This window comes from Streptomyces sp. NPDC005281, assembly GCF_040607495.1.
Taxonomy (GTDB): domain Bacteria; phylum Actinomycetota; class Actinomycetes; order Streptomycetales; family Streptomycetaceae; genus Streptomyces.
Window position 1 is genome coordinate 57,672 of the sequence record NZ_JBEXGX010000021.1, and the last position, 57,671, is coordinate 115,342.

General features: G+C 72.0%; 35 protein-coding genes (2 of these 35 cut by a window edge). 22 read left to right on the top strand and 13 right to left on the bottom strand.

The window, feature by feature from the left end; all coding sequences use genetic code 11:
- Positions 1-56 carry the final stretch of an FMN-binding negative transcriptional regulator gene (locus ABZV42_RS27375; protein WP_355985491.1) on the top strand. Its footprint begins 589 nt before the window's first position, so the window shows 56 of its 645 coding nt (coding positions 590-645); its start codon lies off the left edge, out of view; its stop codon occupies positions 54-56.
- A 30-nt stretch (positions 57-86) separates the two neighbouring features.
- Here ABZV42_RS27375 and ABZV42_RS27380 read toward each other — a convergent pair whose 3' ends face one another.
- From ABZV42_RS27380 to ABZV42_RS27425, 10 genes are all read right to left on the bottom strand, one after another.
- Positions 87-851: an LmbU family transcriptional regulator gene (locus ABZV42_RS27380; RefSeq protein WP_356053992.1), complete on the bottom strand. Its 765-nt coding sequence runs from the start codon at positions 849-851 to the stop codon at positions 87-89.
- Positions 852-1,152: 301 nt separating this feature from the next.
- A complete protein-coding gene (locus ABZV42_RS27385) occupies positions 1,153-1,929 on the bottom strand; it encodes an ABC transporter permease (RefSeq protein ID WP_356053994.1) in 777 nt (258 codons plus the stop codon).
- A complete protein-coding gene (locus ABZV42_RS27390) occupies positions 1,926-2,945 on the bottom strand; it encodes an ATP-binding cassette domain-containing protein (RefSeq protein WP_356053996.1) in 1,020 nt (339 codons plus the stop codon). Before ABZV42_RS27390 ends, ABZV42_RS27385 begins: the two co-directional genes overlap by 4 nt.
- Positions 2,946-2,974: 29 nt before the next feature.
- Positions 2,975-3,661, bottom strand: coding sequence for a DUF4097 family beta strand repeat-containing protein (locus ABZV42_RS27395; protein WP_355985499.1), 687 nt, complete (start codon positions 3,659-3,661; stop codon positions 2,975-2,977).
- A 286-nt stretch (positions 3,662-3,947) separates the two neighbouring features.
- Positions 3,948-5,351 (bottom strand): acetylornithine transaminase, encoded by a 1,404-nt coding sequence (locus ABZV42_RS27400; RefSeq protein WP_356053998.1) that lies wholly within the window; start codon positions 5,349-5,351, stop codon positions 3,948-3,950.
- Positions 5,348-6,499 carry a bifunctional glutamate N-acetyltransferase/amino-acid acetyltransferase ArgJ gene (gene argJ, locus ABZV42_RS27405; protein WP_356054000.1) on the bottom strand — a complete coding sequence of 384 codons (1,152 nt, stop codon included), beginning with the start codon at positions 6,497-6,499 and terminating at the stop codon, positions 5,348-5,350. The genes ABZV42_RS27400 and argJ overlap by 4 nt, the downstream gene beginning before the upstream one ends.
- Before the next feature lie 56 nt (positions 6,500-6,555).
- Complete coding sequence (gene argC / locus ABZV42_RS27410; protein ID WP_355985505.1) at positions 6,556-7,584, bottom strand: N-acetyl-gamma-glutamyl-phosphate reductase; 1,029 nt, start codon at positions 7,582-7,584, stop codon at positions 6,556-6,558.
- Between the two features lie 39 nt (positions 7,585-7,623).
- Entirely contained in the window at positions 7,624-8,769 is a 1,146-nt protein-coding gene (locus tag ABZV42_RS27415) for a serine hydrolase domain-containing protein (RefSeq protein ID WP_355985507.1), read from the bottom strand.
- A gap of 314 nt (positions 8,770-9,083) precedes the next feature.
- The gene (locus tag ABZV42_RS27420; RefSeq protein ID WP_355985509.1) at positions 9,084-9,896 is read right to left on the bottom strand and encodes a thioesterase domain-containing protein; all 813 of its coding nucleotides are present in this window, start codon (positions 9,894-9,896) and stop codon (positions 9,084-9,086) included.
- Positions 9,897-10,148: 252 nt separating this feature from the next.
- Positions 10,149-10,442 carry a hypothetical protein gene (locus tag ABZV42_RS27425; protein ID WP_356054002.1) on the bottom strand — a complete coding sequence of 98 codons (294 nt, stop codon included), beginning with the start codon at positions 10,440-10,442 and terminating at the stop codon, positions 10,149-10,151.
- Positions 10,443-11,076: 634 nt separating this feature from the next.
- Here ABZV42_RS27425 and ABZV42_RS27430 point away from each other — a divergent pair.
- The 9 genes from ABZV42_RS27430 to ABZV42_RS27470 all read left to right on the top strand — a co-directional run bounded on the left by ABZV42_RS27430 (position 11,077) and on the right by ABZV42_RS27470 (position 36,854).
- Positions 11,077-11,292 (top strand): MbtH family protein, encoded by a 216-nt coding sequence (locus ABZV42_RS27430; protein ID WP_328443621.1) that lies wholly within the window; start codon positions 11,077-11,079, stop codon positions 11,290-11,292.
- Between the two features lie 141 nt (positions 11,293-11,433).
- Entirely contained in the window at positions 11,434-12,246 is an 813-nt protein-coding gene (locus tag ABZV42_RS27435; protein WP_356054004.1) for an LmbU family transcriptional regulator, read from the top strand.
- A gap of 206 nt (positions 12,247-12,452) precedes the next feature.
- Positions 12,453-14,024: an amino acid adenylation domain-containing protein gene (locus tag ABZV42_RS27440; RefSeq protein ID WP_356054006.1), complete on the top strand. Its 1,572-nt coding sequence runs from the start codon at positions 12,453-12,455 to the stop codon at positions 14,022-14,024.
- Entirely contained in the window at positions 14,021-14,248 is a 228-nt protein-coding gene (locus tag ABZV42_RS27445; RefSeq protein ID WP_355985518.1) for an acyl carrier protein, read from the top strand. Before ABZV42_RS27440 ends, ABZV42_RS27445 begins: the two co-directional genes overlap by 4 nt.
- A 76-nt stretch (positions 14,249-14,324) precedes the next feature.
- Positions 14,325-15,512, top strand: a complete 1,188-nt coding sequence (locus ABZV42_RS27450; RefSeq protein WP_355985520.1) for an NAD(P)/FAD-dependent oxidoreductase — start codon at positions 14,325-14,327, stop codon at positions 15,510-15,512.
- 37 nt (positions 15,513-15,549) lie between these two features.
- Entirely contained in the window at positions 15,550-23,316 is a 7,767-nt protein-coding gene (locus ABZV42_RS27455) for an amino acid adenylation domain-containing protein (protein ID WP_356054008.1), read from the top strand.
- Between the two features lie 10 nt (positions 23,317-23,326).
- A complete protein-coding gene (locus ABZV42_RS27460) occupies positions 23,327-31,093 on the top strand; it encodes an amino acid adenylation domain-containing protein (protein WP_356054011.1) in 7,767 nt (2,588 codons plus the stop codon).
- Positions 31,094-31,098: 5 nt separating this feature from the next.
- Positions 31,099-36,084 carry an amino acid adenylation domain-containing protein gene (locus tag ABZV42_RS27465; protein WP_356054013.1) on the top strand — a complete coding sequence of 1,662 codons (4,986 nt, stop codon included), beginning with the start codon at positions 31,099-31,101 and terminating at the stop codon, positions 36,082-36,084.
- Positions 36,085-36,119: 35 nt separating this feature from the next.
- Positions 36,120-36,854 (top strand): alpha/beta fold hydrolase, encoded by a 735-nt coding sequence (locus ABZV42_RS27470; RefSeq protein WP_356054015.1) that lies wholly within the window; start codon positions 36,120-36,122, stop codon positions 36,852-36,854.
- A gap of 218 nt (positions 36,855-37,072) precedes the next feature.
- On the opposite strand, the gene ABZV42_RS27475 is transcribed toward ABZV42_RS27470, so the two are convergent.
- Positions 37,073-38,287, bottom strand: a complete 1,215-nt coding sequence (locus tag ABZV42_RS27475; RefSeq protein WP_356054018.1) for a transposase — start codon at positions 38,285-38,287, stop codon at positions 37,073-37,075.
- A gap of 101 nt (positions 38,288-38,388) precedes the next feature.
- Here ABZV42_RS27475 and tnpA point away from each other — a divergent pair, with 101 nt between their 5' ends.
- From tnpA to ABZV42_RS27500, 5 genes are all read left to right on the top strand, one after another.
- On the top strand, positions 38,389-38,766 hold the full coding sequence (gene tnpA / locus ABZV42_RS27480) for an IS200/IS605 family transposase (protein WP_356054072.1): 378 nt from the start codon (positions 38,389-38,391) through the stop codon (positions 38,764-38,766).
- A gap of 107 nt (positions 38,767-38,873) precedes the next feature.
- Positions 38,874-39,410 carry a Uma2 family endonuclease gene (locus tag ABZV42_RS27485; RefSeq protein WP_356054020.1) on the top strand — a complete coding sequence of 179 codons (537 nt, stop codon included), beginning with the start codon at positions 38,874-38,876 and terminating at the stop codon, positions 39,408-39,410.
- A 142-nt stretch (positions 39,411-39,552) separates the two neighbouring features.
- Positions 39,553-39,753: a DUF1214 domain-containing protein gene (locus ABZV42_RS27490; RefSeq protein WP_356054022.1), complete on the top strand. Its 201-nt coding sequence runs from the start codon at positions 39,553-39,555 to the stop codon at positions 39,751-39,753.
- A gap of 94 nt (positions 39,754-39,847) precedes the next feature.
- Positions 39,848-40,822 carry an ATP-binding cassette domain-containing protein gene (locus ABZV42_RS27495; RefSeq protein ID WP_356054024.1) on the top strand — a complete coding sequence of 325 codons (975 nt, stop codon included), beginning with the start codon at positions 39,848-39,850 and terminating at the stop codon, positions 40,820-40,822.
- The gene (locus ABZV42_RS27500; protein WP_355985536.1) at positions 40,819-41,580 is read left to right on the top strand and encodes an ABC transporter permease; all 762 of its coding nucleotides are present in this window, start codon (positions 40,819-40,821) and stop codon (positions 41,578-41,580) included. The genes ABZV42_RS27495 and ABZV42_RS27500 overlap by 4 nt, the downstream gene beginning before the upstream one ends.
- 204 nt (positions 41,581-41,784) lie before the next feature.
- Here ABZV42_RS27500 and ABZV42_RS27505 read toward each other — a convergent pair whose 3' ends face one another.
- Positions 41,785-43,173, bottom strand: a complete 1,389-nt coding sequence (locus ABZV42_RS27505; RefSeq protein WP_356054026.1) for a PLP-dependent aminotransferase family protein — start codon at positions 43,171-43,173, stop codon at positions 41,785-41,787.
- Between the two features lie 571 nt (positions 43,174-43,744).
- Between ABZV42_RS27505 and ABZV42_RS27510 the strand changes: the two genes are divergently transcribed.
- The gene (locus ABZV42_RS27510; protein ID WP_356054028.1) at positions 43,745-44,671 is read left to right on the top strand and encodes a phytanoyl-CoA dioxygenase family protein; all 927 of its coding nucleotides are present in this window, start codon (positions 43,745-43,747) and stop codon (positions 44,669-44,671) included.
- Between the two features lie 185 nt (positions 44,672-44,856).
- On the opposite strand, the gene ABZV42_RS27515 is transcribed toward ABZV42_RS27510, so the two are convergent.
- Positions 44,857-45,768 (bottom strand): putative nonproteinogenic amino acid hydroxylase, encoded by a 912-nt coding sequence (locus tag ABZV42_RS27515; RefSeq protein ID WP_355989685.1) that lies wholly within the window; start codon positions 45,766-45,768, stop codon positions 44,857-44,859.
- Between the two features lie 334 nt (positions 45,769-46,102).
- Here ABZV42_RS27515 and ABZV42_RS27520 point away from each other — a divergent pair, with 334 nt between their 5' ends.
- From ABZV42_RS27520 to ABZV42_RS27545, 6 genes are all read left to right on the top strand, one after another.
- Complete coding sequence (locus tag ABZV42_RS27520) at positions 46,103-46,417, top strand: phosphopantetheine-binding protein (RefSeq protein ID WP_355989683.1); 315 nt, start codon at positions 46,103-46,105, stop codon at positions 46,415-46,417.
- On the top strand, positions 46,414-47,664 hold the full coding sequence (locus ABZV42_RS27525; protein WP_355989681.1) for a cytochrome P450: 1,251 nt from the start codon (positions 46,414-46,416) through the stop codon (positions 47,662-47,664). Before ABZV42_RS27520 ends, ABZV42_RS27525 begins: the two co-directional genes overlap by 4 nt.
- Entirely contained in the window at positions 47,661-48,398 is a 738-nt protein-coding gene (locus ABZV42_RS27530) for a thioesterase domain-containing protein (protein WP_356054030.1), read from the top strand. The genes ABZV42_RS27525 and ABZV42_RS27530 overlap by 4 nt, the downstream gene beginning before the upstream one ends.
- A gap of 146 nt (positions 48,399-48,544) precedes the next feature.
- Entirely contained in the window at positions 48,545-51,634 is a 3,090-nt protein-coding gene (locus ABZV42_RS27535) for a type I polyketide synthase (RefSeq protein WP_356054032.1), read from the top strand.
- Between the two features lie 63 nt (positions 51,635-51,697).
- On the top strand, positions 51,698-57,316 hold the full coding sequence (locus ABZV42_RS27540) for an SDR family NAD(P)-dependent oxidoreductase (RefSeq protein WP_356054034.1): 5,619 nt from the start codon (positions 51,698-51,700) through the stop codon (positions 57,314-57,316).
- Positions 57,317-57,325: 9 nt separating this feature from the next.
- Positions 57,326-57,671: the 5' end (the start) of a type I polyketide synthase gene (locus ABZV42_RS27545; protein ID WP_356054036.1), read on the top strand. It continues 6,257 nt past the right edge of the window; only the first 346 of its 6,603 coding nucleotides appear in the window; it begins with the start codon at positions 57,326-57,328; its stop codon lies off the right edge, out of view.

Consider the following 57,671-nt stretch of genomic DNA (forward strand, 5'->3'; position numbering starts at 1 on the left):
AGAGCGGGTGCACCTACAAGCGCGAGGTCGCCGGGCTGATGAACCGGCTGGCCTGAAGCCGCCGGTGGCCCTTGGCGCCGGAGGCTTCAGGCGCTGATGGCCACCGGCCGGCTCCGCTGCTCGGCGAGCCCCTTCATGTCCTGCACGCCCGTGAGAGCGGCGGCCTCGGACCGCTGCGCCGCCCCGAGCGCCTCCAGCGCGGTCGCGGCCGCACTGTCCAGCGTGGCCATCACCCACTGCTCGAAGTCGACGCCCAGCTGCTGCGCGGCCTGGTGCCACCACTCCAGGCGGCTGCCGGGAACCTCCAGACGGCGCCGGCCCGGCTCGGCGGGAGCGGCCGGCTGCTGCTCGCCCTGGCGCGCGGAGCGCAGGGCTCCGCGCAGCTGCTTGGTGGTCCACTGCCGCTGTTCGGCGCGGTCGAGCCACAACTCCTGGTCCGCGACCGGCATGGAGGCCAGCTCGGCGTGGTGCTGGAAGCTCAGGGCGGGGCGGCGCCGGCCGAGGTCGAAACGCCGCGAGACCCACGCGTAGTTGCGCAGGGTCTGGTACGACAGGCCGGCGGCGCGTATCCCGCGCTGGTAGCGGTCGGTGTAGTGGTCCTTGCCGTACACCATCCAGTCGCCCAGCCACCAGGAGGACGAGTCGAGGACGTCGGCGAGCTGCCGGCCGGCCCGCTCCCACTCGTCGTAGGCCATCTTGGCGGGCATCTGAAGGCCCACCTTGGTCGTCAGCACCGGGACCCGGCGCGGCGCGGACGCCGTGGCGCGTGCCGGCCGCGGCGTCACCTGCGGGACGGTGGTCGCCGTGCCGCCGTGCGGTCCCGCGGTCTGACCGGCCGGATGCGCCATCATGCCTCCTGAGAACGGTGCATATAACCGTCGATAAGCGTCGCAGGGCAGCCTGGGGTGGCACCTGAGCGGCACTCGAACGGTTGCACGTCGAACTTCTTCGTGGAATGGCGCCGGCCTTTTCCGCCGGGAAATACGGAAACCATCGGACCGGCCGCGTGAGCGCCGGAAAAGAAGAAAAGGGGAGGGCCGGGGTGCGGGTGTTTTTCTGGCGGAAAAAAGGGCGGCGTACTCCGGCCCGGTGCCGGTGCACGCCGCCCTGGGCGGAACGAGGGTGCGGGAAGGCTGCCCGCCGCGCATGACGTCAGTTCGCGTCGCTGTCGAACTTCGAGGCCGACCAGTAGTAGCCGAGCACCGCCAGGCCCAGGCACCACAGCAGGGCGATCCACCAGTTGTTGCCGATCCCGGTGCCCAGGAGGAGGCCGCGCAGGGTCTCGATGGCGGGGGTGAAGGGCTGGTACTCGGCGATCGGCTGGAACCAGCCGGGCATGGAGTGCAGCGGGACGAAGGCGCTGGACAGCAGCGGCAGCAGGATCAGCGGCATGGCGTTGTTGCTGGCGGCCTCCGCGGTCGGGCTGACCAGGCCCATGCCGACCGCGATCCAGGTCAGCGCCAGGGCGAACAGGACGATCAGCCCGAACGCCGCGAGCCAGTCCAGGACGCCGGCACCGCTGGAGCGGAAGCCGATCGCCACGCCGACGGCGGCGACCAGGACCACGCTCATCACCGACTGCAGGACGCTGCCGATGACATGGCCGATGAGGATGGAGCCCCGGTGGATGGCCATCGTGCGGAAGCGGGCGATGATGCCCTCGCTCATGTCGGTGGAGACCGACACCGCGGTGCCGATCACCGTGGAGCCGATCGTCATCAGCAGGATGCCGGGCACGATGTAGGCGATGTACGCCGAGCGGCCCGCGCCGCCGCTCATCGCGCCGCCGAAGATGTAGACGAACAGCAGCAGCAGCATCACCGGGGTGAGCAGCAGGTTCAGGGTGAGCGAGGGGTAGCGCCTGGCGTGCAGCAGGTTGCGGCGCAGCATGGTGGAGGAGTCGCGCACGGCGAGGGACAGGGAGCTCATCGCAGGGTCTCCTTGGGCTGGTCGGCCTGGTCGGCCTGGTCGGCCTGGTCGGTCTGGTCGGCCTGGTCGGTCTGGCTGGTCTGGGTGGGCAGCTTGCCGGTGTCGGTGAGGGCGAAGAACACGTCGTCGAGGTCGGGGGTGTGCACGGTCAGTTCGTCGGCCTCGATGCTCGCCGCGGCCAGCCAGTCGAGGATGGAGTGGAGTTCCTGCTGGGTGCCGTCGCTGGTGATCTGGAGCGCCAGTGCCTCGTCGTCCCGGGTGGCCCCGCGCAGTGCGGAGGCGGCGGAGCGGTAGGCGTCGGGGTCGGTGAAGCGGAGCCGGACGTGTCCGCCGGGGACCAGCCGCTTCAGTTCCGCGGCGGTGCCTTCGGCGGCGATCAGGCCGTTGTGCAGTACGGCGATGCGGTCGGCGAGCTGGTCGGCCTCCTCGAGGTACTGGGTGGTGAGGAAGACGGTGACGCCGCCGGAGACGAGCTCGCGGATGATGCCCCACATGGTGTGGCGGGAGCGGGGGTCCAGGCCGGTGGTCGGTTCGTCGAGGAAGATGATCCGGGGGCTGCCGACCAGGGTCATGGCGAGGTCCAGGCGCCGCTTCATGCCGCCGGAGTAGGTGGAGGCCGGCTTCTTCGCGGCCTCGGTCAGGTCGAAGCGTTCCAGGAGTGCGGCGGCGGCCCGGCGCCCCTCGGTCTTGGGCAGGTGGTGCAGGTCCGCCATGAGGAGCATGTTCTCCTCGCCGGTGATCAGGTTGTCGACGGCGGAGAACTGCCCGGTGACGCCGATCGCGGCGCGTACGGCTTGGGGGTCGGAGGCGAGGTCGTGGCCGCCGACGCGCAGTTCGCCGGCGTCGGCGCGGGTGAGGGTGGAGAGGATGTTGACGGCCGTCGTCTTGCCGGCGCCGTTCGGGCCGAGCAGGGAGAAGACCGTGCCCTGCTCGACGGCCAGGTCGATGCCGTCGAGCACGACCTTGTCGCCGTAGGACTTGCGCAGCCCGTTCGCCGCGATGGCCAAAGTGCTCATGAGGGGTGCTCCTTCGAGGCTGCGGGCGGTCACAGGCTGCGGGCGGTGATGTCGCCGTAGGCGGTGGTGGCGTGCACGTCCAGGTCGCAAGTGCCGTCGTTGCGCAGAGAGTTGTCGACGCGGCCGTAGTCGGTACGGGCGTCCAGGGAGGCGGAGACGCCGCGGGCGGCACCCACCGTGATGTCGCCGTGCCGGATGTCGAGGGTGACCGTGCCGCGCACGGCCTCGCCGATCCGGATGGCGCCCTTTTGGACGCTGATCTCGGCGGGGCCCTCGAGGCGGCCGACCGAGACCTCGCCCTCGTGGACGGTGAGGCGGGCGCTCGCGGCCTCGTCGACCTTGACCGAGCGGTGGCCGCCCGTGAAGGTGACGTCGCCGAGGCGTCCGACGCCGCGGAACTCGGCGGCGGCCGCCTTCGCCTCGACCCGGGAGCCGGCGGGCAGCATGACCGCGACCTCGACGGACCCGGAGTGCCCGAGGAGCGTGTGGGCCGCCTGCGCGGCCTCGATCCGCAGGACGCCGTCGCCGAAGACGGCCTTGATCTCCCCGGCCGCCTTCACGTCGCGGCTCTTGGAGGGGTCGGCGGGCCGGATCTCGACCACGGTGTCGGCCCGCTCCGCGGCGATGAACTGGAGGCGTCCGGCGGGGATGTCGACCTCGGCACGGATGGGGGAGGGGGTCTCGAAGGTCTGCGTCGCGTACTCGGTCTTCTGCACCGGGGGCTCCTTGGACTCGTGTTTTCCGATGTGGAAAACGCTACGTTGCATTCAAGGATCCGGCAACAACCTTGTTGCGCACTAGATGTATCGCCGCAGCTCAGCAGTGTTTAATTGTTGCAACGGATCTGAATGTAATGCAACGTCAGCGACTGGATGCGTTGCAATAGGATGAGAGTGAACGCTCCGCGGTGACCTCGGCGTCGGCCCGCCGCCGCCGCCGTCGGCAGCGGCACAGACGCCGGCATGGACCTCGGTGCGGACCTCGGCCTCGGCGCGGACCTGGCTAGGCGTGGACCTGGGCGTGGACCTCGGACAGCGCCGCCCCGAACCCCTCGAGGAAGGTGTCCACCTCGCGGTCCGACACGATCAGTGGCGGGGCGAGCCGGATGACGTCCGCCACCGCCGCGTTCACCAGCAGCCTCCGGTCCTGGGCGGCCTGCTGCACGCGTGCCGCGAGGTTCCCCTCCAGTGCGACGCCCACCAGCAGTCCGGCGCCGCGGACTTCGCGCACCAGCGGATGGGCCAGGTCCTCCAGGCCGCGCCGCAGCCGCTGCCCGGCCCGCAGGACCCGGTCGAGGATGCCGTCCCGCTCGATGGTGTCCAGTACGGCGAGGGCGGCCGCGCACACCACGGGGTTGCCGCTGAAGGTGGACCCGTGCGCGCCGGGCGTCAGCAGGTCCGCGGCGGCGCCGAACGCGAGCGTCGCGCCGATGGGCAGACCGCCGCCCAGGCCCTTGGCGAGGGTGACGACGTCCGCCTCGACGCCCTCGGCCTGGGCCGCGAACCAGTGGCCCGTGCGCCCGATGCCGGTCTGTACCTCGTCCAGGACGAGGAGGGTCCCGGTCGCCGCCGTGATCTCGCGGGCCGCCCGCAGATAGCCGGGCGGCGGCACGATGACGCCGTTCTCCCCCTGCACGGGCTCCAGGACCAGCAGCGCGGTGTCCGGGGTGACGGCGGCGCGCAGGGCCGCGGCATCCCCGTACGGCACATGGGTGACCTCGCCCGGCAGCGGCAGGAACGGCTTCTGCTTGGCGCTCTGGCCGGTCAGCGCCAGGGCCCCCATGGTGCGGCCGTGGAAGCCCCCGGTCGTCGACACCATGTGCGTACGGCCGGTGAGCCTGCCGATCTTGAAGGCCGCCTCGTTGGCCTCGGCGCCGGAGTTGGAGAAGTACACCCGGCCCGCGCGCCCGGCCAGGTGCAGCAGGCGTTCGGCCAGGCGCACGGTCGGCTCGGCGATGAACAGGTTCGAGACGTGCCCCAGCGAGGCGACCTGCGCGCAGACGGCCCGTACGACCGCGGGGTGCGCGTGGCCGAGCGCGTTGACCGCGATGCCGCCGAAGAAGTCGAGGTACTCGTTGCCCTCGGCGTCCCGGACCCGGCAGCCCCGGCCCTCGACCAGAGGCAGCCGGGGAGTGCCGAAGTTGTCCATCATGACGCCCCGCCAGCGCCTGACCAGCGCCGCGTTGGCCGCCCCACCGAGCTCGGCACCCGCACGACTGCCGTTCCCCACGGTCGTGCCGCCGTCGTCCGGCGTGAGCGCCGCGCCCGCACGGCCGCTGCTCCCCACGTCCGTGCCGCCGTCGCCGTCCGGTACGTGCGCCGCGCCCGCACGACTGCCGTTCCCCGCACCCGTGTCGTCGTCGCCGTCCGGTACGAGTGCCGAGGTCGCGTGTTCGGAAGGGTTCATGAGGCGTACTCGCTGTTCTCGTGGACGTAGTCGGCGGTGAGGTCGTTGGTCCAGATGACCGCGGAGTTTTGGCCGGCGGAGAGGTCCACGGTGATGTCGACGTCGCGGCCGCTCATGTCCACCAGCGCGCGGTCCTCGCCGATGCCGCCGCCCCGGCACACCCGTACCCCGTTGATGGCGACGTCGAGCCGGTCGGGCTCGAAGACGGCGGAGGTGGTGCCGATGGCGGACAGGACCCGGCCCCAGTTGGGATCCTCGCCGTGGATCGCGCACTTGAGGAGGTTGTTGCGGGCGATGGAGCGGCCCACCTCGACGGCGTCGTCCTCGCTCGCGGCGCCCGTCACCTCGATGCGGATCTCCTTGCTCGCGCCCTCCGCGTCCCCGGTCAGCTGCCGGGCCAGATCGGCGCAGACCCTCTCGACGGCCTGCGCGAACTCACCGTATTCCGGGGTGACTTCGCCGACGCCGGAGGCCAGCAGCAGCACGGTGTCGTTGGTGGACATGCAGCCGTCGGAGTCGACCCGGTCGAAGGTGACGCGGGTGGCGTCCCGCAGCGCCCGCTCCAGTACGCCGCTGTCGAGGCAGACGTCCGTGGTGAGCACGGCCAGCATGGTGGCGAGCCCGGGAGCGAGCATGCCCGCACCCTTGGCCATGCCGCCCACCGTCCACCCGTCCCCGGTGACGGCGGCCGTCTTGTGCACCGTGTCGGTGGTCATGATGGCGCGGGCCGCGTCCTTGCCGCCGCGGGCGGAGCGCAGGGCGACGGCGCTCTCGACGCCGGGCAGCAGGCGGTCCATGGGCAGCGGCACGCCGATGAGCCCGGTGGAACAGACCGCCACCTCACCGGAGTCCAGGCCGAGCAACTCGCCGGCCCGCTCGGCGGTCGCCTGCGTGTCCTTCAGGCCCTGCGCCCCGGTACAGGCGTTGGCGCCACCGGAGTTGAGGACCACCGCGCGGACACGGCCGTCCGCCAGGACCTGCCGGGACCACTGGACGGGGGCCGCCTGCACCCGGTTGGAGGTGAAGACACCGGCCGCGGCACAGTGCGGCCCGTCGTTGACGACCAGCGCCAGATCCGGGCTGCCGTTGTTCTTGATCCCCGCGGCGATGCCCGCCGCCGTGAAGCCTCGTGCTGCGGTGACGCTCACGTGCATCTCCTCATTCGCCCCGCCGCGTCAGCGGCTGATGTCCGTGCCGCCCCGGATCACGGCGCGACTCCGGTCGTGGAAAGCCCCAGTTCCTCGGTGAGACCCAGGGCGATGTTCATGCACTGCACGGCGCCGCCCGCGGTGCCCTTGGTGAGGTTGTCGACGGCGCTGATCGCGATGATCCGGCCGACCGCCGGATCGAGGGCCACCTGGACCTGGACGGCGTTCGACCCGTACACCGCCCCGGTGCTCGGCCACTGCCCCTCGGGCAGCAGCCGGACGAACGGCTCGCCGGCCAGCGCCTTCTCGTACGCGGCCCGCACCTTTCGAACACCGGTGCCGGGCAGGACCGCGGCCGAGCAGGTGGCGAGGATGCCGCGCGGCATGGGAGCCAGCGTCGGGGTGAAGCAGACCGCGACCCGCCGGCCCGCCACCGCGCTGAGGTTCTGCACCATCTCCGGGGTGTGCCGGTGGCCGCCGCCCACACCGTAGGGCCGCATGGAGCCCATGACCTCGCTGCCGAGCAGGTCCGCCCGGGCCGCCCTCCCGGCACCGGACGTGCCGGACGCCGCGACGACCACCGCCTCCGGCCCGGCGATACCGGCCGCGTAGGCGGGAAAGAGCGCCAGGGACACCGCGGTCGGATAGCAGCCCGGCACCGCGATACGCCGGGCGCCCGCCAACGTCGCGCGGGCACCCGGCAGTTCGGGCAGTCCGTAGGGCCAGGTGCCCGCGTGCGGCGAGCCGTAGAACGTCTCCCAGTCGCCCGCGTCCGCGAGACGGAAATCCGCCCCGCAGTCGATGACGAGCGTGTCGTCGCCCAACTCCCTTGCCACGGCGGCGGACTGGCCGTGCGGCAGGGCCAGGAAGACGACATCGTGCCCCCGAAGGGCTTCGGCGGTGGTGGGCCCCACCTCCCGCCCGGCCAGCGCGGCCAGGTGCGGCTGGAGGGTGCCCAGCCGCCGGCCCGCGCTGGAGTGCCCGGTCAGGGCACCGATCCGCACCTCGGGGTGGGAAAGGAGCAGACGCAGGAGTTCACCCCCCGCATAGCCGCTCGCTCCGGCCACGGCTGCACGCACTGTCATCGGCTCTCCTGGGGGACACGGTCGGATTGCGTTGCGGCGTCAGCCGGACGTCGGGTCGCAGAACTCGGCGTTCAGGATGGGGATGATCCCCGACGCGTCCCAGTCGCCGTTGTAGTTGAACGTCAGTTCATGGCGGCCGTCCTCGGTGAAGGCGGCCAGCGTCAGCGACCCCACCACACCCCCGTCGTGGTACCAGATGTCGCCGCAGCCCATCGTGAGCTTCTCGATGCCGAGCCCGTACGACGTGATCGGCAGGTCGGGATTGACGACGGTCGTCTTCAGCTCCTTCAACTGCTTCGCCGGCAGCAGCTTTCCGCCCAGCAGGGCCCGGTAGAACAGGTTCAGGTCGTGGGCGCTGGAGATGATGTCGCCGTCCCCCCAGTTCTGGGAGCCGTTCAGCTCGGTGACGTCGTCGATCCGGTCCGGCCGGGTGTCGTAGAAGAGCTTGGAGTAGCCGCGGCTGCTCGGCCGGGGCAGGTCGCTGCTCGTGCCGGGGCTGGACGTCGCCCTCAGCCCCAGGGGCTCGATGACGCGCCGGCGCACCTCGTCCTCGTACGGCCTGCCGCCGACCTTCTGGACGATCAGCGCCGCCAGGACGTCGTTGGTGTGGGAGAACGCGTGCCGGGCGCCGGGCTCGAACAGTGGGGCGTGGGAGAAGGCCACGTCCAGGCGCTGCTGGGCCGTCAGGGTGTCGTAGCGGTGCGCCAGGAAGCTGTCGCCCATGGTGTACGTCCGGTAGTACGGCGCGTCGGCGAGGTAGTCGAACAGGCCGCTGGTGTGGTTCAGCAGCTGCCGGACGGTGATCTTGCCGCCGTCGTTGCCGTTGCCGGTGACCACGCCGGGCAGATAGCGCTCGACCGGGTCGTCCAGGCCGATCTTCTTCTCCGCCTCCATCTGGAGCAGGACCGTCGCCACGAACGTGTCGGTGACGCTGCCGGTGCGGAACCGGTCGTTCTTGCCGCGCGGCGCGCCCGTCTCCCGGTTGCCGACGCCCACCGCGGTCTTCCACACCCCGGCGGCGTCGCGCGCCTCGGCGCTCACACCGGGGACACCGGCCGCGACGGCCGCCTCGATCGCCGCCTGCGTGCCCTGGTGGCCGGCCGCCCCCGCGGCCGTGCCCCCCGATGCCCGGGCGCCACCCGTGAAGACGGTGGCCGTGAGGGCCACCGCCGCCACAGCGACCACGCCGGCTCTTGGCCTGTTCCGCATCGTCATCGTCGTTTCCCCGTCTCTTCGTCTCGTCCGCACGGTGGCTGGATCCGTACGGGTGCGTTCGTGGCGGCACCGTAGGTCACCTGGCTCGCGGGCAACTCGTGCGGCGGCACCACGGCCGAGAAGGCGCAGGTACGGCACTCTCCGGCCGTCCGCCGCCCCGCCCCGCGAGAGGCCGGAATCGATCGTTCTACCGGTGCGGGCAGGGGCGTTCGGGGTGCGCCGGGTGTGGCCGAGCCGTACGCCCGGTGCCGGGCGGTGCGGGGTGCGGGGTCCGCGCGGCGGGGTCAGCGCGGGGGAGTGGCGGACGCCCGCGCCCGGGCCGCGTCCGGCACCGGGGCCGCGCCTGGCACCGTCGCCGCGCCCGGCGCCGGGGCCGTGTCCAGTGCCGCGGCCCCGTCCCGTGCCAGTTGCCGCAGCAGGGGAGCAGGATCGTCCGCGAAGTAGAAGTGACCGCCGTCGAAGACCCGCAGGCCCAGGAAGCGCTCGGCGTGCTCCGCCCAGCCGGCCATCCGCCCCGGCGCCGCGGACCGGTCCGAGCTGCCCGCGTAGGCGGACAGCGCCACGGGCAGAGCGGCGGTGCCGGGAGCGGGGCGCCAGTCCTCCACCAGGCGCAGGTCGGCCCGGATGACGGGGGCGAACAGGGCCCACAGGCCCGGGTCGTCGAAGACCTCGCCCGGGGTGCCGCCGAGCAGCTTCAGCCGCGAGCGCAGCTCGGTGTCGGTCAGCTCGTGGTACCCGCTGCGCGGCGCGGCCGCCTGAGGCGCGGGGCGAGCGGAGACACCGACCCATACCGGCAGCGGCAGACCCCGCGCCATGGCCCGCCGGGTGATCTCGTACGCCACGAGGGCACCCATGCTGTGCCCGAACAGGGCGTAGGGAACGTCCAGTTCGGACTCGATGCCGCGCAGCAGGAAGTCGGCGAGACGGCGGGCGTCGTCGATCTGCGGCAGGTCGAGGAGGAGTCCGTGGCCCGGCGCGTCGAGCAGCCGTACGTCCCAGGTGTCCGGCAGCCCGGCCGCCCAATGGCGGTAGAGCACATGGGAGCCGCCCGCGTGGTGCAGGACGAACAGGCGCAGGGCAGGTCGTGTGCTGTCCATCGCTCCCCCTCGGATCGGGCCGCACGGCTTCGCACCCTAGAACGCCGCCCGGCCCCGGAGCGGGCGGCACAGGAGGACTCCGCCCTTGATCAGGCAGCCCTTGAGCGAGCCTCAGGCATACCCGGACCGGTCCGAGGGCGTGCCGTCGCCGTTGTCGCCGGCGACGGCACGTCCGGAGCCGGACGGACACCGCCTCGCCGAGGGGGCAGGACGGTGACCAGGAAGCTGTACGGAACGCCTTCGGCGTCGGTCTCAGACGTTCCGTATCCGGTTGTCCGGGGTGTCCCGGAAATAGTCGGCCGGAGTGAGCGCCGGGACACCGTCGGCGTGGAAGTTCGCCGGAGTGAGCGCCGTGACGCCGTCGCTGTGGAAGTTCGCCGCAGTGACGGCCGGTACGCCGTCGGCGTGGAAGTTCGCCGGGGTGACGGCCGGGACGCTGTCGGTGTGGAAGTTGGCCGGGGTGACGGCCGGTACACCGTCGTTGTGGAAGTTCGCCGGGGTGACTGCCGCAATGCGGTCCTGGTCGACCGCGGCGACTGCCGGCACGGCAGCGATGGTGGCAACGACACCGGCTGCAACGGTTGCTGTGACCAGCCGAGAGATCCTCATCCTGAACTCCTGTCCGAGTGCGAAGCGGATGTCATCCATGCTGGAGGCGAGGTCCGCGAGCTGGGCTCGGCACGACGGCGGAATGAGCGGAACTTGCGTTCATGGCACGCGTGTTGGCGGATTCCGTACTGAGCCGCACGGATCAGCGGCCGGTGGCCGACCTGTACCGGGACAGCCGCCAGGCCCCGGAGCAGGCGGCACAGGAGGGACTCTGCCCCTGATCAGGCGGCCCTTGAGCGAGCCTCAGGCACACCCGGACACCGGTCCGCGGGCGCGGCATCGTGGCACATGAAACCGGCCCGGTACAGGGGATCACCGCGGGGCGCAGGAGCGGGCGGACGGCAGGGGGCCGGCGGGGCCGGCGCCCTTGTAGCGCCGGCGGCGCGCTCCCTACGGTTTCGAGACATCGCCGGGGTCGCCACCGGCGCCGGCTGTCCCGTCGACCGGACAGCGCGGGTGTCCCGTCGACCGGACGGGCACCGGCCGGCGGACCCGCGCCCGGTGCCTCGCGCACCCGGCCCGGCGATCTCCCATCCCGAGTCAGCCCCTGACCGACAAGGACGGTGCCCAGTTGAGCACGAACCCCTTCGATGACGCGGACGGCCGCTTCTACGTGGTCGTCAACGACGAGGAGCAGCACTCCCTGTGGCCGGTGTTCGCCGAGGTGCCCGCGGGCTGGCGTGTGGTCTTCGGTGAAGCGGCCAAGGCCGAGTGCCTGGAGTACGTCGAGCAGAACTGGACCGACCTGCGGCCCAAGAGCCTCCAGGAGGCCATGGCGGCGGACTGAGCGCCGCCACTCCCGCGGATCCGGCCGGGACGACGCCGTCGTCCGCCGGGACCGGTCCGCACCCAGGAAGACACTTCGAGTGGGGAGTTGAAGGTTGTGACGGGGGCTGTGAGAACCGCGGGCGGGCACAGGCCGGGACCCGTGGACGCCGGCCGTGCGCCGGCGCAGGGCGACATGGTCCTGTCCTTCGTGGGATCGCAGGCCACGGTGCAGAAGTCCGGGATGGTCCTGCCTCCCAACCTGCCGGAGCGTTCCTGGGAGCGGATCGGCGCCAACCTGCGCGAGCTCGTGAACTCCTCCGCGTGGTGGCTCGCCGACTGGCTGCTCTACGGTGAGGCCACCTACGGGTGGCGGCGCTACAAGGAGGCGATCGAGCGCACCGGGCTCGACTACCAGACCCTGCGCAACTACGCCTGGGTGGCCCGCCGCTTCGAGCACCACCGCAGGCACGACGGCCTCAGCTTCGCCCACCACGCCGAGGTCACCCGTCTCTCGCCGCCGGAGCAGGACTACTGGCTGCGCAGGGCCGAACAGCAGAAGTGGTCGCGCAACGAACTGCGCAGGGCGGTCCGCGCCGGCCTGGCCGCGCAGAGCGACGAGGCCCGCCTAGGCCCCGCCGCCGACGCCGGGAAGCAGGAGGTGCCCCGGCCCGTCGAGCCGGCCGCCGCCGAGCAGCGGCGAAAGGCGACCACGCTCACCATCGAGCTGTCCGCCGACCGGCTGGAGCACTACTCCCGCCAGGCCGCCGCGCACGGCCTACCCGTCGGCCAGTGGATCACCCAGACGCTCGACACCGCAGACCAGCACACCGCAGACCCGCACACCACCGACCGCGACACCGCAGACCGGCGTACCGCCGACCGGCACACCGCAGACGGGCGTACCGGCGATCGGCACACCGCAGACCCGCGTACCGCAGCAGACAGCCACACCACCGACCGGCGTACCGCCTGAAGAAACACCCCGGCCAGCAGACCGCCTGAACAAGCAGCGCCCGCAGAACACACCGCCCGAGGACGCACCGCACCCCCGAAGGCGCCCCGCCCGAGGACGCACCGCACCCCCCGAAGGCGCCCCGCCCGAAGGTGCGGGCAAGCCCCGTACCGCGTGGTGGGCCGGCGGCTCGTTCGACCGGACACCCCTCATATCGGAGTCAGTTGATGATCCTTCAGGGAAAACGGGTCGCCCTGCCCTCGGCGCCCGTCGTCCACCAGCAGTTCGAGGCGCATGCGCGGGCCACCCCCGACGCCGTCGCCGTCGTCCGGGACGGCCGGCAGGTGACGTACGCCGAACTGGACGCGAGAGCGAACCGGTTCGCGCACTTCCTCGCCGCGCGCGGACACGGCCGGGGCGCGAAGGTGGGCCTCTGCCTCGACTACTCCATCGACCTGCTCGTCGCCGTCCTCGGCACGCTGAAGGCGGGCGCGGCCTACGTGCCGTTCGACCCCGCCTACCCGGCCGCCCGGCTCGAGCTGCTGCTGGGCCAGGTCCCCGATCTCGCCCTGATCGTGGCCTCCCCGGCCACCGCCGCCATGGTCGCCCCGGCGGCCGTCGACGTCGTCGACCTCGACGAGCTCGGCGAGCACCTGGCCGGACTGCCGGCGACCTCTCCCGGCATCCAGGTCACCGGCGACGACCTCTGCTACGCCGTCTTCACCTCCGGCTCCACCGGTACGCCGAAGCTGACCGCGGTGCGCCACGAGGGCTGGTTCAACCTGATGAACTGGCTGAAGCTCGAGTACGGCCTGAACAGCGGCTCCCACAACCTGGTGGTCAGCGCGTTCGGCTTCGACCTCTCCCAACGCGCCCTGATGACACCGCTGTTCTGCGGCGCCACCCAGTACCTGCTGGCCAGCCGCAACTTCGACGCCATGCTGGCCTACCGCGTCCTGCGCGAGCACGACATCCGCGTGGTGCACTGCGCCTCCAGCACCCTGTACGTGCTGATCGACTGGGAGAGGGCGCGCGGCGGCGACGCCCTGACCCGCCTGGACTACATCTTGTTCGGCGGGGAGGCGCTCAGGCCCGAGCGGCTCACCGACTGGATGCGGCGCGAGGGCAACACCTGCACCCTGCTGCACCAGTACGGCGTCGCCGAGTGCACCGACGTGGCGACCTCGTTCGACCTCGCCGGATACCGGGCCGGCGAGCACGACATCGCCCCGGTGGGCCGGCCGGCGTACAACACCGACATCCACCTCCTCGACGGGCAGCTGCGCGCTGTCGCGGCGGGACAGGACGGCGAGATCTGCATCGCCGGAGCCGGTGTCGGCGCCGGCTACCTGGGCGCCTCCGGCCCCGAGAACGCCAAGTTCACGACCATCGAGGTCGACGGCACACCGGTGCGGCTGTACCGCACCGGCGACCGGGGCCGGGTGACCGGGGCCGGTGACCTCGTCGTCGCCGGGCGGATGGACGCCCAGGTGAAGGTGCGCGGCATGCGCATCGACCCCACCGACATCGAGCGCGCGCTCGGCAGGCTGGCCGAGGTACGGGAGGCCGCCGTCGCGGTCACCCGCACCGACGCCGGCGACGCCGAGCTGACCGCGTTCGTGGTACCGGAGGCGGGCGCTCTCGCCGAGGACGCCGTGCGCGCCCGCCTCCTCAAGACGCTGCCGCGGAACATGGTCCCCGCCAGGTTCGTCGGCGTCGCGGCCATTCCGCTGAGCCCGCACGGGAAGGTCGACCGCGCGGCACTGGTCGACGCCCTTCAGAACCGAGGAATCCGATGACTGCCGACAGCGTGCGCGCCATCTGGTGCCGGGAACTCAAGCGCGAGGACATAGCGGCCGACGACGACTTCTTCGCCCTCGGCGGCCAGTCCGTGATCATGGTCCGGATCCAGGGCGCCTTCCTGGAGGAACTGGGCGCCGAGGTCCCCATGGACCAGATGTTCCTCCACCCGACGGTCGCGTCGGTCTCCGCGTACATCGAATCCCTGCCGCCGCAGCGATAACGCGCCCGCCCACCGAGAACCCCCGGCCGAAAAAGCCGAGTTGCGTGCAAAAACTACCTGGTCAGAGAGGCGCGCCATGTACGACGTGATTGTCATCGGTGCCCGTTGCGCGGGTTCGCCGACGGCCATGCTCTTCGCCCGGCAGGGCTATTCGGTCCTGCTGCTGGAGAAGGCACGGTTCCCGCAGGACACGCTGTCCTCGCACTACATCCACATGCAGGGCATGGGCCTGCTGAACCGGTGGGGACTGCTCGGCAAACTCCGCGACGCGGGCTGCCGGCCGATCACCCGCCAGAGCTACCAGGGCCCCGGGGTGCGCATCGAGGGCTTCTCCCTGCCCGTCGACGGCCTGGACCACACCTACGCGCCCCGCCGCTACGTCCTGGACCCGCTGCTCGCCGAGGGCGCCGTCGAGGCCGGCGTGGACTTCCGGGAGGGCTGCGCGGTCAAGGACCTGGTGTGGGAGGACGACCGGGTCGCCGGGGTGCGCTACACGACGCCCGAAGGCACCGAGACCACGGAGCGGGCCCGCCTGGTCGTCGGCGCGGACGGCATGCGCTCACTGGTGGCCCGCAAGACGGGCGCGCCCAACGTCATCGAGCACCCGCGGGTGAGCTGCACCTACTACAGCTACTGGGAGAACGTCCCCTCGCACTTCGAACTGTACGAGCGGCCCGGCCGCTGGATCGGCGTCATCCCCACCAACGACGACCTGACCCTGCTGATGACCTACTTCCCGCAGAACCTCTACAACGAGGTCCGCAAGGAAGTGGAGCCCTTCTACCTCGACTCCTTCCGCACCACCGCACCCGAGCTGTACGAGCGGATGCGGGCGGGCCGGCGGGTCGAGCAGATCTACGGCACGGGCCACCAGGAGAACTACTTCCGCAAGGCCTACGGCCCCGGCTGGGTGCTGGTCGGCGACGCGGTCAACCACAAGGACTCCATCACCGCCCGCGGCATCACCGAGGCGTTCGCCCAGGCCCAGTCCCTCACCGACCACGTCGGCACGCAGCTGCACGACGACGCCGCGCTGCGCACCGCGCTCAAGCGCTACGAGAACGACCTGAGCGGCGAGGCCCTCAGCCACTACCAGGGCGCCCTGAACGTGGCCGAGCTCAAGCCCGAGGGCCGGGTGGAGATGCTGCGGCAACTGGTCGGCCACCAGGAGCACATCGACCGCTACTTCTCGACCCTGTCGGGGGCGTGCTCCATCGACGACTTCTACAACGACGAACTTCTGGACCTGCTCGACCTGAGCTGAGTGACGGCCTCCTCCCTCCTGCGTATTTGGAGTAGTAATGATCCCGTTGTCGTTCGCGCAGCGCCGGCTGTGGTTCGTGGACCGATTCGAAGGCCCTTCGCCGACCTACAACGGCGCTTTCGCCCTGCGGCTGACCGGCGAGCTGGACGTCGGCGCGCTTCAGGCGGCGCTCGCGGACGTCGTCGAGCGGCACGAGGTCCTGCGCACCGTGATCGTCGAGGGCGACGACGGCGTCCCGCACCAGCAGGTCCTGGCGCCGGGGGAGAAGCCGTTCGCCCTGACGGTCCTCGACGTCACCGAGCGGGAACGGGCGGCGGCCGTCGAGGAGGCGGCCACCGCCACCTTCGACCTGGCCGCCGACGCGCCGATCCGCGCCCGGCTGCTGCGGTGCGCCCCGCACGAGCACACCCTCGTCGTCGTCGCCCACCACATCGCCGTGGACGGGGAGTCCTTCGGCCCGCTGTTCCGCGACCTCACCACCGCCTACGCGGTCCGCGCCGAGGGCGGGGCCCCCACGTGGGAGCCGCTGCCGGTGCAGTACGCCGACTACACGCTGTGGCAGCGGGACGTACTCGGCGACGAGACCGACCCCGACAGCGTCTCCGCCCGCCAACTGGCCTACTGGGGCAAGCAGTTGGCCGACCTCCCGCAGCCGCTGGCACTGCCGGTGGACCGTCCGCGCCCGCGGGTGATGAGCCCCGACGGCGACCGGATCCCCTTCACCATCGACCCCGACCTGCTCGGCGCGGTGGAGAAGCTCGCCACCTCGGCGGACACCACCGTCTCGATGGTCATGCACGCGGCGCTGGCGGTGCTCCTGCACCACCTCGGATGCGGCGACGACCTGTCCATCGGCGCCCCGATCACCGACCGCACCGACGAGGAACTGCGCGACCTCGTCGGCTTCTTCGTCAACACCTGGGTGCTGCGCGTCGACCTCTGCGCCAACCCGACCTTCCGCGGACTCCTCGACCAGGTACGCGACCGCTCGCTGGCCGCCTACGACAACCAGGACATGCCCTTCGAGCGGCTGGTGGAACTGCTCAACCCCGACCGCTCCACCGCCTACAACCCCTTCTTCCAGGTCATGCTCTCCTGGCAGCCGCCCGTGCCGCCGCTCCAGCTGCCCGGCCTCGACGTCCAGGTCGAACGGCTGGAGACCGGCACCGCCAAGTTCGACCTGTTCTTCGACCTCCTCCCCGACAGCGCGGGCGGCGCCCGGTGCCGGCTGGAGTACGCCACCAGCCTCTTCGAGAAGGACACCGCCGAGGCCATCGCGCAGCGGTTCGTCCGCGTGCTGGGCCGGCTCGTGGCCGACCCCGGGCGCGCGATCGCCACCGTCGACGTCCTCGACACCGCCGAGCGGGACCTGCTCCTCGCCCCGGCCGGCGAAGCGGCCGCGGCGCAGCCCGGAGCGACGATCCCGCAGCTGTTCGAGAGCCAGGCCGCCCGCACACCCGATGCCCCCGCGCTCACCTGCGACGGGCGGACCATCACCTACCGGGAGCTGGACGAACGGGCGAACGCCGTCGCCTGGGAACTCATCCGCCACGGGGCCGGCCCGGAAGACATGGTGCTCCTCGCACTGCCGCGCACCGAGGACCTGGTCATCGGCCTGCTCGGCATCCTCAAGTCCGGTGCCGGCTATGTGCCGTTGGACCCGCAGTACGCGAAGGGCCGGGCACACAGCGTGCTGGCGCAGGCGGCCCCGCGCTTCGCGGTCACCGACACCGCGACCTGGCAGGAGATACCCGCCGACGCCATCGACACCGTCGTCCGTCTCGACCGGCGCGCCGACTGGCCGCCGGCCGCCGGCGCCCCGGACGACACGACCCGCCTCACCCCGCTCGGCCCGGACAACCTGGCGTACGTGATGTACACCTCCGGCTCCACGGGCGAGCCCAAGGGCGCCGCCATCACCCACCGAGGCGTCACCGACGGCGTACGGGAACTGGCGGACGTCCTCGGCACACCGCCCGGGTGGCGGATGCTGGCCGGCACCTCCGTCAACTTCGACGTCTCCGTCTTCGAGCTGCTGACCACCCTGACCACCGGCGGCACGGCCGAGATCGTCGCCAACGCGCTGGCGCTCGCGGAGCGCGAGGGCTGGGACGGGCACATCGTCAGCGGCGTCCCCTCGGTGCTCGGCGAACTCGTCCCCCACCTCGGCAACGCGCCCGACGTGCGCGCCGTCGTCCTGGCCGGCGACGTGCTCCCGGGCCGGCTGGTACGCCGGCTGCGCGAGGCCCTGCCCGGCGCCCGGATCGTCAACTCCTACGGCCAGAGCGAGAGTTTCTACGCCACCGCCTTCACCCTCGACCCCGCCCAGGAGTGGGACGAGGGCGACGTCGTGCCCATCGGCACCCCGCTGGGCAACATGCGCGCCTACGTCCTTGGCCCGGGCCTTGCCCCGGTGCCCCAGGGCGTCGTCGGCGAGCTGTACGTCGCCGGCACCTGCCTGGGCCGCGGCTACCACGGCCGGGCGGCCCTGACCGCCGAACGCTACGTGGCCAACCCCTACGGCCCCGCAGGCGAGCGCATGTACCGCACCGGCGACCTCGCCCGCCGCAACGCACAGGGCCTGCTCGAATGCGTGGGCCGCGGCGACGGCCAGGTCAAGGTGCGCGGCTTCCGCATCGAGACCGCCGAGGTCGAGGCGGCGATCACACAGCACCCCGGGATCAGCGAGGCGCTGGTCATCAGCCGGGAGGTGCCCGCGGGCGGCAAGCGGCTCGTCGCCTACGTGGTGCACACCGGTGAGGGCGCCGTCGGCGACGACGGCGCCGGCGGCATCGGCGACGTGGACGTGCTCGCCGGAGCCTCCTCCGCCGAACTGCGCAAGTTCGTCGCCGCACGGCTGCCCGACTACATGGTGCCGGCCGCGTTCGTGGCCCTGGGCCGCCTCCCGCTCGGCGCGACCGGCAAGCTGGACCGCTCCGCCCTGCCCGAACCCGAATTCCTCGGCGAGGCCTACCGCGAGCCGCGCACCGAGGCCGAGGCGCTCATCACCGCCGCGTACGCGGACGTCCTGGGCGTGGAACGCGTCGGCGCCGACGACGACTTCTTCGCGGCCGGCGGCGACAGCCTGCGCTCCATCCAGGTCGTGGCCAGGGCCCGCGCCCTGGGCCTGGAGCTGTCCACCCGGGAGATCTTCGAGTGCCGCACCGCGGCCCGCCTCGCCGAGGTCGCCTCCGACCGAAAGGACCGCACCCCCGTCCTCGCGGAGGACGCGGGCGGAGGCGTCGGCCCGATGCCGCTCCAGCCGGTGGCCCGGCACGTCTTCGAGAACGGCGGCGGCACCGGCCGGTTCGCCATGTCGATGGTCCTCGAACTGCCCGCGGGCATCGACGCGGAGGGCCTCGCCGCGACCCTGGACGCCGTCCTGGACCGGCACGACCTGCTGCGCGCCCACCTGGTGCCCGGCGACGAACCCACCCTCCTCGCCCGCCCTACGGGCACCGTCCGCGCGGCGGACCTCATCCGCCGGGTCGACTGCCAGGGCCACTGGCAGGAGCCGTCCGCGCTCGCGGCGGCCAAGAGGGAACTGCGCGACGCTCTGGGCCGGCTCGACCCCGAGGCCGGGACCATGGCGGACTTCGTCTGGTTCGCCGCCGCCTCCGGCCGGGGCAGGCTGCTGGTGGTGCTGCACCACCTGGTGGTCGACGGCGTCTCCTGGCGCATCCTGATGTCCGACCTCGCCGAGGCCTGGGCGCAGGTGAGCAACGGCACGACGCCCGAACTGCCGGCGGTCGGCACCTCCGCCCGCCGCTGGGCGGCCGCCCTGGCCGACGAGGCGCTGTCCGAGCGGCGGGAAGCCGAACTGCCCTACTGGCGCGACCTCCTCGAATCACCCAACCCGCCGCTGGGCGCACGGGCCTTCGACCCGGCCCTGGACGTGTGGTCCACCGTGGAGACCGTGCGGGTGCAGCTGCCCGCCGATGTCACCGACGCCGTGCTGACCACCCTGCCCGCCGCGTTCAAGGGCACCGGCACCGACGTACTGCTCGCCGCCCTCGCCCTGGCGGTGGACCGCTGGCGTGCCGCGGACGGCTCCACCCTGGTCCGCCTCGAAGGACACGGCCGCGAGGAGGACGCCGTCCCCGGCGCCGACCTCTCCCGCACCGTCGGCTGGTTCACCACCATGTACCCCGCCCGCGTCGACGTCGCGGCGGTGGACCTGGACGGCGTACTGGCCGGCGGCCCCGCCACCGCCCAGGCGGTCAAGCTCGTCAAGGAGCAGCTGCGCGAGATCCCCGGCAAGGGCCTGGGCTACGGCCTGCTGCGCCACCTCAACCCCGAGACCGCCGAACAGCTCGCCGGCCTGCCGGTGCCGCAGATCGGGTTCAACTACCTCGGCCGGATCTCCGACACGGACGTGCCCGAACACCTGCGCACCCACGGCTGGGGGCCGGCGTCCTGGTCCGCCGAACTGATCGCCGAGCCCGACCCGGACCTGCCCGCGCTGTCCGCCCTCGAAGTCAGCTCGGTTGCCACCGACACCGCCGACGGCACCCGCCTGCAAGCCGCCTTCATGTTCCCCACCGGGGTCCTCACCCGCGAACGGGCCACCGAACTGGCCGAGTTGTGGGTGCGGGTGCTGCACGGCATGGCCGCCTACGCCGCGACCAAGGACATCGGCGGGCTCACCCCCTCCGACGCCCCGCTGGTCACCGTCGGCCAGCGCGACATCGAGACCTGGGAGGAGCGCTACGGCCCGCTGGCCCAGGTGTGGCCGCAGGCCCCGGGACAGTCCGGCATCCAGTTCCAGGCGGCACTCGCCGAGGACACCTTCGACGTCTACCACATGCAGTTCGTGCTGCACCTGTCCGGACACGTCGACCCCGACCGCATGCGGGCCGCCGGACAGGCACTGCTCGAGCGCCACCCCAACCTGCGCTCCGCGTTCGTGACCAGCGCCGACGGCGAACCGGTGCAGGTCGTCGCCGAACACGTCGCCCTGCCCTGGCGGCACCTGGACCTGAGCGGCCGCAGCGAGAGCGAGCAGAACGCGGCCCTGGACGCGGCCCTGGCCGCCGACCGCGCCGACCGGCTCGACCCCACCCGGCCGCCGCTGCTGCGCCTGGCCCAGCTCACCTGCGGACCGCAGCACTCCAAACTCGTCCTCACCGCCCACCACACCCTCTTCGACGGCTGGTCCTCACCCCTGGTGATCACCGACCTGGTCCGGCTGTACGCCGGGACCGACGGCCTCGCCCCGGTCCGCTCCTACGGCGACTACCTGGCCTGGCTGAGCAGGCAGGACCGCCAGGCCTCCGCCGCCCGGTGGAAGAGCGAACTCGACGGATTCGACGAGCCGACCCTGGTGGCCGCGGGCCTCACCTCCCGGGGAGAGGCGTCCTCCCTGGGACGCGTCGAGGTGCCGCTGTCCATCGACAAGGGCCGCGAACTGGCCCGACGCGCCGCACAGCTCGGCGTCACGCTCAACACCCTGCTCCAGGGCGCGTGGGCGGTACTGATCTCCCGACTGACCGGGCAGCAGGACGTGGTGTTCGGCGCCGCCGTCAACGGCCGCCCCGCCGACCTGAGCGGCAGCGACGAGATGGTCGGCCTGTTCATCAACTCCCTGCCCACCAGGGCCCTGTGCCGGCCCGGAACCAGCCTGGGCGAGGTCGTCACCGATCTGCAGAACCGGCAGATCACCCTCCTCGACCACCACTACTACGGCCTGGCCGACATCCAGCGCGGCACCGGCCTGCCCTCCCTGTTCGACACGATCGTGGTGTTCGAGAACTACCCCGTCGACCGCGAGGGCATCGTCGACGCGAACACCTCCGCGGGCCTGACCATCGACGCCATCCGCCCGTTCGCGGGCTCGCACTACCCCCTCACCCTCAACGCCTCCGACCCCTACCTGCGCCTGTCCCTCGACTACCAGAAGAACCTCTACGACCACCGGGCGGCCGAGGAGATCGCCGCCCGCCTCGTCCGCGTCCTGGAACAACTGCTCCAGGACCCCTCGATGCCGGTCGGCGCCGTGGACGTGCTCGGCCAGGACGAACGCGAGCACCTGGTACGCCGGATCAACGACACCGCCCACCCCGTCGCCGCGACCACCCTGCCCGACGCGTTCGAGGCCCAGGTCGCCCGCACCCCCGACCACCTCGCCGTGATCGGCGAACACGAGCGGCTGACCTACACCGAGTTCAACGCGCGCGCCAACCGCCTCGCGCACTGGCTCATCGAGCAGGGCGCCGGCCCCGAACAGCTCATCGCGGTGAAGATCCCCCGCTCGGTGGACCTGCTGGTGGCGATCTACGCCGTCGTCAAGGCCGGCGCCGCCTACGTACCCATCGACACCGAACTGCCCGCCGACCGGGTCCGGCACGTCCTGGACCGGGCCCGGCCGCTGCTGGTGCTCGACGACACGCTCCCGGACACCTCCGCCCACCCCGGCACCGACCCCGAACGGAACCTGTCGCCGGACAACGCCGCCTACGCCATCTTCACCTCCGGCTCCACCGGCGGCCCCAAGGGCGTACCGGTGGCACACCGGGCGATCATGAACCGGCTCACGTGGGGCCTCGCGCACTTCGACGTCGGCGCCCGGGACCGGATCCTGCTCAGCACGACCGCGAGCTTCGACGTGTCGGTGCCGGAACTGTTCGCACCGCTCCAGGCCGGGGCCGCCATCGTCGTCGCCCGCCCCGACGGACGGCGCGACCCCGCCTATCTGGCGGAACTGATACGGCGCGAACACGTCACCGGCGCGGACTTCGTACCGTCCCTGCTGGAGGCGTTCGTCGCCGAACCCGCCGCCAAGGACTGCACCAGCCTGCGCTGGATCGAGGTCGCCGGCGAGGCGTTCCCCGCCGCACTGGCCGACCGCTTCACCCGGCTGCTGCCGCACTGCACCGCCAACAACCTCTACGGCCCCACCGAAGCGGCCGTCGAGGTCACCGCCCACCAGTACGTACCCGGAGCGGACCGGCTGCCGATCGGCACACCGGTGTGGAACACCCAGGTGTACGTGCTGGACGCGGCCCTGCGCCCGGTCCCGGCCGGAGTCAGCGCAGAGCTCTACCTCGCCGGCGACCAGCTCGCCCGCGGCTACCTGGGGCAGAGCGCGCTGACCGCGGGCCGCTTCGTGGCCTGCCCCTTCGGCCCGCCCGGCAGCCGCATGTACCGCACCGGCGACCTCGTGCGCTGGAGCGGCGACGGCCAGGTGGAGTACATCGGCCGCTCCGACTTCCAGGTCAAGATCCGCGGCTTCCGCATCGAGCTCGGCGAGATCGAACAGGCCCTCACCGCGCACCCGGATGTGGACAGCGCGGTGGCCCTGGTGCGCGAGGACCGCCCCGGCGACCAGCGCCTGGTCGCCTACGTGGTGCCCGCCGCCGGCGCGGACCCGGCCGACCTGGACCTCGCGGCCCTGACCGATCTGGCCCGCGAACGGCTGGCGGAGTACATGGTCCCCACCGCGCTCGTACCGCTCGCCGAACTCCCCAAGACCCCCAGCGGAAAACTCGACCGGGGCGCCCTGCCCGCACCGGACCGCGCCGAGACCGCGACCGGGCGGGGGCCGCGCAACCACAACGAGGAAGTCCTGTGCCGGCTGTTCGCCGACCTGCTCGGGGCCGACGAGGTCGGCATCGACGTCGACTTCTTCGACAACGGCGGCCACTCGCTGCTGGCCACCCGGCTGGTCGGCCGCATCCGCAGCGAGCTCGGCGTCGAGGTGAAGGTCACGACCGTCTTCCGCAGTCCGACCGTCGCCGAGCTGGCGGCCCGCATCGAGAAATCGGCCAAGTCGAACCGCCTCCAGCTGCGCCAGATGAACGTTTAGGAGTAGCACGATGATCCCGTTGTCCTTCGCCCAGCGCCGGCTGTGGTTCCTCCACCGTCTGGAAGGGCCGTCCGCGACGTACAACATCCCGTTCGTGCTGCGCCTGGACGGGATGCTGGACACCGACGCCCTGGCCGCGGCGGTCACCGACGTCACCACCCGGCACGAGAGCCTGCGCACCCTGCTCGTCGAGAGGCCCGACGGCACCCCCGAGCAGCGCATCCTGACGCCCGAGGAGGCCGGCCACGCCTTCCGGGTGCTCGACGTGGCGGCGGACGAGGTGGACGAGGCGATGCGCCGCTTCGTGGGCGAAGGCTTCGCACTGGAGGCGGACCTGCCGCTGCGCACCCGCGTCCTGCGTGTCTCCGCCCAGGAGCACGTGCTCGTGTTCGTCTTCCACCACGTCGCCGCGGACGGCGCCTCGATGGCCCCGTTCCTGCGCGACCTGCTGGAGGCGTACGCGGCCCGCGGCCGGGGCGAGGCGCCGAACTGGCAGCCGCTCGCGGTGCAGTACAAGGACTACACCGTGTGGCAGCGGCAGATGCTGGGCGAGGAGGACGACCCCGACAGCGTCGCCTTCGAACAACTCGACCACTGGCGCCGCGAGCTGGCCGGGGTACCGCAGCCGGTGCAGCTGCCGCTGGACCGGCCGCGGCCCACCTCGGCGAGCCACGCCGGCGGCCATGTCGACCTCGAACTGGAACCCGACGTGGTCGCCGGGATCGGGCGCCTGGCCGCCGAACACGGAGCCACTTCGCCCATGGTCGCCCAGGCCGCGCTCGCGGTGCTGCTGCACCACCTCGGCGCCGGCAACGACCTCACCATCGGCAGCCCCATCGAAGGACGCCCCGACGAACAGCTCGAAGACCTGATCGGGTTCTTCGCCAACACCTGGGTGCTGCGCGTCGACCTCTCCCGCAACCCGACCTTCGCCGACCTGCTGGACCAGGTCCGCGAGAGGGCGCTGGGCGCCTACGACAACCAGGACGTTCCCTTCGAGCACCTGGTGGAGCTCCTCAACCCCGACCGCACCACCGCCTACCAGCCGCTGTTCCAGGTCATGCTGGCCTGGCAGTTCGCCTGGTCCCCGCTCCAGGTGCCCGGTCTGAAGGCCACCCCCGTCCCGCTGGGCACCGAGACCGCGAAGTTCGACCTGTTCTTCAACATCGTCCCCGACCCCTCGGGCCGCGCGTACGGGCGGCTGGAGTACGCGACGGAGCTGTTCGACCACGCCACCGCCCAGAGCCTCGTCGACCGCTACGTCCGGGTGCTGCGCCAGGTCGTCACCGACCCCACCACCCGCCTGGGCCGGGTGGAGGTCCTCACCCCGGCCGAACAGGACCGGCTGGAGCGGCTGAACGACACGACGGCGCCCGTGCCGGCCGCGACCGTACCGGAGTTGGTCGCCGCCCAGGCGGCGCGGACACCGGACGCGACCGCGGTGGTCTTCGGGCCCGCACAGCTGTCGTACCGCGAACTGGAGGCCCGCGCCGGGCGGTTGGCCGCCGTGCTGCGCGAGCACGGTGTCGGACCGGACGTCCTGGTCGCCGTGGCACTGCCCCGCTCCGCGGACCTGGTCGTCGCACTCCTGGCCGTCCTCAAGGCCGGCGGCGCCTACCTGCCCATCGACCCCGGCTACCCGGCCGCGCGCGTCGACCTGCTGCTCACCACCGCCGAACCGGCACTGGTGGTCAGCGACCACGCGACCGCCTCCACCGTCACCAGGGGCGCGCAGCGCATCCTGCACCTCGACGACCTGCACCTCGACGGGCCCGCCGCCGAGGTGGTGGACGCCGGTACGGGGCCGGACCACCTGGCCTACGTGATGTTCACGTCCGGCTCGACCGGAACCCCCAAGGGCGTCGCCGTCACCCACGCAGCCGTCGTCAACGGCGTACAGGACCTGGCCCGGCGCACCCACGTCGAGGCCGGCTCGCGGATGCTCGCCGCGACCTCGGTCAACTTCGACGTCTGCGTGTTCGAGATCTTCACCGCGCTGACCCGCGGCGCGAGCGTCGAGATCGTCCGCGACGTCCTCGAACTCGCCGAACGCGACGCCTGGTCGGGCACCACCATCAGCGCCGTGCCGACGGTGTTCTCCGCCCTGCTCGACCAGATCGCCGCCGACGGCGCCACCGGCCTGCGACTCGACGTCGAAACCGTGATCTTCGCCGGTGAGGCGCTCTCCGCGGACCTGGTCCGCAAGGTGCGCCGGATGCTGCCCGCCGCCCGCGTCGTCAACGCCTACGGCCAGACGGAGAGCTTCTACGCCGCCACCCACACCCTCCCGCGCCACCAAGGCGACACCGGCGCGGTACCGGTGGGCACACCGCTGGCCAACATGCGCGCCCACGTCCTTGGTCCCGAACTCGCCCCGGCCCCGCAGGGCGTGATCGGCGAGCTGTACGTCGCCGGCCCGGTCGCCCGCGGCTACCACCACAACGCGGCCGCCACCGCCGAACGCTTCGTCGCCTGCCCCTTCGGCCCGCCCGGCGCGCGGATGTACCGCACCGGCGATCTGGCCCGGTGGGACACCGAGGGCCTGCTGCGCTACGCCGGACGCGCCGACGACCAGGTCAAGGTGAACGGCATCCGCATCGAGCCGACCGAGATCGAGACCGTCCTGGCCCAGCACCCCGCCGTCGCCCAGGCCGTCGTGACCGTGTGCGCCGACCCCACCGGCACCCGGCGGCTCGTCGGCTACGTGGCCCGGGCGAGCGCCGGTGCCGGCGGCGGCGACGTGGACATCAACGCCACTGTGTCGGTGGCCGACCTGCGCCGCTTCGCGGCCAGACGCCTGCCCGACTACATGGTCCCCGCCCAGCTGATGGTCCTCGACCGCCTCCCGCTGACCGCCAACGGCAAGCTGGACCGGGCCGCCCTGCCCGAGCCGGAGTTCACCGGCACCGAGTACCGCGCGCCGCGCACCGGGGCCGAGCGGGTCCTGGCCGAGGTGTACGCCGACGTCCTGGGCGCCGGACAGGTCGGCGCCGACGACGACTTCTTCACCTGCGGCGGCGACAGCATCCGCTCCATCCAGGTCGTGGCCCGCGCCAAGACCCGCGGCGTCCTCGTCACCACCCGGGAGATCTTCGAGCACCGCACGGTCGCCCGGCTCGCCGAACTGGTCGAGGGCCGGGCCGGCGAGGAGCGGGTGATCCTGGCCGAACTGCCGGGCGCCGGCGTGGGCTGGGCCCCGCTGCCGCCGACCGCGGCCCACGTCCTGGCACTGGGCGGGAGCATCGGCCGGTTCTGCATGTCCGCGCTGCTGAGCCTGCCCGAGGACATCGACCGTCCCGGCCTCACCGCGACCCTGCAGAGCGTCCTGGACCGGCACGACGTGCTGCGCTCCCACCTGGACCGGGCCGAGAAGGGCCTGCGCATGCGGGAGGCGGGCAGCATCGACGCCGCCACGCTGATCCACGAGGTCCCCTACGACGCCGCCACCGTGCAGGGCGAACTGGACGCGGCCGCGGACCGCCTGGACCCCGACGCGGGCGTGATGGCCCAGTTCGTGCGCCTCACCTGCGCCACCGGGGCCGACCGGCTGCTGATCGTGCTGCACCACCTGGTCGTCGACGGCGTGTCGTGGCGGATCCTGCTGCCCGACCTGGTGGCGGCCTGGCAGCAGGTCAGGGCCGGCCTCGAACCCCGGCCGGCACCCGCGGGCACCTCGCTGCGCCGCTGGACGCACGCGCTCGCCGAGCAGGCCGCCACCGCCGGACGGATCGCCGAACTGCCGCTGTGGCAGGACATCCTCGCCGGCGACGAACCCGTCCTGGGCGCCCGCCCGCTGGACCCCGCCCGCGACGTCACCTCCACCGTGGACACCGTCCGCGTCCAGCTGCCGGCCGACGTCACCGCCACCCTCCTGGACACCGTGCCCGCCCTCTTCAACGGCGGCGTCGACGACGGCCTCCTCGCCGCCCTCGCCCTGGCCCTGGCCCGCTGGCGCCGCACCCGGGGCGTGCCCGCCGCCCCGACGCTGGTCCGGCTCGAGGGACACGGCCGCGAGGACCACCTGGTGCCCGGCGCCGACCTGTCCTCCACCATCGGCTGGTTCACCGCCATGTACCCCGTCGGCCTGGACGTCACCGGCATCGACCTGGCCGACGCGTTCGCCGGCGGCCCCGCCGCCGGCCGGGCCGTCAAGGCCGTCAAGGAACAGCTGCGGGCCGTCCCCGACCACGGCATGGGCTACGGCCTGCTGCGCCACCTCAACGCGAGGACCGCACCCGCGCTGGCCCGCCTGCGCCGCCCGCAGATCGGCTTCAACTACCTCGGCAAGGCCTCCGGCGCGGACATCCCCGAGGAACTGCGGGGCCTTGGCTGGACCCCCGACACCACCCACACGGATCTGATCGCCGCACCCGACGCGGACATGCCGGTCCTGTCCGCACTGGAGATCAACGCGGTGGCCACCGACACCGGCGACGGCGACGAACTGACCGCCTACTTCGGCTTCCCCACCGGCGTCCTGGCCCGCGAGGACGTCACCGAACTGGCCGCACTGTGGACCAAGGCCCTGACCGCGCTGGCCCGCCACGCCACCGGTCCCGAAGCGGGCGGCCTCACCCCCAGCGACGCACCCCTGGTCGCCGTGGGCCAGAGGGAGATCGACGCCTGGGAGACCCGCTTCGGCAAGCTCGCCAAGATCTGGCCGGCCACCCCCGCCCAGTCCGGGATCCTCTTCCAGGCCAAACTCGCCGGAGCGTCCTTCGACCCATACCACATCCAGCTGGTCTTCCACCTGTCCGGCCGGGTCGACCCCCAGCGGATGCACCGCGCCGGGCAGGCACTCCTGGACCGCCACCCCGTCCTGCGCGCCGCGTTCGCCGACCGGGCCGACGGCGACCTCGTACAAGTGATCCCCGAGGCGGTGACGCTGCCCTGGCGGCACCTGGACCTGAGCGGACTCGGCGAGCCCGAGCGCACCGGGACGTTCGAGGACTTCCTCGACCAGGACCGCACGACCTACTTCGACGCCGGCACCCCGCCGCTGATACGCCTGGCCCTGGCCGTCCTGGACCCCGAACGGCCCGAACTCGTCCTGACCGCCCACCACGCCCTCTACGACGGCTGGTCCACCCCGCTGCTGATGCAGGACCTGCTCCTGCTCTACGCCGCCGACGGCGACACCTCCGCGCTGCCCGCCACCCGCGACTACGGCGACTTCCTGTCCTGGCTCACCCGCCAGGACCCCGACGAGGCGGCCCGCGCATGGGCGGAGGAACTCGAGGGGATCGACGAGCCGGCCCTGCTCGCCCCCGGCTCCGCGGACACCGACGACGGCGTCCGCGACCAGGTCGAGGTCGCCCTGCCGATCGAGGAGGCCCACGAACTGGTCCGCCGCTCCTCCGAACTGGGCATCACCGTCAACACCCTGGTGCAGGGCGCCTGGGCGCTGCTGCTCGGCCAGCTCACCGGCCGCCAGGACGTGGTGTTCGGCGCGACCGTCTCCGGGCGCCCGCCCGCGGTCACGGACGTGGAGTCGATGGTCGGCATGTTCATCAACACCCTTCCCGTACGGGTGACCTACGCACCCGGCGACAGTGCCGGCGAGGTCCTGGACCGCCTCCAGCGCCGCCAGGCGGCCCTCGCGGAACACCACCACCACGGGCTCGCGGAGATCCAGAAGGCCGCCGGGGTGCGGTCCCTGTTCGACACCCTGGTCGTCTTCGAGTCCTACCCGGTCGACCGGGAGGGCCTGGAGGACGCCAGCGACGCCGCGGACGGCATCACCTTCACCGGCCTGCGCCCCTTCGCCGGCAACCACTACGCGCTGTGCCTGACGGCGGCGGCCGACCCGCACCTCCAGCTCGTCATCCAGTACGCGCCGGGCGTCTTCGACCGCGACACCGTCGAAACGTACGCGGCCCGCCTGGTGCGCCTGCTGCGGCAGCTGGCGGCCGCCCCCGCAGGCAGGATCGCGCGGATCGACGCGCTCGGCGACGGCGAACGCGAGCGGATGCTGGCCCGGTCCGACGAGGACGCCGCCTCGGCCCGCCACGTCACCCTCACCGAACTGGTCGAGGCCCAGGTGGCCCGGATCCCGGACCAGGTCGCCGTGGTCGCGGCGGGCCGGTCGCTGACGTACGCCGAACTGGACGCCCGCGCCGAGGCGCTCGCCGCCGAGCTGGTCCGGCACGGGGTGGGCCCCGAGATCGTGGTCGGCGTGGTCCTGCCGCGCACCGTGGACACGGTCGTGGCGCTGCTGGGCGTGCTCAAGGCGGGCGGCGCCTATCTGCCCGTCGACCCCGCCTACGCCGCCGCCCGGCTCCCGCACGTCCTGCCCACCGCCCGGCCCCACCTGGTCCTGGCCGACGCATCCACCCGCGCGCTCGTCCCCGCGGGCGGCGTCCCCGTCCTGGTCCTCGACGACATCGACCTCGCGGCCCCGCCCGCCCCGCGCGCCGAAACGCGGCCGAAGGCCGGCCCGGACAGCCTCGCCTACGTCATCTACACCTCCGGCTCCACCGGCGTGCCCAAGGGCGTGGGCGTCACCCAGTCCACCGTCGTCAACGCCGTGGACAGACTGGTTGCGCAGGCCGGGGCCGAGGACGGACGGCGCGTCCTGGTCGCCGCCTCCTTCGGCTTCGACGTCGCCACCTTCGAGACGTTCGCCGCCCTCACCAGGGGCGGCACCGCCGAGATCGTCCGCGACGTGCTGGAGCTGGCCGAACGCGACAGCTGGGACGTCGACGTCATCTGCTCGGTGCCCTCGGCCTTCGCCGAACTCGTCGACCAGCTCGCCGACCGCATCGACCCCACGGCCCTGAACATCTCCGGGGAGGTGCTGACCCCGGCCCTGGCCCAGCGGGTGCGCACCCGCTGGCCCAAGGCCCGGATCATCAACAGCTACGGCCCCAGCGAGACGTTCTACGCCACCGGTTTCCTCCTCGACCCGCACGAGCCGTACCCCACGGGTGTGCCCATCGGCCGTCCCTTCCCCGGCGTGCGGGCCTACATCCTGGGCCCCGGCCTCGGCCTGCTGCCCGAGGGCACCCCCGGCGAGCTGTATCTGGCGGGGGCCGGCCGCGGCTACCACCGCCAGGCGGCCCTGACCGCCGACCGGTTCGTCCCCGACCCCTACGGGCCCGCCGGCTCGCGCATGTACCGCACCGGCGACCTGGCCCGCTTCACCGCCGGCGGCGAGCTCCAGCACCTGGGCCGCATCGACACCCAGGTCAAGATCCGCGGCTACCGGGTGGAACCCGCCGAGGTCGAGGCCGCCCTGACCACCCATCCGCGCATCGCCCAGGCCGCCGTCGTGACCCAGCAGCCCGGCGACACCACCCCCTACCTGGCCGCCTACCTCGTCCCCGCCGACGGCACGGGCGTGCCGGACGCGGCCGAGATCCACGAGCACCTGGCCGACCGGCTGCCCGAGTACATGGTGCCCGCCGCCTATGTGCCGCTGGAGCGGCTGCCGCTGTCGCCCAACGGCAAGCTCGACCTCAAGGCGCTGCCCGCACCCGACCTCACGTCCACCACCCCCTTCCGGGCCCCCGCCACCCCTCGGGAAAAGGCGCTGGCCAGGCTGTTCGCCGAGGTGCTGGGTCTGGAGCAGGTCGGAGTCGACGACGGCTTCTTCGAACGCGGCGGGCACTCCCTGCTCGCCACCCGGCTGATCACCCGCGCCCGCGCCGAGATCGGGATGGAGATACCCATCCGCAAGATCTTCGACCTGCCGACGGTCGCGGCGCTCGCCGCCTGGTCGGAGGAATCGGCCGTACCCCTTCGCCCCGCTCTCCGCAGGATGATCCCAGAGGAGTAGAACCCGTGATTCCGCTTTCGTTTGCACAGCGCCGCATGTGGCTCACGCACCAGCTGGAGGGCGGGGCAGAGACCTACAACATCTCCCCGGCCTTCCGGCTGAAGGGACCACTGGACCAGACCGCCCTCGTCGCGGCGATCCAGGACGTCGTCGCCCGGCACGAGACGCTGCGCACCACCTATGTCCTGGACGACAACGACGAGCCCCACCAGCGGATCCTGCCCGCGGCACAGGCCCCCGTCCAGGTGCCGGTCATCGACGTCGCGCCCGGCGCCCTGGACGAGACGGTCGACGCGTTCATCGCCCACCGCTTCGACCTCATGGCCGACATCCCCTTCCAGGTACGCCTGTTCCGCTGCTCGCCCCAGGAACACGTCCTGGTCCTGCTCATCCACCACATCGCCTCCGACGGCGTCTCCGGCGGCCCCCTGGCCCGCGACCTGACCACCGCCTACACCGCCCGCCTGGCCGGCCACGCACCCCGGTACGAGCCGCTCGCCGTGACCTACAAGGACTACGCGCTGTGGCAGCGCGAACTCCTCGGCTCCGTCACCGACCCCGGCTCCCTGGCCGCGGCCCAGGCCGACCACTGGCGCAAGGAACTCACCGGAATACCGCAGCCGCTCAGCCTGCCGCTGGACCGCCCACGGCCCGCGACCCGCGACTCCAAGGGCGACTCCCTGCCACTGGTGGTGCGGCCGCAGGCGGCGGCCGCCCTGCAACGCCTCGCCGACGAGCGCGGCATGACCATGTCGATGGTCGTGCAGGCCGCGCTCGGCGTGCTGCTCGGCAAGCTCAGCGGCAGCGAGGACGTCACCATCGGCAACCCCATCGCCGGCCGCACCGACGAAGGCCTGGCCGACCTGGTCGGCCTGTTCGTCAACACCCAGGTCCTGCGCGTCGACCTCTGCGGCAACCCCTCCTTCACCGACCTGCTCCCACAGGTCCGCGACAAGGCACTGGCCGCCTACGAGCACCAGGACGTGCCCTTCGAGACCCTGGTCGAACTCCTCAACCCCGAACGCTCCACCGCCTACCAGCCCCTGTTCCAGGTCATGTTCGCCTGGCAGAGCTTCGAGAAGGCCGACTTCGAACTGCCCGGACTCAAGGTCGAGTTCGAGCAGTACCTCACCAACACCTCCCTGGCCGACCTGTTCTTCAGCCTCGCCTACGACAGCACCGGCGCACTGCGCGGCGACCTCATGTACGCCACCCAGCTCTTCGACCGGGCAACCGCCGAGGCCCTCGCCGACCGGTTCGTCCGCGTCCTGGAGCAGGTCGCCGCCGCACCCAGGGCCCCGATCAGCTCGATCGACGTGCTCGGCGAGGACGAACGCGACCGCCTGGTACGCCGGATCAACGACACCGCCCACCCCGTCGCCGCGACCACCCTGCCCGACGCGTTCGAGGCCCAGGTCGCCCGCACCCCCGACCGCCTCGCCGTGATCGGCGAACACGAGAGCCTGACCTACGCCGAGTTCAACGCGCGCGCCAACCAGCTCGCCCACTGGCTCATCGAGCAGGGCGCCGGCCCCGAACAGCTCATCGCGGTGAAGATCCCCCGCTCCGTGGACCTGCTCGTGGCCGTGTACGGCGTCGTCAAGGCCGGCGCCGCCTACGTACCACTGGACACCGAACTGCCCGCCGAGCGCGTACGGCACGTCCTGGCGAGCGCGAAACCGCTGCTGCTCCTCGAGGACACCCTGCCCGACGTCTCCGCCCACCCGCGGACGAACCCCCAGCGGACCCTGTCGCCGGACAACACCGCCTACGTCATCTTCACCTCCGGCTCCACCGGCGGCCCCAAGGGCGTGCCGGTGGCACACCGTTCGATCACCAACCGGATCGAGTGGGGCCTGGAGCACTTCGGTGTCACGGTCGAGGACCGGATGCTGATGAGCACCTCGGCCAGCTTCGACGCCTCCGTCCCGGAGATGTTCTCCAACCTCCAGATGGGCGCCTCCGTCGTCGTGGCCAGCGCCGAGGGCCGCCGGGACGCCGCCTACCTGGCGGACCTGATCCAGCGGGAGCAGGTGAGCGCCGCGTTCTTCGTACCCTCCCTGCTCTCCGCGTTCGTCACCGAACCCGCGGCCGCCCACTGCACCAGCCTGCGCTGGATCGAGGTCGCAGCCGAAGCGTTCCCGCCCGCCCTCGCCAACCGCTTCACCGACCTGCTCCCCGGCTGCTCCGCCAACAACCTCTACGGCCCCACCGAGGCGACCGTCGAGGTCACCGGCTGGCAGCACGTCCCCGGCGCCGACCGCGTCCCGATCGGCACCCCGATCTGGAACAACCAGGTCTACATCCTCGACGCGGCCTTGCGCCCCGTCGCCCCCGGCGTCGCCGGCGAGCTCTACCTCGCCGGCACCTGCCTGGCCCGCGGCTACCTCGGCCAGACCGGCCTGACCTCGGAACGCTTCGTGGCCTGCCCGTTCGGCCCCGCCGGCGCCCGCATGTACCGCTCCGGCGACCTGGTGAAGTGGAACAAGGACGGCCAGGTCGAATACCTCGGCCGCACCGACTCCCAGGTCAAGGTCCGCGGGTTCCGCATCGAACTCGGCGAGATCGACCACGTCCTGTCCGGACACCCCCTGGTGGCCCAGGCCGCCGTCGTGGTCCGCGAGGACCACAAGGGCGACCAGCGCCTGGTCGCCTACATCGAACCCGACCCCGACGCCGCGGTCGCCGACACCGCCGCCCAGGTCGAGGAATGGCGCCAGATCCACGACGACGCCCACGCGGACGCCGCCGACGAGACCTGGGGCGAGGACTTCCAGCCCTGGCAGAGCGTCCACGGCGGCGAGCCGATCCCGCACGAGCAGCTGCGCCAGTGGCAGGACGCCACCGCCGCCCGCATCCTGAGCCACGCCCCGCGCCGGGTCCTGGAGATCGGCGCGGGCTCCGGCCTGCTCCTCGCCAGGATCGCCGGCGAGATCGAGGAGTACCGGGGCACCGACCTCTCGGCCCAGGCGGTCGACCGGCTCCGTGCCCAGGCCGCCGAGGCCGGCCACGGCGACCGGGTCCGCCTGACCGTCCAGGCCGCCGACGACATCACCGATCTGCCCGAAGGCGGCTTCGACACCGTCGTCCTCGACTCCGTCGTCCAGTACTTCCCGAGCACCGACTACCTCGACCAGGTACTCACCCACGCCCTGGACCTGCTCGCACCCGGCGGCCGGATCGTCGTCGCCGACATCCGCAACGCCGCCACCCAGCGGATCCTGGCGACGGCGGAACAGCGCGCACAGCAGCCCTACGCCTCCCACGGGGAGATCCGGGCGGCGGTGGAAGCGGCACTGCTCGCCGAACGCGAACTGCTCATCGCCCCCGAGTGGTTCGCCGACTGGGCGGCGCGCCACGACGTCGGCGCCGACATCCGGCTCAAGACCGGGCAGGCGCACAACGCGCTGACCCGCCACCGCTACGAGGCCGTCCTGCACAAGCAACCCGCCGACGCCCTCGACCTGACCGCCGTGCCCGCACTGCCGTGGGGCGGCGAGATCTCCGGCCTGGCCGCACTGACCGGACCCGTCCAGCGGGCGGGCGGCCCGCTGCGGGTGACCGGCATCCCCAACGCCCGCCTGGTGGAAGAGGCCGCCGCGGCCGCCTTCGCCGGCGTCGTCGACGAGGAGACCCCCACCGGCAGGCCGCTGGACCCCGAGGACGTCACCGCCTGGGCACACCGCCAGGGCCTGGACGCCGTCCTCACCTGGTCGGGCGAGAACGCCCACACCTTCGACGCGGTGCTGCTGCCCCCGCGGCGCACCGTCACCGGAGGCTTCCTGCCCGGCACGGTCGCCGGACGCGTCCGCGCCAACGCACCCGCGCTGGCCAAGGCGATCGGCCCGCTGCTGGAAGAACTGCCCGCCTACCTGGGCACGCGGCTGCCGGACTACATGGTCCCGGCCGCGATGGTGCCGCTGTCCCGGCTGCCGCTGAACCCGGCCGGCAAGATCGACCGCGCGGCGCTGCCCGCGGAGCACACCACCACCGTCAGCAAGGGCGAGCCCCGCAACTCCCACGAGCGGGAACTGTGCTCCTTCTTCGGCGAACTGCTCAAACTGGAACGGGTCGGCATCGACGACGACTTCTTCGCCCTCGGCGGGCATTCCCTGCTCGCCACCCGGCTCAGCGCCCGCATCCGCAAGCACTTCGGCGTCGACATGCCCCTGCGGACGATCATCCAGTACCCGACCGTGGCCGAACTCGCCGCGCTGCTGCTCATCGGCGGCATCCCCGGCGACCACGACGACTCCTTCAACGTCGTGCTGCCGCTGAACCGGGACCCCGGCACCGGCAAGGAACCGGTGTGGTTCTTCCACGGCGGCGGCGGCCTGGGCTGGGCGTTCTTCACCTTCGCCCCCCACGTGCCCGACCGGGCGGCCTACTCCCTTCAGTCCCGCGGCTCCAACGGCAAGGAACCGATGGCCACTTCGGTGGAGGAGATGGTCGAGGACTACCTGGACCAGATCCTCGCCGTCCAGCCGGAAGGCCCCTACCACCTCATCGGCTGGTCCTTCGGCGGCCCCATCGCCCACGCCGTCGCCGACGCGATGGACCGGCGCGGCCTGGAGGTCGGCCTCATCGCCGTCCTGGACTCCCAGCCCGCCAACTCCGAGACGAACAACGGCTTTCGCGAGGTCGCCGGCCGCACCAAGGAGCTCTACCGCGCCGATGTCGAGGAAGTCTTCGGCAAGTTCATGAACACCGGCAACATGGACGCCTTCCTCGACACCATGTCGCAGGTCGGCGCCAACAACCTCCAGAAGATGGGCGTCTTCGAATCGCCGGTCTACCGCGGCGACGTGCTGTATTTCAACGCCCGGCTGGACAAGGTCGACGGAGTGACCTCCTACGGCCCCGACTGGCGGCGCCACGTCCTTGGCACCATCGAGGAGTACGACGTGGACGCCACCCACCACGACCTGCACATGCCCAAGCCCGCCGGCCAGATCATGCGGGTCGTCGCCCGCAAGCTGGCCGAACGGTGAGCGGCCCCAGAAGCGAGCGAGAGGAGTCGGCCGACGTGAGCGGAGCCGGCACATCAGCAGGACAGGGGGAGCCGGCCACGCTGCTGTGCGTGCCGTTCGCCGGAGCGGGCCCCTCCTTCTTCCACCCGTGGCAGGACCTGGCCGCCGGCCGCTGGCACGTCACCTCGGTCGAACTGCCCGGCAGGGAACGGCGCATCCTCGACGAGCCCTACCGCAACGTCGTCGAGGCGGCCAAGAACGAGATCGACGACATCGCCGCCGGCCTCGGGGAGGACTCCCGGGTCGTGCTGTTCGGGCACAGCCTGGGCGCGGTCCTGGCCTACGAACTGGTGCACCTGCTCGGCACCCGCGGCGTGCACGTCGAACGCCTCGTCGTCAGCGGCTCGCCGGGCCCCTGGACGCAGCGCGAACGCCGCGCGGCAGGCCTGGAAGGCGACGAATTCCTCGCCCGGGTCGAGGAGTTCGCCGGGTTCCGGCACGAGGCCCTGGACCACCCGGAGATGCGGGAACTGATCCTGCCCACCCTCCAGGCCGACTGCGAGATGCACGAGGCCTACGTCCCCAGCACCGACGACCCGGTGCCGGTGCCGATCACCTCCCTGCGCGGCGAGGCCGACGGCCTGGTCACCGCCGAGGAGGGCCGCCAGTGGAAGGACGCCACCACGGCCGCCTTCACCTACACCGAGTTCCCGGGCGACCACATGTACCTGGTCGACCAGGGCCGGGCGATCCTGGACGTGATCGAGAGGGAGTGCGCCGGAGACCGCTGAGAAATGGTGCGGCCGCCGGCCCTCCGGCGGCCGCACCCGGTGGGGCTCGACACCAGAGGCGTGATGCGAGGAGTCGGGCACCGCCTCCTCGCGGACCTCATAGACTTGAGTCGCCTGGCCACAGCACCGTCGCCGTATTCGAGGGGAGTACACCGTGACCGCGCTGACATGATTGCGCCCGAGTGACTCCTCCCCGTCCTGAAGAACGGGGCTTCTCGCTATGCCGTGTTGGCGTGGCGACGGACCAGCCCGGCCCGTAGAACGTTGGTGGCTGCCACGGTGTCGGCGTGCGCGTGGTGGCCGCAGACGACGCAGTGGAATGTTTCCTGGGTGGGCCGGTTCTCCTTCGCGGTGTGCCCACAATGGGGGCAGGCGCGGGAGGTGTTGCGGGGGTCCACGGCGATCACTTCCCGTCCGGCGCTCTCAGCCTTGGCGTGCAGGATCCTCAGGAACACCCCCCAACCGGCATCGGCGATCGAACGGTTCAGTCCAGCCTTCGCGGTAGCCCCGTTGGGCAGGAACGCGCCGGCCCGGTCGGGGTCGGGTTTCGGGGCGGGGGCCGTGTTCATGTTGCGGATCTTGAGGTCTTCGTGCGCGATGACGTCATGCCTGCGCACCAGGTCCAGGGCGGTCTTGTGCGCGTGATCCAGCCGCCGGCGGCGTACCTTGCCGTGCAGCCGGGCGACCTTCTCCACGGCACGTTGGTGGTTGGCGGTGCGGTCCTTGGCCTTGCAGCGCGGGAACCGGGACAGAGTCTGCTGCGCGGCCTGGAGTTTGACGGCGGCCCGACGCCCGTGGCGCGGGTTGGGCACGAAGGCGCCGCCCGAGTCGGCGAGGAAGTTCGCGATGCCCAGATCGATGCCCACCATGCTGCCGGTCGTCGGCAGCGGCTGTGGCTGTTCCTGCTCGGCGGTGAGCACGACGAACCACTTGCGGCACTCCCGCTTGACGGAGACGGTCTTGACCCTGCCTCTCACGGCGCGGTGCCGATTGACCTTCACATGCCCGACACCCTGGAGGCGGACGCGGGTGACGGCCTCGTGCGGGGTGGAGTCCCACCGGCAGCCGTCCCCGTCCTTCGGGAAGTCCACCGTGTCGAACCGGTTCACCCCACGAAAACGCGGATACCCCGGGGCATCGCCGGACTTGACCCGGCGAAAGAACGCGGCGAACGCCCTGTCCAGACGGCGCAGGGTGGCCTGCTGCGAGGAGAACGACCAGCGGCCCTGACGCTCCGGGTCGAACGCCCGGACCTCCTTGAGCTGCGCGGACTGCATCCCGTACCTGACGCTGGTCTTCGAGACGTGCCGCCAGGCGTCGCGGCGCTCCTGCAGGGCCCCGTTGTAGAGAGAGCAGTGATCTTGCAGCATCTCCGACAATGCCTGCGCCTGACGGACAGTAGGCCTCAGGAGGAACTTGTACGCACGGATCATCCAGCCCACCCCCTCCAGCCGATTTCACTCGACCCTACTATATTTGGCCCATGTCACCAGGCTGGGAATCAGATCCCGATATCCGATGAGGAAATCATGTCATTTTCAACCTCCACGCACACTTGGTGTTCGTCACGAAGTCTCGGCGTGAGATCTTCAACGGCGAAATGCTGACGCGCTGCGAGGCGATCATGCGGGACGTGTGCGAGAGCTTCGGCGCGGAGCTGCGAGAGTTCAACGGTGAAGGCGATCACGTCCACCTGCTCGTGCACTACCCGCCGAAAATCGCCCTGTCCAAGCTCGTCAACTCCCTCAAGGGCGTCAGCTCCCGATATCTGCGCGCGCAGCACACCGGCCGGATCAACCGAATCAGGACCGGCTCGGCGTTCTGGTCCCCGTCCTACTTCACCGGGTCCTGCGGCGGCGCACCGCCGAGCATCGTCCAGGACTACATCGAGAACCAGAAACGGCCGGCCTGACTTTTACCCCCAAGACGCAGAGAACTCTGGCGCTTCGCGCCTCCAAGCCGAAGATCGCATTCCCGCCCGGCCTGAAGGCCGGGATTCCCTGCGAAGAACAAGGATGGATGCATACGCCGATCACCGTCGCGGAGTACGACTCCTGGTCCGCAGAGCAGTGTCGAGGCATCGAGATCGTGGACGGGACGGTCGTGGTGAGACCGAGCGCGTCCAAACGCCGTAATCGCCTGGCGCGCTTCCTGGCCAACGCCCTGGATGCCGCCGCCGCGCCCGAGTGGAACGCGGACACGGACTTCGACGTCCGCCTCCAGGACGTCCCGCTCACGAATCGCCGCCCGGACGTGGTCGTGTACCGGGCGGACATCATCGACGTGTCGCCCACTCGGCCCGAGCACGTACTGCTGGTGGTCGAGGTGGTCTCGCCCGGTTCGGAGACGACCGATCGCGTCGTGAAGACGGAGCAGTACGCCAAGGCGGGGATCTCCTTCTACTGGCGGGTGGAGCAGACGGCCAACGGGGTCCCCGTGGTGTACACGTACGTCCTCGATACCGCGGCAAGGCTCTACCGCGACGCCGACGTCTTCACCGACGTCGTGAAGACCTCCGTGCCGTTCCCCGTCGAGATCAAGCTCAGCTCGATCTGACCAGCCGTCCCGTGCGTGACCAGACATCCCGTGGCCGCGTCGAGCCCCCACCTCCGGATCCGCGTCCGGGTGTGCGCAACACGGCCTCGTCTCGCCGTCGGTCCGCCCCCGTGCCAGTCTGTTGAGGGCGTATCGATCGCTCGTGGCCTGGGTACGGCGTGGAAGGCGGGGTCAGGGTGAAGCCCTCGACATCCTCAACAGCCACCGCCACCCGGGTGCCGAGCGCGAACGCAACTGGCTCCCGGCGCCCGCCGGACCGCTCGGCGTCACCCTGCGCCTGTACGCGCCCCGGCCGGAGGCCCTGAACGGCCAGTGGCAGCCGCCCGTCGTGCACAAGGTCTGACCTCCGCCGCACGCGCCATCCGTCGAGGAGGACTCCAGGGCCGTGCCAGGGGTGTGACAGGGCATTGTCAGGCCCACCCGGGACAGTCGTGCGCATGAAGAGTTCCGCTATCGCAGTGACAGGGCTGCGCAAGGCATATGGCGACAAGGTCGTGCTCGACGGCATCGACCTCGAGGTCGCCGCAGGATCGGTCTTCTCCCTGCTCGGTCCCAACGGAGCGGGCAAGACGACTACGGTGAACGTCCTCACCACACTGCTCACCGCCGACGCCGGGACGGTGCACGTCGCCGGGCACGACGTGGTGAGTGCGACCAAGGAGGTACGCGCCGCCATCGGCGTGACCGGCCAGTTCGCCGCAGTGGACGATCTGCTGTCGGGCCGCGAGAACCTGCAGCTGATGGCGGACCTCAAGCGCGTGTGCAACGGCGGCCAGGTGGTCACGCGGCTGCTGGAGCGGTTCGACCTGGGGGAGTCGGCGGACAAGCTGGCATCCGCCTACTCCGGCGGCATGCGCCGCAAGCTGGACCTGGCGATGACCCTCGTCGGCAGCCCGCAGATCATCTTCCTCGACGAGCCGACGACGGGTCTCGACCCGCGCAGCCGGCGCACCCTGTGGGGGATCGTCCGCGAGCTGGTGGCCGAGGGCACCACCATCTTCCTCACCACCCAGTACCTCGAGGAGGCGGACCAGCTCGCCGACCGGATCGCCGTCCTCAACCAGGGCCGTCTGGTCGCCCAGGGCACGGCCGACGAACTCAAGCGCCAGATCCCCGGCACCCACGTACGGCTCCGTTTCACCGACGCCTTCCAGCTCGACTCCGCCGCGCGGATCTTCGACGGTTCCACCCGGGACGACGAGGAACTGATCCTGCGGGTGCCCAGCGACGGCCGGTCGAGGTCGCTGCGGGCCCTGCTGGACCGTCTCGACGAACACACCCTCGACGCACAGGAATTCTCCGTGCACACCCCCGACCTCGACGACGTCTTCCTCGCCCTGACCGAGCACACCGGCAAGGACACCGAGGCGGCCGAGGACACGAGCAAGAAGAAGGAGGCGATCGCGCGATGAGCACGGTCGCGACGGCGTTCGCCGACTCGAGCATCATGTTGCGCCGCAACGTGAAGCACACCCTGCGCAACCCCACCACGGTGTTCAACGCGGTCCTGTTCCCGATCGTCATCATGCTGATGTTCGTCAAGGTGTTCGGCGGCGCCTTCAGCGTCGGCGAGCACTACATCGACTACGCGACGCCGGGCCTGCTCGTGATGGCCGTCAGCTACGGCCTCGGGGCCACCGCGACGGCCGTGAACGACGACATGACCAAGGGCATCATCAACCGGTTCAAGACCATGGACGTCTCCCGCGGAGCCATGCTCACCGGACACGTCGTCGTCACCACCGTGCGCTGCCTGGTGGCCTGCGCCGCCATCGTCGGCGTCGCCTTCGCCATGGGATTCGACCCCCGGGCGAGCGCCCTGGACTGGCTCGGCGTCCTCGGCCTCTTCGTGCTCCTCGCCGTCGGCGCCAGCTGGCTCACCGTCGCCATGGGCCTGGCCGCCAAGACCACCGAGTCGGCCGGCCTGGCCACCGTGCCACTGATCATGCTGCCGTTCCTGAGCAGCGCGTTCGTGCCCGCGGACACCATGGGCGCCGGCGTGAAGCAGTTCGCCCAGTACCAGCCCTTCACCCCGATCATCGAGACGCTGCGCGGACTGCTGGCCGGCCATGTCTCCCACGGCGACGCGATCGCGGCGATCGCCTGGTGCCTCGGCTTCGCCGTCCTCGGCTACGTGTGGGCGCTGTCCACGTTCAAGAAGCGCGCCTGACCCGACCCCCGCCGGCCGGCACCTGCCGGCCGCCCCCCACCCAGCCGCCCCGGCGACCACACCTCGCCGGGGCGGCGCCGTGCCGCCGCACCCAGGACGCCGCCGGCGTCCACCCCGCTACGGCGGCGAACACCCGACCCGCGCGAGCACGAACCGAAGGCCCCCGGACGCACCGCGTCCGGGGGCCTTCTCCCTGCCCGCCGCTCACGCGGTCTGGGGCTCCAGCAGCCGGCCGTGGCCGCCCCGCGCGGGGGCGGCATCGTGGTGGCGTGCGCGCTGGTCCTGGACGAGTTTGCCCAGCCGCTCGACGCCCAGGGCGATCTGCTCGGGGGTGAGCACGCTGAAGGAGAGCCGGGCCTGGTGGAACCCGGACGTGCCGCCGTAGAAGTGGTCCATGGGTGTCCACAGGACACCGAACCGGGAGGCCGAGTACTCGAGCATGGCGTCGTCCGCCCGGAACGGCAGCGTGAGGACGACGAACATCCCGCCCTCGGGCGTGTTCCACGTGACGTCCTGCCGGGCCCCCGGCACGGGTGCGAAGACGCGGTGCAGACTCTCCAGCACGGCCGCCAGGTTGCGGCGGTAGACGGCGGCCTCGCGGGCGGTGGCCCGCTTGAGACTGCACCCGTTCTCCAGCAGGTATCCGCCGATCACCGCCTGCGCGACGGTCGAGGTGTTGAGCGTGACCATGCTCTTGAGCTTGGCGAGATGGTCGGCGAGCAGCACCGGCTCCTCGTGCGCGGCGCCCGTCGCCGTCACCGGCTGGTCGGCGATGACGTAGCCCACGCGGGCGCCGGCGAAGGCGGACTTCGCGAACGACCCGAGATGGATCACCTGATGCCACTCGTCCAGGGTCTTGAGCATGGGCAGCGGGGAACCGCCCGCGCGAAAGAGGGCGTAGGGGTTGTCCTCGACGACGAGGATCCCCTCCCGCCGCGCCAGCTCCAGCAGGGCGATCCGGTCCGCCAACGACATGCTCGCGCCACTGGGGTTGGCGAAGTCGGGGACGACGTAACAGGCCCGCGGGCGCAGGCCCTCGCGCCGCGCCGCCCGTATCTGGCGCTCCAGGTCCTCCAGATCGATGCCCCCCTCGTGCTCGCGCACGGAACGCAGCGGTGCGCCGGCCACCCGGGCCGCGCCGATGAACCCGACGTAGTTGGGGGTGGCGGCCAGGACGACGTCGCGGGTGTCGCGGACGAGGGTGCGCAGCAGCAGCACCATCGCCTCCTGGCAGCCGGTGGTCACCACGATGCTCTCCGGGTCGACCCTCAGGCCCTCGTCGACCTCCAGCTGGCGCGCTATGAGTTCGTGGATGAACCCCTTGGTGCGCCCGTACTGGAAGAACGTGCGCCGCACCTGTTCCGCGGGCATGCCCTTCTCGCCCTCCAGATGGTTCCGGAACGTTTCCAGGTGACGGGAGAGGTCATCGACGTCGTAGAAGCCTTCGAACGGGCGGCCCGCGGAGAACGACACCGCTTCCGGATACCGTCCGGCGAGTTCGTTGAGCAGCGTCATGGAAGTGAGCGCGGGATCGTCGACCGACGCGTGCAGGTCGGTGACACTCAGCCGGATCGGTCCTGCTTGTCTGGGCATAGTCACGTCATCCTCGTCCGCCGGACAACTCAGCCTTGAGCTGGTGTCGGTCGAATGCTGCCTCGTCGGGGTGCTCAAGAACATATGCGGCCCCCCTCGAACGGTGAAAGAAAATCACTGGAGAAAGGGTCGATTCCCGCTGCCGGGCCCTTTCGGCACAGCGGTTTTCGTGCATCCTGTCCCGTCAGCGGGACAGTGCGGATCGACATCCGGACCGGCCGGCGCGCAATACCGAAAACGCGGGCGCGCCATCGAGAAAGCCGTGAGCTCCTTGAGACGTTGACACCCTCATCGGGCGGCGGAGAGAGTATGGAACTGCTGGGCGAACCGCGAGAAGGCACGGGTACTGCCGCCACGACCGGCCGGTGTCACCCGGCGAACGGCCGGGCCGCCGGCCGTCCGCCCGGCCGATGAGCGGCCGCATGTGGCGATGCCGCGCCGACCCTCCATTCGACCACCCGCACACGGCCCGCGCCGCATTCACGGAGCCGGAAAACGGTACGCCGATACGGCTTTGTGCACCCTTTTTCGCGCGGCAAGCGGTATCCGACACCTGAGAAGGAGTTGACGCATGACCACACTTGACGAAGGCGTGCTGGAGAAGGCGGCGAAGGAATACGCCGAGCAGGGCTTCTCCATCATCCGCAATGTCATTCCCCAAGAGCTCCTGGAGGAGACGGCCGCCCACGTCGACTGGCTCACCCGCAAGTACCCGGACCTGCGTCCCGAGCACTTCCACCACCCGCTGATCCGCAACGACGCCTTCTGGGCACGCCTGGTCTCCGACCCCCGCCTGGTGGACATAGCGGAGTTCTTCCTCGGCCCCGATCTGGGCTGCTTCACCGCCCACTACATCTGCAAGCCCCCCTACAACGGGCAGCCCGTGCTGTGGCACCAGGACGGCGCGTACTGGACGCTGAGCCCGATGGAGGCGCTGACGGTGTGGCTGGCCGTCGACGAGAGCAGCACGCAGAACGGCTGCCTGCGGATGATCCCCGGCAGCCACGAACTGCCGCTGCACAAGCCCTCGTTGCGCACGGACACGGACAACATGCTCTTCTCCGCCTCGGACGAGGAGATCGTGCGGGAGTGGATCGACAAGCGCGGCGTCGTGGACATCGAGCTCCAGCCGGGCGATGTCTCCATCCACCACCCGCACCTGCTGCACCACTCGGAGGCGAACACCTCCGCCAAGCGGCGCTGCGGTCTGGACATCGGCTACATCTCCACGACCACCCGCATCCACAGCGAGGGGATCTATCTCGACCCGCTGCTGGTACGCGGGACCGACGCGGCCAGCCTGAACAACTACCGTCCCTTCCCCACCTACCAGGAGGGCGAGACGGTCCCCTTCGCCGGCCAGGAGGACTGGAACGACAAGGTGGCCAAGCTCAACGCGGCACTGCCGTCGCGGACCCGGGACCTCCCCGAGGAGAGCCCCATCGAGACGACCCGGCACATGATCGAGCGTCTGCGCGCGGGCACCACGAAGGGATGACCCGGCCCTGCCGGCCGACGGTGCCCCGTCCCGGACGGGACGGGGCACCCCCCTGACCGTGCGGCGCGGGCAGCGGCGGGCGGGCGAGTGCGTCGCACCGGGCTACCGCTGCTTCTGGCCGACGGCGGGCCGGGTTCCAGGGCACTGCCCCGGAACCCGGCCCGCCGTCGGCCCAAGCGGCGCTCTCACCAGTCGAACGCCTCGCCGTCGCCCCGCTTCTCGATGCAGTACGTGCGAAAGGCCTGGGCCTTGTCGACGATGTCCTCGTCGCCGGTGCGCCGCGCCGCCTCCAGATACCAGTCGAACGCCGCGGTGGCGTGCGCGTGCCGCTCGAAGTGCAGCTCCGCGAACGGGCGGAAGGCCGGCCGCATGGTCGTGAGCGTCAGACCGGCTGCGGCGGAGGCGATGAGTTCCTCGATCTGCGCCTCGGTCGGCTCCGGGCGCCCGACGACGCGGATCGGCTCGCTCGCGGGGACGGTGCCGCGGATCGCGATCGGCTCCTCGGCGTCCGCGAAGTCGAGGCACAGCGAGAGCCGGGCGGTGGCGGACGTGCTGCGCGCCGAGTGCGGGTCGGTCGAGTGGATCTTCCACACCTCGCCGCGGCGGATGTGGTAGACGATGTCGTTCTCGGAGTGCAGCGACTCCTCGCCGGTGCGCAGCGGAATCTGGAGCCGCGTGCCCGGCTTCGCCCACTCCAGGAAGTCCACGTGCGGGGCGATGATCCCCTCACGCAGGGCGAAGACACGCACCCACTGAAGCCGGTCCAGGGGGAAATGCGCGGTCACCAGGGACATGATGTTCGGCAGCTTCTTTCCCAGTTCGGTCAGGGAAAGGCTGCCCTCGTGGGGGCGGAAAGCGACGTCGGAATCGGCGCCGCTGCCGTTGGCCAGCACATGGGACGACCACGACCCGAAGGTGAAGGTGTCGTATTCGCCGCCGTATTCGTGCTCGTCCACGATGGACAATTCCGGGCCCAGGTCGTACGAATCGATGGGCAGTACCGCAAGCCGTTCCGACTTCAGCAAGGAAATCCCCTCCAGCACATGATTGTCCGAGGCGCCCGGAAACCGCTGGGCGTTCCACCCGATCGTCACCATAATTCTTCCCGGTTGTGCAAGGCAACGACGCGGTGAAGCACGGGACTTGGCCGATCCGGCCGGTCCGTCCGCCGCCCGGCGTACGCCTGCGAACAGGGCCGAGAGGAAACCGGCTGTCCTGCCGGCAGGACAACGTGCCGCCTTGCGGTCCCGTCCGCACTGTCATCTCTTGCCCGGCGTTTCCCCGGCCATCTACCGTGGCAGCGCGGTGACTTCGGGCATGCCTTTCGAATAGGCGATCCACCACTTCCGGGTCTGCCGGGTCACCGCGTCGGCCTTCCGGCAGCGGCAGGGACGGGCATTCCCGTTCGACAGGGGAAGGAAAAGGCTGGAAATGGAATCTTCGCCGAAGGTGATCAACCAGCGGGACGGACAGGACGGGACGCCGGAGGACGAGACCGGGTCCGGCACCGCGCCGGCATCGCTCGTAAGGGAAGTCTCGGCACTGTGGGCGGCACACTTCGGCGACCGTGAAGTCGGGCCGCAGGACGACTTCTTCGTGCTCGGCGGCAACTCGCTCACCGGAATCAAAATCATCGAGCAGGTGGCGCGGGACTACGGCGTCCAGCTGTCCGTGCGCGACTTCTACCTGGCACAGACCCCCACCCGGGTCGCCGAACTGATCGAGCAGGGGAGGACCAGGACGTGAGGCTGACGCCGGGTCCCGCGCGCGACATCGACCTCGACACCCTCGACCTGTTCGACCTGGACCTGTACACCTCGGGCGATCCGCACCCGGTATGGGACGCGATGCGCGCGAAGGCACCGCTGCACCACCAAGTCCTGCCCGACGGGCGGGAGTTCTGGTCGGTGACCCGCCACGAGGACGTCTGCCGCGTACTCGGCGACCACCGCGAGTTCACCTCCGAACGCGGCACCACACCCACCCACGTCGGGATCGACGACCCCGCCGCGGGCAAGCTGCTCACCTCCACCGACCCGCCCCGGCACACCGAGGTCCGCCGGCCGCTCGGCTCCACGCTCACCGCCCGGGCGGTGAAGTCCTGGGAGGACTCGATCCGCGGGACGATCCGGCGCTTCCTCCAGCCGGCTCTCGACGGCGACACCTTCGACCTCGCCGAACGGGCTCTGCTCCTCCCGGCGATGGTCACCGGCCCGCTCCTCGGCATCCCCGCCAAGGACTGGGAGGAACTCGTCCAGCTGACCGCGATGGTCACCGCCCCCTCGGACCCGCACTTCATGGTCGGCCACGAGGCCGCCACGCTGGCCATCTCCCACCACGAGCTGGTCGACTACGTCACCCAGTGGGTCAGAAGGCGCCGCGCGGCCGGCGGCGAGGACCACACCCTGCTCGCCCACCTCATGAGCGTCAGCGCCGGCGGCGCACCGCTGAGCGACGAGGAGATCGCCCTCGACGGCTACAGCATCCTCCTGGGCGCCAACGTCACCACGCCGCACACCGTCTCGGGCACCGTGCAGGCCCTCATCGAGCGGCCCGAGCAGTTCGAGAAGGCGCAGGCCGACCCGACGCTGATCCCGAACCTGGTCGAGGAAGGGCTGCGCTGGACCTCGGCCGCCTGCAACTTCATGCGCTACGCGGTGGACGACATCCCCATCGGCGGCGGCACGATCCCGGCCCGCGCGGCGGTCGTCGCCTGGATCGGCTCGGCCAACCGGGACGAGTCCCTGTTCCCCGATCCGCACACCTTCGACCTCACCCGCCCCAACGCCAAGCGGCATGTCGCGTTCGGGTTCGGCCCGCACTTCTGCATCGGAGCCCCGCTGGCCCGGCTGACCCTGCGGATCTTCTTCGAGGAACTGCTGGAGCGGTTCGGACCGATCGAGTCCGCCGGTGAACCGCAGCACCTGCGGTCGTACTTCATCGCCGGGATGACCCACCTCCCCATCGTCGCGCAGAAACGAAAGACGCCATGACCACCGGATCCGCCGTCGCCCCCTCGCCGTGGTTCGTCCGGCCGCCGTCCACCGGCCACACGGCCCGGCTCTTCTGCTTCCCCTTCTCCGGATCGGGCGCCTCCGCCTTCAGCGCCTGGCCGGCCGCGCTCGGCGACCTCGAGATCTGCCCGGTGCAGTTCCCCGGCCGCGAGAACCGGCTGGGCCACCCCCACTACGGCACCTACGAGCAACTCGCCGCCGACCTCGTCGAACCCCTGACGCCGCTCCTCGACCGGCCGTTCGCGTTCTTCGCGCACTGCGCGGGCGCGCTGCCCGCCTACGAGACCGTGCTCAGGCTCGCCGAAGCCGGACTGCCCACACCGGACCGCCTGTTCGTGTCCGGCCAGCCGGCCCCGCACGACGCCTCACGCGACCGGATGCTCACCATGACCGAGCCCGAACTGCGTGCGGAGGTCGAGGCGTTCGTCCGCGGCCGGGGCATCGAGCCACGCCCCGACATGCTCGACCTGGGCCTCATGGTCCTGCTCCGCGACCACGCGGCCGCCAAGAAATACCGGCGCGAGACACCGGCCGCGGTGGACTGTCCCGTCGTCGTCCTGCACTGGCAGGACGACCAGGACGTGACCCCGGCCGATCTCCAGGGCTGGCGCGACTACGCCGACCTGGTCGAGTTCCGCGTGATCGGCGGCGGCCACTACGACTTCATGAACGCCCCGGACGAACTGACGAAGCTGCTCACCCGCTGGCTGTGAGCACCCTGCCACCGCCCGCGGCCGTGAGCGCCCTGCCGCCGTTCGTACCCGCCGTGCCGCCGCGCGTACCCCGCCGAGCGGCCGCGCCTGCCCGCCGTACCGCCGCTCGTGCCCGCCGTACACCGAAGGAACCGGAAGGAACACCCATGCGTGGCGCAGCCACCGATGTTGCCGTGATCGGGATGTCGTGCCGCTTCCCCGGAGTGCACGGCGTCGCCGAGTTCTGGGACCTGCTGCGCGAGGGCCGGTCGACCATCGGCACGTTCCCGCCGCGACGGGCCGCCGACGCGCAGTCGGCGTACCTGTCCCACCCGGACGCCGCCACCCTGGGCTCGGGCTCCTTCCTCGACTCCGTCGACGGCTTCGACGCCGCCTTCTTCGACACCGCGCCCGGGGAAGCCGCGGCCATGGACCCCGTGCAAAGGCTCGGCCTCGAACTCGCCTGGGAAGCCGTCGAGGACGCCCGCCTGCCCGCCGCCGCCCTGGCCGGCCGCGAGATCGACGTCGTGGTCGGCGCCGGACCCTCCGGCTACGAACTGCTGCGCAAGCTCTCCGGCAGCGACAGGGACGACCACTATGCCGCGCTCGGCTCCAGCGGCGCCCTGATCGCGAACCGGATCTCGCACCTGTTCGACGTCCGCGGCATGAGCCTGTGCGCGGACTCGGGCCAGTCCTCCTCCCTGGTGTCGCTCGCGCTGACCTGCGAACGGATCGGCGGCGGCGCGGTGGACATGGCGATCGCGGGCGGCGTGCACCTGATCGTCGACCCCGAGGCGGGAGCGGGCCTGGCGAACCTGGGCGCGCTCTCACCCGACGGCCGCTGCTTCCCCTTCGACCGGCGGGCCAACGGCTTCGTCCGCGGCGAGGGCGGCGCGTTCGTCGTACTGAAGCGCCTCGACCTCGCCGTCGCCGACGGCGACCACATCTACGCGGTGGTGCGCGGCTGGGGCGTCCGCAGCGGCGGCGCGTCCTCCCGGATGCCGGACCCCAGCCCCACCGGGCAGGCGTCGGCCGTGCTCTCCGCCGTGCGCCGCGCGGGCCTCTCGTTCGAGGACGTCGACTACGTCGAGGCCCACGGCACCGGCACCCGGCTCGGCGATCCGGCCGAACTGAGCGGCCTGCGGGAGGCGTTCCGGGCGAGCGGGCGCAGCCGCCCCCTGGCCATCGGCTCGGTGAAGGCGAACGTCGGCCACCTGGAGCCGGCCGCTGGCATCACCGGCTTTGTGAAGGCCGCGCTCTGCGTGGAGCGCGCCCACCTGGTGCCCCACCCGGACTTCACCACCCCGAGCCCCGCCGTCCCCGGCTTCCACGACGACTTCGACGTCCCGCGCGCCACGCGGCCCTGGCTGGGCGAACCCGGCCGGCCACGCCGGGCCGGGGTGTCCTCCATCGGGATGGGCGGCACCAACGCCCACGTCATCCTCGAACAGGCCCCCGACACACACACCGAACTCCCCGCCCACCAGGGGAACGCGACCCCGGCGGCCGTCACCGGGCCGGTGCCCTGGGTACTCTCCGCCCGCTCGGAGCAGGCCCTGCGGCAGCAGGCGGGGCGGCTGCACGACCTGCTGAGCGCCGACGCGTCCCTGCCGGCGGCCGAGATCGGGCACTCGCTCCTTACGACCCGCTCCCCGTTCGAGCACCGGGCCGTCGTCCTGGCCGACGACCGCGAACAGGCCCTGGCCGCCCTGGAGGTGGTGGCCGCCGGCGGAGCCGCGGCACGCGCCGTGCGCGGCACCGCCACCACCGCCACGGGCCCGGTCGTCTTCGTCTTCCCCGGCCAGGGATCGCAGTGGCTGGGCATGGGCAGACAGCTCTACGCCGAGTCCGAGGTCTTCGCCCGCGCCGTCGACGCCTGCGCGAAGGCGTTTCAGCCGTGGCTGGACTGGTCCCTGGTGGACCTGGTGACCGGGGCGGAGTCGGCGCCGTCGCTGGAGCGCGGCGACGCCGTCGTCCAGCCCGCCCTGTTCGCGATGATGGTCTCCCTCGCCGAACTGTGGCGCTCCCTGGGAGTGGTCCCCGACGTGGTGGTGGGGCACTCGCAGGGAGAGATCGCCGCGGCCTGCGCGGCCGGCGCGCTCTCCCTCAAGGACGCGGCGCGGATCGTCGCCCTGCGCAGCCAGGCGCTGACCGCGCTGGCCGGCCTGGGCGGCCTGCACGCGGTCGCCGCGCCCCTGGCCCGGGTCGAGGAGCTGCTGGAGGGCTGGTCCGGGCGGCTGTCCGTGGCCGCCGTCAACGGACCGGCCTCCGTGGTGATCGCCGGAGACCTCGAGGCACTGGAGGAGTTCACCGCCCGGGCCGCCGAGGACGGCGTCCGGGTCCGCCGCGTCAAGGTCGAATACGCCTCCCACTCCCACCAGGTCGAACGCATCCGCGACCAGGTCCTCGAAGCCGCGGCCGGCGTCACCCCGCGGGAGACGGCGGTGGAGTTCCACTCCACCGTCACCGCCGCACCCATCGACCCCCGCCGGCTCGACGCCTCGTACTGGTACGACAACCTGCGCTCGACCGTCCGTTTCGGCGAGGTCGTGGAGAACCTGATGCGCGAACGCGGCGGCGTGTACGTGGAGATCAGCCCGCACCCCGTGCTCCAGGTGGCGATGGAGGAGGCCGCCGACGCGCTGGCCGCCGCGCCCACGGTGGTGGGCACCCTCAGCCGCCACGACGGGAGCGCCGGCAAGGTCCTGGCGTCGCTGGCCGAACTGCACGTGCGCGGCGTGCCGGTGGACTGGACGGCGGCCTTCACCCCCGGCCGGCCGCGCCGGATCGGCCTGCCCACCTACCCCTTCCAGCGGCAGCGCCACTGGCTGACCGCGCCCGCCGGCACGAACGATCCCACCGCGCACGCGGACGGCCCGGACGTGCGCCCGGCGGGCCCGGACTCGCCGTCGGCGGCCCGCACCCTGGTGTGCGCCGAGACGGCCGTCCTCCTCGCCGCGAAGGGCGTGGGGCTGACGCCCGCCGAACTCCAGGCGCGGGCGGACGACACCTTCAAGGCCCTGGGCTTCGACTCCTCGATGGCGGTGGAGCTGCGCAACCGGCTCAACGCGGCGACCGCGGTACGGCTCCCGGCCACCGTCGCCTTCAGCCACCCCACGCCGCGCCGGCTCGCCGACCACCTCTTCTCCCTCCTGGAGCCGCCGGCCCCCGAGGCCGCCCGGCCGGTGCGGGAGACAGGTCCCGAGGACCGCAGCGACGACGACCTCTACGCCCTGATCGACCGCGGATACCTGTAGCCGCACCCGTCTACCTGTAGTCGCACCCGTTTCTTTCCGAGCAACCGTTGAGGGAGGCCCCTGGTGGAGGAAGTCGACAAGCTCCGCTCCTACTTGCGACGTGCCGTCGGCGACGCGCAGGAACTGCGCGAGCGGGTGCGCGAGCTGGAGGAGTCCGCGCGCGAGCCCATCGCCGTCGTGGGGGTGGGGTGTCGCTTCCCGGGCGGGGTGACCTCCCCCGAGGAGTTGTGGGGAGTCGTCCGCGGCGAAGTGGACGCCATGGGCGACTTCCCCCAGGACCGCGGCTGGGACCTGGAGGCGCTCTACGACCCCGACCCCGAGGCGCACGGCAGGACCTACACCCGCACCGGCGGATTCCTGCACGAACTCCCCGACTTCGACGCGGAGTTCTTCGGCATCAGCCCGCGCGAGGCGCTGGCGATGGACCCGCAGCAGCGGCTGATGCTGGAGACCTCGTGGGAGGCGCTGGAGCGGGCGGGCATCGACCCGGTGGCGCTGCGGGGTTCGCAGACCGGCGTGTTCACCGGCCTGTACGGCGTCGACTACGGCCCCAGGATCGGCGGCGGCGCGGCCGGCGAGGTGGAGGGCTTCCAGATCACCGGCACCTACCTCAGCGTGGCCTCGGGCCGCGTGGCGTACGTGCTGGGCCTCGAGGGCCCGGCGGTGTCGACCGACACCGCCTGCTCCGCCTCGCTCGTCGCCATCCACCAGGCCGTACGGTCCCTGAGGTCGGGGGAGTGCACGCTGGCGCTGGCCGGCGGGGTGTCGACCCTGCCGACCCCGGGGATGTTCGTCGAACTCGCCCGGCAGCGGGGCCTGTCGGCGGACGGGCGGTGCAAGGCCTTCGCCGACGCGGCCGACGGCACCGGCTTCTCCGAGGGCGCGGGCGTCCTGGTCCTGGAGCGGCTCAGTGACGCGCGCCGCAACGGCCGCCGGATCTGGGCCGTGATCCGCGGCTCGGCGATCAACCAGGACGGCGCGTCCAACGGTCTGACCGCTCCGAACACGCTGGCCCAGCGGCGGGTTATCCGGGCGGCCCTGGCCGATGCCGGGCTGTCGTTCGCCGACGTGGACGCGGTGGAGGCGCACGGCACCGGCACCCGGCTCGGCGACCCCATGGAGGCCGAGGCCCTGCTGGCCACCTACGGCCAGGACCGCACCGCCCAGGACCCGCTGTGGCTGGGGTCGTTGAAGTCGAACATCGGGCACACCCAGGCGGCCGCCGGTGTCGGCGGCACCATCAAGATGATCATGGCGATGCGGCACGGCCTGCTGCCCCGCACCCTGCACGTCGATCACCCCTCGACCCACGTCGACTGGTCGACGGGCGCGGTGGAGCTGCTGACCGAGGCCCGGGACTGGACCACGGCCGAGGACCGGCCCCGGCGCGCGGGAGTGTCGTCCTTCGGTATCAGCGGCACCAACGCCCACCTGATCCTCGAACAGGCCCCCGCCGCCGTCGAGCCGGACCGGGCCCCGGCCGGTGACGCCGCGTCGCCCACCACCGGCGCGGCGCTGCCGTGGGTGCTGTCGGCGCGCTCGAAGCAGGCACTGCGCGATCAGGCGGCACGGCTGCGCGACACCGTGGCAGCGGACACCGGCCTGACGGCCGCGGGCGTCGGACGGGCACTGGTGAGAACCCGGTCGCTGTTCGAGCACCGCCAGGTGGTCATCGGCGCCGGCCGGGACGAACTCCTGGCCCGCCTGACCGCCGTCGCCGCGGGGGAGGAGCCCGCCCCCGCGGGCACGGTGTCCGCGGCCGCCGGGCCGGTGGGCAAGACCGTCTTCGTCTTCCCCGGCCAGGGCGCCCAGTGGATCGCGATGGGCCGCGAACTCATGGAGACCTCCCCGGTCTTCGCCGACGAACTGCACGCCTGCGCGAAAGCGCTGGAGCCGTGGGTGTCCTGGTCGCTGATCGACACCGTGTGCGGCGGACCGGACTCGGCGGACCTGGAGGACATCGACGTCGTCCAGCCGGTGCTGTTCGCGGTGATGGTCGCGCTGGCACAGGTGTGGCGCTCGCTGGGAGTGAGCCCCGACGTCGTCATCGGCCACTCCCAGGGCGAGATCGCCGCCGCCTACGTCGCGGGCGCCCTGACCCTGAAGGACGCCGCCAAGATCGTGGCCCTGCGCTCCCGCCTCCTGGCCACCGTCACCGGACAGGGCAGCATGGCCGGCATCCTGCTGCCCGAGGACCGCGTACGACAGCTCCTCGCGGGCCAGGAGTCCCGCATCGGCATCGCCGCCGTCAACGGACCCGGCTCCACCACCGTGTCCGGCGAGAGCGCGGCCGTCGAGGAACTGGTCGCGGCCTGCCAGGCCGAGGGCGCCCGCGCACGCCTGATCAAGTCCAGCGTCCCCGGCCACTCGCCGCTGATGGACCGCTTCGACGGCCGGCTCCAGCAGGAACTCGGCCCCATCACCCCCAGGCCCACACCGGTGACGATCTACTCCACCGTCACCGGCGGCCTGATCGACCCCCTCGAACTGGACACCGGCTACTGGTACCGCAACCTGCGCCGGCCCGTGCAGTTCGCCACCGCCATGACACGCCTGGTCGAACAGGAGCCGGGCAGCGCCGTCGTCGAGCTCAGCCCGCACCCGCTGCTCGTGCTGAACATCCAGGAGATGTTCGACACCACCCCCGGCGCCACCGGCTTCGTGGTGGGCTCGCTGCGCCGCGGCGAGGGCGGCCTCGCCCGGCTGTACCGGTCGGCCGCCGAAGCCTTCGTCGCCGGCCTCCCGGTGTCGTGGGAGTCGGCCTTCGAGGGCGAGGACGGCCGATGGGCCGAGCTGCCCACGTACGCCTTCCAGCGCCGGCGCTACTGGCTGAACACCCCCGCCGAGACCACCGCCGCGAGCACCTGTGACCACCCGCTGCTCGACGCCGTGATCGATCTGCCCGACGACGGCGGCCGCGGGGGAGTGGTGGGCAGCGGACGCCTGTCGCTGGAGCGCCACCCCTGGCTCGCCGACCACGTCGTCCACGGCGCCGTCCTGGTGCCCTGGGCCGCGCTGGCGGAACTGGCCGTCTGGGCGGCGCACCGGGCGGGCTGCGACGCCGTCGACGAACTCACCCTGGAAACCCCGCTGGTGCTCTCCCGCACGGCCGAACGCGAGATCCGCGTCGTGGCCGACGGCAAGGGCGTGATCGGCGTGCACTCGCGCGCCGACGGCGACAGCCGGTGGACGCGCAACGCCACCGGGACCATCGGATCCGGCACCGCACCCGCCCCCGCCCAGGACGGCCTCACCACCTGGCCGCCCCCGGGCGCCACCGCCGTGCCCCTCGACGACCCGCACACCGGACCGGCCGCCGCCGGCCTCGGGCCCCTGCCACGCGGCACACGCGCGGTGTGGCGCAAGGGCGACACCCTGTTCGCCGAGGTCGAACCGCCCGCGGCCGACGTCGCGGAGCACCGCGGCTTCCGTATCCACCCGGCGCTGCTGACCGCCGCGCTGCTCCCGGCCGGCCCGGGGGAGTCCACCGACACCTCCCGGCCCGAGGTCCGGCTGCCCTTCCACTGCACCGGACTGCGCATCGACTCCGCCCGCCCGGCCGCCGGCCTGCGCGTGCGGCTCGCCCCCACGGGCGAGAACACACTGTCGGTGACCCTCGCCGACGGCAGCGGGACGCCGCTCGGCGGCGTCACCTCGCTGAGCCTGCGGCCCGTGGACGCCGAGCAGCTGACCGCGCTGGGCTTCGACCACCAGGACGCGCTGTTCCAGGTCGAATGGGCCCCCGTCGCGATTCCCTCCGGCCGGCCCGAGGGCCGCTACGCGGTGCTGGGAGCACCCTTGGAGGGACAGGCGGACGGGGAGGTCCTCACCGACCTCGCCCAGCTCGCCGCGTCCGCCGCGTCCGGCGCGGAGATACCCCCCGTCGTCATCGCCCGCATCGACGGTGATGACACCGGCGGCACCGGCGGCGGGGGTGGCACCGACGGCATCGGCGGCGGGGACGTACCTGCCGCCGTCGAACAGCGCCTGCACCGCGTGCTGCGGTGGACGCAGGACTGGCTCGCCGACGAGCGGTTCTCCGCCTCCCGCCTGGTCCTGGTGACCCGGGACGCCTTCCGCGACGACCAGGTCGCCCACGCCGATCCCGCCGCGGCCGCGGTCTGGGGCTTCGTACGCACCGCGCAGTCCGAGAACCCGCAGCGCTTCACGCTCGTGGACACCGACGGCCGGCCCGAGTCCTGGGCCCGTCTCCCGGCGGCCGCCGCCACCGGAGAAGCCCAGCTCAAGATCCGGGCCGGCCGCGTGAGCACCCCCCAACTGGCCCCCGCCCCCGCCGCGTCCACGGCCCGCGCGTCCCGCGACGGGGCACAGGAGGCGGCCCCGCTCGGCTCCGGATCGGTGCTCATCACCGGCGGCACCAGCGGTCTCGGCGCGATCCTGGCCCGGCACCTGGTCCAGCGGCACGGAGCGCGCCGGCTGGTGCTGACCAGCAGGCGCGGCCCGGCGGCCCCCGCGGCGGCGGCGCTGCGTGAGGAACTGACCGCGGCCGGGGCCCACGTCGACGTCGTGGCCTGCGACGTCACCAGCCGCGACGCCGTCGCCGAACTGATCGCCGCGGTGCCCCCGGAGCACCCCCTGACAGCCGTGATCCACTGCGCCGGCGTCCTGGACGACGGCGTCGTGGAGACCTTGACCAAGGACCGCCTCGACGCGGTCCTCGCGCCGAAGGTGCGCGGGGCCTGGCACCTGCACGAGCTGACCGAGCACCTGGGACTGTCCGCGTTCGTGCTGTTCTCCTCCGTCTCCAGCGTGCTCGGCACCCCCGGACAGGCCAACTACGCCGCCGCCAACGCCTTCCTCAACGGCCTCGCCGAGGCCCGCCGCGGCCGCGGACTCGCCGCCGGCGCACTGTGCTGGGGCTTCTGGGCCGAACGCAGCGACATGAGCGCCGACATCAGCGAAGCCGACGTCGAGCGCCTGCAACGCCGGGGTGTGCGGCCGCTGTCGTCGCAGGAGGGGCTCGCTCTCTTCGACGCGGCGATCTCGGCCGACGAGCCGGTCCTCGTGCCGGCACTGCTGAACCTGGCGGCGGGCACCTCGCAGGCCGGGCAGACGGCCTCGCCGCTCCTGCGCACGCTCGCCCGGAATTCTGCCGGCGGCCCCGCGGGCTCGGAGGCCGCCGACGTGCCGCTCGAGCAGCGGCTGAGGTCGCTGCCGGCGGACGAGGCGCAGTCGGTGCTGCTGGATGCCGTACGGACGCAGACCGCGCTCGTCCTCGGTCACGCCGACACCGGGCGGGTCGGTCCCGCGGTGACGTTCAAGACACTGGGGATCGATTCGCTCACGGCGCTGGAGCTGCGGAACAAGTTGGCGGCCGTGACCGGCCTGAAGCTGCCCGCCACCCTCGTGTTCGACCACCCGACCCCCACCGCCGTCGCCCAGTTCCTGGGCACGCGCATCACCCCGGATTCCGGCGCCCCGCAGCAGTCCCCGGCCGATCACCTGGTCAAGGAGATCGAGCACCTGGGCGCCCGGCTCGAGGACGCGTTCCGCACCCTCGCGGAGCAGGACCGGGCCACGATTTCCACTCTGCTCGGCGAGTTGCAGGGCCGAGTCCGTTCGACCGCGGGCGACGGCGGGCCGCCGGTCGCCATCGTCGACCGGATCGGCGCGGCCTCGGCGGGAGAGCTTCTCGCGCTGCTGGACAAAGAACTCGGCTAGGGGAAAGCGATGACTGACAACAACAACGCCGAGGTTCTCGACTACCTCAAGCGCACGTCGATCGAGCTGATCGAGACACGCAGGCGCCTTCAGGAGCTGACGGACGCCGCCGCCGAACCCATCGCGATCGTGGGCGTCTCCTGCCGCTACCCGGGCGGTGTGGGCTCCCCCGAGGAGCTGTGGGAGCTGGTGCGAGCGGGCGCGGACGCCGTGGACGACTTCCCCGACGACCGCAACTGGGACCTGGACACCTTCTACGACCCGGACCCGGACCACCCCGGCACCTGCTACACCCGCAAGGGCGGATTCCTCTACGACGCCGGTGACTTCGACGCCGACTTCTTCGGGATCAACC

Bases quoted from the DNA above. Each gene is read 5' to 3' on its own strand.
- ABZV42_RS27380 (WP_356053992.1), bottom strand. From the start codon at position 851: ATGATGGCGCATCCGGCCGGTCAGACCGCGGGACCGCACGGCGGCACG.
- ABZV42_RS27385 (WP_356053994.1), bottom strand. From the start codon at position 1,929: ATGAGCTCCCTGTCCCTCGCCGTGCGCGACTCCTCCACCATGCTGCGC.
- ABZV42_RS27390 (WP_356053996.1), bottom strand. From the start codon at position 2,945: ATGAGCACTTTGGCCATCGCGGCGAACGGGCTGCGCAAGTCCTACGGC.
- ABZV42_RS27400 (WP_356053998.1), bottom strand. From the start codon at position 5,351: ATGAACCCTTCCGAACACGCGACCTCGGCACTCGTACCGGACGGCGAC.
- argC (WP_355985505.1), bottom strand. From the start codon at position 7,584: ATGACAGTGCGTGCAGCCGTGGCCGGAGCGAGCGGCTATGCGGGGGGT.
- ABZV42_RS27420 (WP_355985509.1), bottom strand. From the start codon at position 9,896: ATGGACAGCACACGACCTGCCCTGCGCCTGTTCGTCCTGCACCACGCG.
- ABZV42_RS27440 (WP_356054006.1), top strand. From the start codon at position 12,453: ATGATCCTTCAGGGAAAACGGGTCGCCCTGCCCTCGGCGCCCGTCGTC.
- ABZV42_RS27445 (WP_355985518.1), top strand. From the start codon at position 14,021: ATGACTGCCGACAGCGTGCGCGCCATCTGGTGCCGGGAACTCAAGCGC.
- ABZV42_RS27450 (WP_355985520.1), top strand. From the start codon at position 14,325: ATGTACGACGTGATTGTCATCGGTGCCCGTTGCGCGGGTTCGCCGACG.
- ABZV42_RS27455 (WP_356054008.1), top strand. From the start codon at position 15,550: ATGATCCCGTTGTCGTTCGCGCAGCGCCGGCTGTGGTTCGTGGACCGA.
- ABZV42_RS27460 (WP_356054011.1), top strand. From the start codon at position 23,327: ATGATCCCGTTGTCCTTCGCCCAGCGCCGGCTGTGGTTCCTCCACCGT.
- ABZV42_RS27475 (WP_356054018.1), bottom strand. From the start codon at position 38,287: ATGATCCGTGCGTACAAGTTCCTCCTGAGGCCTACTGTCCGTCAGGCG.
- ABZV42_RS27485 (WP_356054020.1), top strand. From the start codon at position 38,874: ATGCATACGCCGATCACCGTCGCGGAGTACGACTCCTGGTCCGCAGAG.
- ABZV42_RS27495 (WP_356054024.1), top strand. From the start codon at position 39,848: ATGAAGAGTTCCGCTATCGCAGTGACAGGGCTGCGCAAGGCATATGGC.
- ABZV42_RS27500 (WP_355985536.1), top strand. From the start codon at position 40,819: ATGAGCACGGTCGCGACGGCGTTCGCCGACTCGAGCATCATGTTGCGC.
- ABZV42_RS27505 (WP_356054026.1), bottom strand. From the start codon at position 43,173: ATGCCCAGACAAGCAGGACCGATCCGGCTGAGTGTCACCGACCTGCAC.
- ABZV42_RS27510 (WP_356054028.1), top strand. From the start codon at position 43,745: ATGACCACACTTGACGAAGGCGTGCTGGAGAAGGCGGCGAAGGAATAC.
- ABZV42_RS27515 (WP_355989685.1), bottom strand. From the start codon at position 45,768: ATGGTGACGATCGGGTGGAACGCCCAGCGGTTTCCGGGCGCCTCGGAC.
- ABZV42_RS27520 (WP_355989683.1), top strand. From the start codon at position 46,103: ATGGAATCTTCGCCGAAGGTGATCAACCAGCGGGACGGACAGGACGGG.
- ABZV42_RS27530 (WP_356054030.1), top strand. From the start codon at position 47,661: ATGACCACCGGATCCGCCGTCGCCCCCTCGCCGTGGTTCGTCCGGCCG.
- ABZV42_RS27535 (WP_356054032.1), top strand. From the start codon at position 48,545: ATGCGTGGCGCAGCCACCGATGTTGCCGTGATCGGGATGTCGTGCCGC.